Origin of the sequence: Tychonema sp. LEGE 06208, assembly GCF_015207505.1 — a bacterium.
In the GTDB taxonomy this organism is placed as follows: Bacteria; Cyanobacteriota; Cyanobacteriia; order Cyanobacteriales; family Microcoleaceae; genus Microcoleus.
This window is the reverse complement of the sequence record NZ_JADEWT010000001.1, coordinates 1-57671: the sequence shown is the minus strand read 5'-3', so window position 1 is coordinate 57671 and position 57671 is coordinate 1. Positions and strand designations below refer to the sequence as shown.

Annotated in this window: 49 protein-coding genes (1 of these 49 running past the window's edge); 25 read left to right on the top strand and 24 right to left on the bottom strand. The window is 44.9% G+C overall.

The genetic code is table 11. The features are described 5' to 3' along the window. The 3 genes from IQ263_RS00240 to thrS all read right to left on the bottom strand — a co-directional run. On the bottom strand, positions 1–464 hold the 5' portion of the coding sequence (locus IQ263_RS00240) for a DUF4058 family protein (RefSeq protein ID WP_194065614.1). 325 nt of this gene lie to the left of the window's left edge; 464 of the gene's 789 nt are visible here — the first part of the coding sequence; it begins with the start codon at positions 462–464; its stop codon lies off the left edge, out of view. Positions 465–494: 30 nt separating this feature from the next. Next, positions 495–1280: a DUF4058 family protein gene (locus IQ263_RS00235; RefSeq protein WP_194065613.1), complete on the bottom strand. Its 786-nt coding sequence runs from the start codon at positions 1278–1280 to the stop codon at positions 495–497. A gap of 112 nt (positions 1281–1392) precedes the next feature. Further along, positions 1393–3222 (bottom strand): threonine--tRNA ligase, encoded by a 1830-nt coding sequence (thrS, locus tag IQ263_RS00230; RefSeq protein WP_194065612.1) that lies wholly within the window; start codon positions 3220–3222, stop codon positions 1393–1395. A 952-nt stretch (positions 3223–4174) separates the two neighbouring features. Between thrS and IQ263_RS00225 the strand changes: the two genes are divergently transcribed. The 3 genes from IQ263_RS00225 (at position 4175) to IQ263_RS00215 (ending at position 7153) form a co-directional block, all read left to right on the top strand. Then, entirely contained in the window at positions 4175–4504 is a 330-nt protein-coding gene (locus IQ263_RS00225) for a DUF2605 domain-containing protein (RefSeq protein WP_194065611.1), read from the top strand. Positions 4505–4662: 158 nt separating this feature from the next. Further along, the gene (locus IQ263_RS00220; RefSeq protein ID WP_194012206.1) at positions 4663–4974 is read left to right on the top strand and encodes a DUF2973 domain-containing protein; all 312 of its coding nucleotides are present in this window, start codon (positions 4663–4665) and stop codon (positions 4972–4974) included. A gap of 184 nt (positions 4975–5158) precedes the next feature. After that, positions 5159–7153, top strand: a complete 1995-nt coding sequence (locus IQ263_RS00215; RefSeq protein WP_194065610.1) for a DICT sensory domain-containing protein — start codon at positions 5159–5161, stop codon at positions 7151–7153. A gap of 353 nt (positions 7154–7506) precedes the next feature. On the opposite strand, the gene IQ263_RS00210 is transcribed toward IQ263_RS00215, so the two are convergent. Continuing rightward, positions 7507–13389, bottom strand: coding sequence for an AAA family ATPase (locus IQ263_RS00210; RefSeq protein ID WP_194065609.1), 5883 nt, complete (start codon positions 13387–13389; stop codon positions 7507–7509). 43 nt (positions 13390–13432) lie between these two features. Here IQ263_RS00210 and IQ263_RS00205 point away from each other — a divergent pair, with 43 nt between their 5' ends. Beyond that, a complete protein-coding gene (locus tag IQ263_RS00205) occupies positions 13433–13591 on the top strand; it encodes a hypothetical protein (RefSeq protein ID WP_194065608.1) in 159 nt (52 codons plus the stop codon). 787 nt (positions 13592–14378) lie between these two features. Here IQ263_RS00205 and IQ263_RS00200 read toward each other — a convergent pair. Continuing rightward, positions 14379–14522, bottom strand: a complete 144-nt coding sequence (locus IQ263_RS00200; RefSeq protein ID WP_194012032.1) for a hypothetical protein — start codon at positions 14520–14522, stop codon at positions 14379–14381. A gap of 248 nt (positions 14523–14770) precedes the next feature. On the opposite strand from IQ263_RS00200, the gene IQ263_RS00195 reads away from it, so the two are divergent. The 6 genes from IQ263_RS00195 (at position 14771) to IQ263_RS00170 (ending at position 21299) form a co-directional block, all read left to right on the top strand. Then, the gene (locus tag IQ263_RS00195; RefSeq protein WP_194012031.1) at positions 14771–15271 is read left to right on the top strand and encodes a peptidoglycan-binding domain-containing protein; all 501 of its coding nucleotides are present in this window, start codon (positions 14771–14773) and stop codon (positions 15269–15271) included. Between the two features lie 299 nt (positions 15272–15570). Then, the gene (gene psaD / locus IQ263_RS00190) at positions 15571–15996 is read left to right on the top strand and encodes a photosystem I reaction center subunit II PsaD (protein WP_194012030.1); all 426 of its coding nucleotides are present in this window, start codon (positions 15571–15573) and stop codon (positions 15994–15996) included. Between the two features lie 376 nt (positions 15997–16372). After that, positions 16373–17236: a GNAT family N-acetyltransferase gene (locus IQ263_RS00185; protein WP_194065607.1), complete on the top strand. Its 864-nt coding sequence runs from the start codon at positions 16373–16375 to the stop codon at positions 17234–17236. Between the two features lie 326 nt (positions 17237–17562). Next, positions 17563–19110 (top strand): anthranilate synthase component I, encoded by a 1548-nt coding sequence (gene trpE, locus IQ263_RS00180; RefSeq protein WP_194065710.1) that lies wholly within the window; start codon positions 17563–17565, stop codon positions 19108–19110. 324 nt (positions 19111–19434) lie between these two features. Then, positions 19435–20319: a PhzF family phenazine biosynthesis protein gene (locus IQ263_RS00175; protein WP_194065606.1), complete on the top strand. Its 885-nt coding sequence runs from the start codon at positions 19435–19437 to the stop codon at positions 20317–20319. Between the two features lie 503 nt (positions 20320–20822). Continuing rightward, the gene (locus IQ263_RS00170; RefSeq protein ID WP_194065605.1) at positions 20823–21299 is read left to right on the top strand and encodes a hypothetical protein; all 477 of its coding nucleotides are present in this window, start codon (positions 20823–20825) and stop codon (positions 21297–21299) included. 17 nt (positions 21300–21316) lie between these two features. Here IQ263_RS00170 and IQ263_RS00165 read toward each other — a convergent pair whose 3' ends face one another. From IQ263_RS00165 to cpcD/petH, 5 genes are all read right to left on the bottom strand, one after another. Then, the gene (locus IQ263_RS00165) at positions 21317–22153 is read right to left on the bottom strand and encodes a dienelactone hydrolase family protein (RefSeq protein WP_228049684.1); all 837 of its coding nucleotides are present in this window, start codon (positions 22151–22153) and stop codon (positions 21317–21319) included. Between the two features lie 86 nt (positions 22154–22239). Beyond that, entirely contained in the window at positions 22240–23556 is a 1317-nt protein-coding gene (locus IQ263_RS00160) for a homoserine dehydrogenase (protein ID WP_194065604.1), read from the bottom strand. 136 nt (positions 23557–23692) lie between these two features. Beyond that, positions 23693–24121 carry a Uma2 family endonuclease gene (locus IQ263_RS29670; RefSeq protein ID WP_333092355.1) on the bottom strand — a complete coding sequence of 143 codons (429 nt, stop codon included), beginning with the start codon at positions 24119–24121 and terminating at the stop codon, positions 23693–23695. Further along, entirely contained in the window at positions 24091–24423 is a 333-nt protein-coding gene (locus IQ263_RS29665) for a Uma2 family endonuclease (RefSeq protein ID WP_339384805.1), read from the bottom strand. Before IQ263_RS29665 ends, IQ263_RS29670 begins: the two co-directional genes overlap by 31 nt. A 266-nt stretch (positions 24424–24689) precedes the next feature. Continuing rightward, a complete protein-coding gene (gene cpcD/petH, locus IQ263_RS00150; RefSeq protein WP_194065603.1) occupies positions 24690–25895 on the bottom strand; it encodes a bifunctional rod-capping linker CpcD/ferredoxin--NADP reductase PetH in 1206 nt (401 codons plus the stop codon). A 44-nt stretch (positions 25896–25939) separates the two neighbouring features. Here cpcD/petH and IQ263_RS00145 point away from each other — a divergent pair, with 44 nt between their 5' ends. Both IQ263_RS00145 and IQ263_RS00140 read left to right on the top strand, forming a co-directional pair. Continuing rightward, positions 25940–26188 (top strand): hypothetical protein, encoded by a 249-nt coding sequence (locus IQ263_RS00145; protein WP_194065602.1) that lies wholly within the window; start codon positions 25940–25942, stop codon positions 26186–26188. A 622-nt stretch (positions 26189–26810) separates the two neighbouring features. Beyond that, on the top strand, positions 26811–27815 hold the full coding sequence (locus IQ263_RS00140; RefSeq protein WP_194065601.1) for a phosphoribulokinase: 1005 nt from the start codon (positions 26811–26813) through the stop codon (positions 27813–27815). Positions 27816–27907: 92 nt separating this feature from the next. Here IQ263_RS00140 and IQ263_RS00135 read toward each other — a convergent pair whose 3' ends face one another. From IQ263_RS00135 to IQ263_RS00120, 4 genes are all read right to left on the bottom strand, one after another. After that, a complete protein-coding gene (locus IQ263_RS00135) occupies positions 27908–29104 on the bottom strand; it encodes an McrC family protein (RefSeq protein WP_194065600.1) in 1197 nt (398 codons plus the stop codon). 7 nt (positions 29105–29111) lie between these two features. After that, the gene (locus tag IQ263_RS00130; RefSeq protein WP_194065599.1) at positions 29112–30776 is read right to left on the bottom strand and encodes an McrB family protein; all 1665 of its coding nucleotides are present in this window, start codon (positions 30774–30776) and stop codon (positions 29112–29114) included. 198 nt (positions 30777–30974) lie between these two features. Then, on the bottom strand, positions 30975–31262 hold the full coding sequence (locus IQ263_RS28105) for a type II toxin-antitoxin system VapC family toxin (protein ID WP_333092346.1): 288 nt from the start codon (positions 31260–31262) through the stop codon (positions 30975–30977). Positions 31263–31374: 112 nt separating this feature from the next. After that, positions 31375–31602, bottom strand: coding sequence for a hypothetical protein (locus tag IQ263_RS00120; protein WP_194065598.1), 228 nt, complete (start codon positions 31600–31602; stop codon positions 31375–31377). 204 nt (positions 31603–31806) lie between these two features. Between IQ263_RS00120 and IQ263_RS00110 the strand changes: the two genes are divergently transcribed. Beyond that, a complete protein-coding gene (locus IQ263_RS00110; protein ID WP_194065596.1) occupies positions 31807–33459 on the top strand; it encodes an FAD-dependent oxidoreductase in 1653 nt (550 codons plus the stop codon). Positions 33460–33528: 69 nt separating this feature from the next. On the opposite strand, the gene IQ263_RS00105 is transcribed toward IQ263_RS00110, so the two are convergent. Together IQ263_RS00105 and IQ263_RS00100 are read right to left on the bottom strand one after the other, a co-directional pair. Then, positions 33529–33903, bottom strand: coding sequence for a type II toxin-antitoxin system RelE family toxin (locus tag IQ263_RS00105; RefSeq protein WP_194065595.1), 375 nt, complete (start codon positions 33901–33903; stop codon positions 33529–33531). Continuing rightward, positions 33896–34231, bottom strand: coding sequence for a hypothetical protein (locus IQ263_RS00100; RefSeq protein ID WP_228049682.1), 336 nt, complete (start codon positions 34229–34231; stop codon positions 33896–33898). The genes IQ263_RS00105 and IQ263_RS00100 overlap by 8 nt, the downstream gene beginning before the upstream one ends. Positions 34232–34391: 160 nt before the next feature. Between IQ263_RS00100 and IQ263_RS00095 the strand changes: the two genes are divergently transcribed. Both IQ263_RS00095 and IQ263_RS00090 read left to right on the top strand, forming a co-directional pair. Then, the gene (locus tag IQ263_RS00095) at positions 34392–37118 is read left to right on the top strand and encodes a valine--tRNA ligase (RefSeq protein ID WP_194065594.1); all 2727 of its coding nucleotides are present in this window, start codon (positions 34392–34394) and stop codon (positions 37116–37118) included. A 315-nt stretch (positions 37119–37433) separates the two neighbouring features. Beyond that, complete coding sequence (locus IQ263_RS00090; RefSeq protein WP_194065593.1) at positions 37434–37904, top strand: hypothetical protein; 471 nt, start codon at positions 37434–37436, stop codon at positions 37902–37904. 46 nt (positions 37905–37950) lie between these two features. Here IQ263_RS00090 and crtB read toward each other — a convergent pair whose 3' ends face one another. Both crtB and pds read right to left on the bottom strand, forming a co-directional pair. After that, positions 37951–38880 (bottom strand): 15-cis-phytoene synthase CrtB, encoded by a 930-nt coding sequence (gene crtB / locus IQ263_RS00085; protein WP_194065592.1) that lies wholly within the window; start codon positions 38878–38880, stop codon positions 37951–37953. A gap of 208 nt (positions 38881–39088) precedes the next feature. Beyond that, entirely contained in the window at positions 39089–40462 is a 1374-nt protein-coding gene (gene pds / locus IQ263_RS00080) for a 15-cis-phytoene desaturase (protein ID WP_194065591.1), read from the bottom strand. 192 nt (positions 40463–40654) lie between these two features. Here pds and IQ263_RS28100 point away from each other — a divergent pair, with 192 nt between their 5' ends. Both IQ263_RS28100 and IQ263_RS00070 read left to right on the top strand, forming a co-directional pair. Further along, on the top strand, positions 40655–41209 hold the full coding sequence (locus IQ263_RS28100; protein ID WP_228049681.1) for a DUF6009 family protein: 555 nt from the start codon (positions 40655–40657) through the stop codon (positions 41207–41209). 84 nt (positions 41210–41293) lie between these two features. After that, complete coding sequence (locus IQ263_RS00070) at positions 41294–41932, top strand: restriction endonuclease subunit R (protein WP_194065590.1); 639 nt, start codon at positions 41294–41296, stop codon at positions 41930–41932. 194 nt (positions 41933–42126) lie between these two features. On the opposite strand, the gene IQ263_RS00065 is transcribed toward IQ263_RS00070, so the two are convergent. From IQ263_RS00065 to IQ263_RS00050, 5 genes are all read right to left on the bottom strand, one after another. Beyond that, positions 42127–43332 (bottom strand): TFIIB-type zinc ribbon-containing protein, encoded by a 1206-nt coding sequence (locus IQ263_RS00065; RefSeq protein WP_194065589.1) that lies wholly within the window; start codon positions 43330–43332, stop codon positions 42127–42129. 86 nt (positions 43333–43418) lie between these two features. Then, positions 43419–44507 (bottom strand): SPFH domain-containing protein, encoded by a 1089-nt coding sequence (locus IQ263_RS00060; RefSeq protein WP_194065588.1) that lies wholly within the window; start codon positions 44505–44507, stop codon positions 43419–43421. Between the two features lie 20 nt (positions 44508–44527). Further along, positions 44528–44650: a hypothetical protein gene (locus IQ263_RS29100; protein WP_255515772.1), complete on the bottom strand. Its 123-nt coding sequence runs from the start codon at positions 44648–44650 to the stop codon at positions 44528–44530. Continuing rightward, positions 44634–45383: a Uma2 family endonuclease gene (locus IQ263_RS00055; protein WP_194065706.1), complete on the bottom strand. Its 750-nt coding sequence runs from the start codon at positions 45381–45383 to the stop codon at positions 44634–44636. The genes IQ263_RS29100 and IQ263_RS00055 overlap by 17 nt, the downstream gene beginning before the upstream one ends. 181 nt (positions 45384–45564) lie before the next feature. Beyond that, a complete protein-coding gene (locus IQ263_RS00050) occupies positions 45565–45771 on the bottom strand; it encodes a hypothetical protein (RefSeq protein ID WP_194065587.1) in 207 nt (68 codons plus the stop codon). Positions 45772–45855: 84 nt separating this feature from the next. Between IQ263_RS00050 and IQ263_RS00045 the strand changes: the two genes are divergently transcribed. The 8 genes from IQ263_RS00045 to IQ263_RS00010 all read left to right on the top strand — a co-directional run bounded on the left by IQ263_RS00045 (position 45856) and on the right by IQ263_RS00010 (position 53576). After that, a complete protein-coding gene (locus IQ263_RS00045; RefSeq protein ID WP_194065586.1) occupies positions 45856–46023 on the top strand; it encodes a hypothetical protein in 168 nt (55 codons plus the stop codon). Between the two features lie 36 nt (positions 46024–46059). Next, complete coding sequence (gene dnaK, locus IQ263_RS00040; RefSeq protein ID WP_194065585.1) at positions 46060–48162, top strand: molecular chaperone DnaK; 2103 nt, start codon at positions 46060–46062, stop codon at positions 48160–48162. A gap of 124 nt (positions 48163–48286) precedes the next feature. Continuing rightward, positions 48287–49348, top strand: coding sequence for a DnaJ C-terminal domain-containing protein (locus IQ263_RS00035; protein WP_194065584.1), 1062 nt, complete (start codon positions 48287–48289; stop codon positions 49346–49348). A 493-nt stretch (positions 49349–49841) separates the two neighbouring features. Beyond that, positions 49842–52277, top strand: coding sequence for a dynamin-like GTPase family protein (locus IQ263_RS00030; RefSeq protein ID WP_194065583.1), 2436 nt, complete (start codon positions 49842–49844; stop codon positions 52275–52277). 38 nt (positions 52278–52315) lie between these two features. Beyond that, positions 52316–52519, top strand: a complete 204-nt coding sequence (locus IQ263_RS00025) for a hypothetical protein (RefSeq protein WP_194065582.1) — start codon at positions 52316–52318, stop codon at positions 52517–52519. Continuing rightward, positions 52500–52865: a type II toxin-antitoxin system PemK/MazF family toxin gene (locus IQ263_RS00020; RefSeq protein ID WP_193972757.1), complete on the top strand. Its 366-nt coding sequence runs from the start codon at positions 52500–52502 to the stop codon at positions 52863–52865. The genes IQ263_RS00025 and IQ263_RS00020 overlap by 20 nt, the downstream gene beginning before the upstream one ends. A 28-nt stretch (positions 52866–52893) precedes the next feature. After that, on the top strand, positions 52894–53334 hold the full coding sequence (locus tag IQ263_RS00015; protein WP_194065581.1) for a KGK domain-containing protein: 441 nt from the start codon (positions 52894–52896) through the stop codon (positions 53332–53334). Beyond that, the gene (locus tag IQ263_RS00010) at positions 53331–53576 is read left to right on the top strand and encodes an HNH endonuclease (protein ID WP_194011628.1); all 246 of its coding nucleotides are present in this window, start codon (positions 53331–53333) and stop codon (positions 53574–53576) included. Before IQ263_RS00015 ends, IQ263_RS00010 begins: the two co-directional genes overlap by 4 nt. A 125-nt stretch (positions 53577–53701) precedes the next feature. Here IQ263_RS00010 and IQ263_RS00005 read toward each other — a convergent pair whose 3' ends face one another. Further along, on the bottom strand, positions 53702–57580 hold the full coding sequence (locus IQ263_RS00005; RefSeq protein ID WP_228049680.1) for a glycoside hydrolase family 2 TIM barrel-domain containing protein: 3879 nt from the start codon (positions 57578–57580) through the stop codon (positions 53702–53704). Between the last annotated feature and the right edge of the window lie 91 nt (positions 57581–57671).

Sequence of the window (57671 nt, the reverse complement as noted above, 5' to 3'; positions counted from 1 at the left end):
TCAATCTCAACCAGATGAGTGCGACTACCAAACACCCTTTCTCGCTTTTGTTCATACATTTCTCGCCCTTTTCCAGGGCGCTTGTTGGCGGGTGACAGCACTTCAATCACTGTCACAACTTCCCTAGTTTCTGTATCTCGCACCTCTAGATAGGCTTCCCTAAATTCGACAGGTACTGGCACTCTTACTTTCAAAGCTGTTACAGGTGGTGCGGCAACTGCGATATTAGAAGAAGTAGGGTTTGTTTGAATTGGAGAGCGCTGCACGGTGACATCAGGAATCCCCACTAATAGGGAATTTTCCCCGCTAATCTCATAAACTCTTTTTTCAATATCAACGATATATCTTGGCAGCAACTGCGGCACTAATGATTCAAAAATGCTACTAATTAGCAAGTGATGTACTTGGGGCCAAAAGTCAGGACTTTCTAAATAGGGATTCATCCCCGGAAATGGATTAGGCATAGTAATATATTGTTGAAATTTTCCACATAATTAACCCCTTAAGCCTTTCTCCCGCAACAAACCATCAGCCCAAACTGTATCGGCTTCCGACAGCGGGGGAACGGGTTCTGCGGTATAATCTATTCTAAAATCATAGGCGGCGCGATCGTAAACCCCATTTAATAACGCTTGTAAATCTACAATTGGTTCCACATCGCCTCCGCGCAAAGGCAAAGGAAAAGCCGGAATTGCATCCGGTAGATTAAACAAATACAAATCAGCGACGGGGCGACAATCTCCCCGACTCACCAAAATCCGATAACTTCCCTCAATATCATTCCCAAAAACAGGCAAAGGTTGGTAACTTCGCAGCAAGTCAATTTCCACTAAGTGCGATCGACTTCCGAACACCTTATACCGTTTTTCCTCATACATCTCCCGCCCTTTGCCGCGCTTGTTCGTCGGCGAAAGCACTTCTATTACTGTAACTACTTTCTTAGTTTCCTGTTCTATTACCTGCAAATAACTTTCTCTAACTTCCACCGTTGTAGGCACTCTCACTCTCAAAGCAGTCACAGGCGGCGACATGACAGCAACATTTCCAGTGCTAGAAGTTGCTGGAATTGGCGATCGTTGCACGGCCACATCGGGAATACCGACCAATAAAGCATCTTCCCCGCTGATTTGATAAATTCTTTGTTCGATGTCCACTAAATACTTAGGCAGCAGTTGCGGAGTCAAAAAATCTGCGATCGCAACTATTAACCGATTGTGAACCGCCCGCCAAAAGTCAGGACTTTCTAAATAGGGATTCATCCCCGGAAATGGATTAGGCATAATCGTACCTCCCGTTGATTACTATCATTTTAGCAAACAGATTAGAAAAACGCAGACAATATCAAACTATCATCTGCGTTAATCCCCGTGCATCTGCGGTTAAAAAACTCCCCTAAAAATCGCCGTAACTGCTAATCGCCCTCTGCAACCTCCCAATAACTTCATCAACCGAAATCGCCCCCAACTCCCCAGAAGCACGAGTCCGAATATTCAAACTATTCGACTCAACCTCCTTCGCACCCACAACACTCATCACCGGAATTTTATCCTTCTCAGCATTGCGAATCAACTTGCCCAAACGCTCGCTATTCTCATCAGCTTCAGCCCGAATATTTAGCGCCTGCATCTTCGCCGCAACTTCCTTCGCAAACGGCAAAAACTCCGCGCTCACAGGCAACAACCGCACCTGAACCGGCGCTAACCACAGCGGAAAATCCCCCGCGTACTGTTCGATCAAAATCCCGATCAAGCGCTCCAAAGAACCGAAAGGAGCGCGGTGAATCATCACCGGACGCTGGCGAGTGCCGTCTTCAGCAACGTATTGCAAATCAAAACGTTCTGGCAAATTGTAATCTACCTGAACAGTTCCTAATTGCCATTCTCTATCCAACACATCTTGGAAAATGAAATCGAGTTTCGGGCCGTAAAAAGCCGCTTCCCCAATTCCCTCAAAATAATTCATTCCCAAAGTTTCCACCGCGCGGCGGATTGCACCTTGCGCCTTTTCCCAAGCTTCATCGGAACCGATATATTTCTCTGGGTTTTCTGGATCGCGGAAACTCAAACGCGCCTTAAAATTCTTCAGTTGCAAACTCTTGAACACTGACAGAATCAAATCCACCACGCTCAAAAATTCAGCATCCAACTGTTCCGGCGTTACAAATAAGTGGGAATCATCCACAGTAAAGCCGCGTACCCTGGTTAAACCGCCCAATTCTCCCGATTGTTCGTAGCGGTAAACTGTGCCGAATTCGGCTAAGCGCATCGGCAATTCGCGATAGGAACGCAGTTCGCTTTTGTAAATTTGAATGTGAAAAGGGCAGTTCATAGGTTTCATGACAAAACCCTGTTCGTTGGCTGCCGCTTCTGCATCTTCAGCCATCAGCGGAAACATATCTTCTTTGTATTTCTGCCAATGTCCAGAAATTTTGAACAAATCGACTCTGGCGATGTGGGGTGTCACAACTTGCAAGTAGCCGCGCTTGATTTGTTCTTGTTTCAAGTAATCTTCTAGAATACTTCTCAAAATAGTGCCTTTGGGTGTCCACAAAGGCAAACCGGGGCCTACCGCATCGGCAAAAATAAATAAGCCTAATTCTTTGCCTAATTTGCGGTGATCTCGTCTTAGGGCTTCTTCTTTGCGGTGCTTGTAAGCTTCTAGCTGTTCGGGTGTTTCCCAAGCTGTGCCGTAAATGCGCTGCAACTGAGCTTTGGTTTCGTCGCCGCGCCAGTATGCTCCGGCGAGACTTTCTAGCTCGATCGCCCTTCCGTTGATTTCACTGGTATTATCCAAATGGGGCCCAGCGCACAAATCCCACCATTCGTCACCCAAATGGTAAAGAGTAATCGGTTCGATCAAACCATCCAAAATTTCTAATTTGTAAGGTTCATTAATCTCCTTAATTCTGCGTTCTGCTTCCTCGCGGCTGACTTCTTCCCGAGTTACAGGCAATTTGCGGTTGATGATTTTGATCATTTCTTTTTTAATTGCCTTGAGATCCTTTTCGGTAAAAGGTTCCGGGCTGTCAAAATCGTAATAGAAACCGTTTTCAATCCAAGGGCCGATTGTTACTTGAGCCTTGGGAAATAACTTCTGTACCGCCATCGCCATAACGTGAGATGTGGTGTGGCGAATTTTTTTTAGTTGCTCCGACTCGCTGGTGCGGGGCAACTGAATTTTAACGGACTCTTCTGGAGCGTTCATGGATTCTGAGCTAGACATCGGCTGAATTTAGCAATTAATGAGAGTTGTAGTTGCTTCTATCTTACTCAGATTGGGACAGCAAGCGCTGACTTCCGGCTGAGGCTATTGGTGTCAACTTCAGGCTAGAACACTTCAAAAATCTCGCTTTTAGCTGAGTCTAGATCCCCCTAAATCCCCCTTAAGAAGGGGGACTTTGATCGTCGTTTCCGGTTCCCCCCTTAAGAAGGGGGGCTAGGGGGGATCTGCGGCCTAATCGTCAGACAGCATACCTGTACTACGTTTGACGTAAGTTGATACCTGTGGACTTTCTTAATTTTGAAACTGTTGCTTTTGTTGTTTTCTGTATAACAGAGCCTTCAGCTATATACACGCTGTCTGAGCCAATATTTCCCATAATTTTGGGATTTTGACTCAAAAATTGCTCCTGGCACGGTTAAGTTTATTCACCAAAAAACGAGAGGGAAGCCCCGGGCTAACGACATGGGGAGGAACTCGGTAGCGGTTTCAACCGCCTTCAACATTTATTTACGCAACTCATTGAAAGGTTTTGTTATGATGAGGTTGTAAGTAAAAAAACCATCTACGTGTTGAAACATTCTAGTATCGGAGAAATCCCGGCACAGTGAGCCACCACACTCCTTAAGGAGTAGTAAGCCTGTTTAACTGACAAGTAACGGCAGAATGTGAAGCGTACCTATCTGGCGAAAGTGATGGATTATGAAAGCAAACAATTCAAAAGTAAGCGCAATTGCAATACCTTTTATACTGGTAGTTGTTTTGAGCGTCTAGAGGTGCTTTGATAACGCCTTTGAGAGTTTTCGGATTCATTCAAGAATCCCCCTGATTCATCAGTGGGGAGTATCAAGCCCACCTGCTAGTTTTTTTAAATCCTTGAATTATTGTTAATAATATGTTACTGATTGTAAAGCACGTTTAAGGTTAGAATAAGTAGATAACCCAATTTTTATTCATGCTTAATTCCAATTTGCCGGAATCAGAGTTGCTCAAATCCCTACTGGAACCGCTGTTAGAGGATTTTAAATACTGGTTCGAGCGATCGACCACTCTCTTAGAAACTGAGGAAATTCCCTTTCTGAGCGGCGAGGATCAATCCGACTTGCTGGCGCGAGTCAAACAGGCTCAGCAAGAAGTAGGCGCCGCTAGAGCTCTATTTCAAGCAACCGGAGGTCAAGTTGCAATTGAAACCGCAGCACTGATGCCGTGGCACAGACTGCTCGCCGAATGCTGGCAAGTATCGGCTCGCTTTCGTTCGTCGCAGTCAGCTCCCCGTGAAAAATAAGGAAGCGAGTTCAAGTTAAACTTGTTGTTAAATCCCAAACAAGAGGAAATGTCGCGGCCGATTTGAAAAGTTCCAACAGATTTCCAGTTAATAAGTTATTACTTGCTGAAACACGTTTGTAAACTGCTGTGCGGCTGTTTAGCCGGGAGGAAAATATCATGTTACACCTGCTTTATATTTTAGCTTTCACTGTTCTGGCCTTTCTGGCAGTCGGTAACTTAATCCGCAGTCTTGTCACGGTAGGTATGGAGTCCCAGCGCCCCCAACAATTCAGGGCAAATCATGGCTCCGCATCCTATCCTCGCTCTCAAGCTGTACCCCATCCAGAACTGTTAGACGAATACGGAAACGTTGTCAACGAGCCGCTGTTAGTGATGCGTTCGCTGACTGTCCAAGATGCCCGCGAACAATTAGATGCTCTCTACAAATCATCTCCCGGCGGCAGCGACGAAGGGGGCGAACGACGCTAATTTAATCGCAGTCGCAGCATTTATACTCAGAGTCGCTGGTACTGAAAAAAATAATTGGCCGTTAGTTTCTCGCTAACGGCCAATTTGTAGCGACTTTTGAGAGATACTGGAAAAATATCGATCTCAACTTACGGTCGATCCCTTTCCAGTTTTGTCAACGGCAAAAATGCACGTTTAAAGCTAGATGATCGTCCCTATTTCGCTACTGGCAGAACTTCTGCAAGCTTTGCCCCCACTGCGGGCACAAATTTATTTCAAATCTTCCATGACAGCGCTGTCTCACGCGATGGAAGACTTGGTTTTGACTGGCTCCGACGACGAACCGCTAGTGATTGCTAGTTTTCAGCGAGAACGCTTCTACCTGCAGGAAGCTCACCGCTATCGGCGAATTGCCGCTCTATCTTCTCAGGTATACGTGCTAGCAGCACCGGAAACTGAGTTTAAAAATTCCTCGGAACATTACGAAACTGTGGCGTTTGCACCGGAGGACACATTAAGTCAAGAGTGGCACTTAGTAGTGCTGGGACAACACTACTCAACTTGTCTGATTTGTCAAGAAAAAATTGTGCCGATCGAGAATCAGGACGATCGCGGCCCGCTGTTGATGGATCAAGGTCGCAGATTTGAGGGAGTTTGGACGTTCGACAGGGAGGTAAGCTGCAAAGCTGCCGAATTGTTGCTCGATCGCATTGTCAAATATCGCCCGGAATTGGCCGAAAAGATCGATCGAGCGCGTACAACTTACAAGCTGGGAAAAAACACCAAAAAAAACAGGAAATCCGCGACTTCCCAAGCCACCAAACCAGAAAAAAGCGCGCCAAAAAACTCAAGAGTTCCCAATCCCAAATTGAGCGACGCTTTTACCAAACGCTTAGTAACCTATTTGCAATCAGGCCAGCACAAACTGCTGAAAGCATACAGCGCGATCGCCGCCCAGGAACGCAAAGAACGCCTCATAAACTTAATTACAACGGCAATGCGGCAGTCTCTCAACCCGCAAGAAATCGTCGAAGTCGCAGTGCAAGAACTGGGAACAGCTTTGTCAGCCAGCCGCTGTTTGATTTATCGCTGCAAAGCCGCAGATGTGTCGGTCAAAATCGATCGCGAGTTTTTGCGCCTGGGTGCTAGTTCTCTATTAAATCAGACTTGGCCGCTACAGGAAAATCCAATATGGAGCGACGCGGTAGCGCGGCAAGAGCGAGTTTACATCCAAGACACAGCAGAACACCCGCTGATTCTCAATACAAAATATTTGGGCAAAATTGTCAAAAATTGGCAGATAGTCTCTTGGTTGATGGTGCCGGTGCTTTATCATGGGCGGGTTTTGGGCATGGTGGAAATGCACCAGTGCCGATCGACTTCGCCTTGGGAAGAAGACGAAATTGCTTTAGTAGAGGCGATCGCCACCCAGCTCGGAGCAGCCTTAATTCAAGCAGAAACCTACGCTAATTTAGAAGAACTCAACCAACAATTAGAAGCATTAGACCGCACTCGCAGCAATCTCATAGCCATCACCGGACACGAACTCCGCACTCCGCTATCGACGATTCAAGTATGTCTGGAAAGTTTGAACTCCGAGCCAGATATGCCCCAAGAATTGCGAACAATCATGTTAGAAACAGCCCTCGGAGATGCCGATCGAATGCGTAAACTTGTCCAAGATTTTTTAACTCTTTCTAACCTAGAAAGCGGACAAGTTAAATGGAATGTAGAATCGCTGACGCTGCAAGAATGTGTGGACTTGGCCCTCAGCAGCGTGCGATCGCGCGGCGGACTCGATCGACAGTTACCGGAAATTATCACCGAAGTATCCGCAGAATTGCCATTAGTCCAAGCAGACGGCGAGTGGTTAGTGGAGGTGCTGTCCAAACTCCTAGACAACGCCTGTAAATTCACCACAGCGAAGGGAAGCGTCACCATCAGAGCCAAATGCAACGGTTCTGCGATGGTGGAAGTGCTGGTCGCCGATACGGGGCGGGGAATCGAGGCTAATAGTTTGAAAGTAGTGTTCGATCGATTTTATCAAGAAGAAGGAGCATTGCGGCGCAGCGCCGGCGGTACCGGTTTGGGATTGGCAATTTGCAAGCAGATTGTCGCCGGCTGGGGCGGTAAAATTTGGGCAGATTCCCCAGGAAAAGACCGAGGAAGCGAATTTCACTTTACTATTCCAATTGTTTAGAATCAATTGACAAATTTTCGCCGCTCGATAGACCATAATAAAAAAGGTTTGAGCATTTTTGTGATGCGTAATTCAACGATAATAACTGATGATATCAATTCCGATTGCACTCCTGGTGATGTTAACTGTTAACTGTTAACTGTTAACAGTCAACAGTCAACAGTGAATTTACTATTCCGATGAAGAGAGGATTTGATATGACTAATGACCAATGACCAATGACCAATGACTAATGACCAATGACTACTGACCAATGACTACTGACTACTGACTACTGACTACTGACTACTGACTACTGACTACTGACTACTGACTACTGACTACTGACTACTGACTAATGACCAATGACTCCCCTACATCGGAATACCAATCGTAAACTCTGTCCCCGATTCTAGCGAAGACAAACATTCCAAAGTTCCCCCATGTTTTTCAGTCACTATCTGATAGCAAATAGACAGTCCCAATCCCGTACCTTTACCTTCTACTTTCGTTGTAAAAAACGGCGTAAACAATTTTTTTCTTACAGCTTCCGGCATTCCCAGCCCGTTGTCAGCAATCCGAATCACAATCTTGTCAATTATTTCCGGTTCTTTCTCGCAAACTACCGCCGTAGAAATTAGAATTGTATTCGGATTTTCTTCAATTTCAGCGTAAGTTTTTCCCGCGTTAGCTTCTTCAAAAGCATCGATCGCATTAGCAATCAAATTCATAAATACTTGATTGAGTTGTCCGGGATGGCATTCTAATTTTGGTAAATCACCGTAATGTTTAATAACTTTAATAGCCGGCCTGTTGTTTTTCGCCTTGAGCCGGTGAGACAAAATCATTAAAGTAGTTTCCAGGCCTTCGTGGATATCAACTGCTCTTTTGTGCAGAGTGTCGGTGCGGGAATAGTTGCGTAGAGATTGCATAATGTCGCGGATGCGATCGATTCCCATCTTCATTGACTCCGCAGTTTTGGGCAAATCAGCTAATAAATACTCTAGCTCTATCGATTCAATTTCCTGTTCAATTTCTGTTCCCGGTTCGGGAAATTTTTCTTGATAAAGATTCACCAAATTAATTAAATCAGCAATATATTCTTGGACGTAGTGCAAGTTCCCAGAAATAAAGCCAATAGGATTGTTCACTTCGTGAGCAACTCCAGCAACCAGTTGTCCGAGTTGCGAGATTTTTTCAGTTTGAACTAATTGCGCCTGAGTTTTTTGCAGTTCCATCAATATGTTTTCTAAATTTTCAGCTTTCTCTCTCAGTTGAGTTTCTGATGTTTGCAAAGCTTGTTCCGCTTGCTTGCGGTGACTGATATCGCGACCAATTGACAAAGCATGGGGTTTCCCTTTGTATTCAAAAAACTTGGCTCTTATCTCAAGATCGAATTCTGTACCGTCTTTTCGCAGCACCACAGTTTGACAATAAAATTCTTGGCGCGAGATGATGGTTGCGATAAACTCATCGAACAGATGTACGTAATTTGGGTGCTGGACATCGAGGGGACTCAAGCTCAAAAATTCCTCCCCAGAATAACCGTACATTTCGCACGCTATCGGGTTTACTGCCGCAAATTTTCCGGTTTCCAAATCTACTAAGGTAAGTCCGTCTGCTACACTCTCAAAAATACTGCGGTACTCTTCTTCTTTTTGGGCGAGTTCGACTTGGGATTGTTGTAAATTTTCTAGGGATTCAGCTAATTGGCGGGATTGATTTTGTTCGCTAGCGTACAAGCGCGCATTTGCAATGGCAATTGCTGCTTGTGCGGTCAACATTTCCAAAAGTTTTAACCCTTCTTGGGTGAAGGCTCCGGGCACGAAGTTATTTTCTAAATAAACTATACCGATCGACTTTCCTTGATAGACTATTGGCGCGCACAAAACCGACTTTGGTTGATAATTTTGAATGTAGGTATCAAAGTGGTAAAGTGTTTCTTTAGCTGCATCGATTAGCACCAGCGGTTCCTGAGTTCTAGCGACGTAATTAATGAGGGAAATAGGAACTTGGCAGTTGTTTTGGATTTGGTGCAATTCTTCAAATATTGCATAATCGGGCCGATCGCTATCCGACACTTCAACAAACAAGTACCCGTCTCGTTCTAAAAGAATGCAGCCGGTTTGGGCTCCCGCATTTTCTAAAATAATATGCAGCAGTTTTTTTAACAATTTTTCTAAGACAATTTCGCTAGAAATAGCCTGGGAGGCTTTAATTACTGTTTTTAAGTCAAAAATATTGACATCAGCGGCTGTACTTGCAGTTCTAGTTATCGTTGTCGGAGCATCGCTGATTTTGTTAAACCAATCGAGATAAAATTTTTCTAGTCGATCGACTTTGGCAGTTGCACCCCACTCTAGATAGCAAAAGCGAGCGTCATTGAGATATATTTTAGCGAGATTGTAACGATTTTCTGCTAGATAAAATCGGGAAGCTAATTCATTGGCGAGGGCAGCATTTTGGACGAAGCCATGTTTGAGCGCGGAGGCGATCGCGCGATCGTAATGTTGTGCTGCTGTGTAGCTGTCTCCTGACAACCTCGCGATTTCTGCCTGAATTAATGAATATTTGTGCAGGTAATTTGCAGGGGAATGCTCTGCAAAATCTCGAAATTGGTCTCGACTAATCTTGAGCTGTTTTCGGTAGAGCTTGGACTCGATATCGTTGGCTGTTGTGCAAGCAGCAGCTAGGGCGATCGCGTGATGGAAGCAAAAAACGGGATTGACAAAATGTCCTGCGCCACCTTTCAAAAATTCTGCACCTGCGAGGGCATATTCTAATGCCCGATCGACCTCACCAAACCAATTAGCTAGGGTGAGTTTGTAAAGATAAATTACAAAAGCAGTGGTAAGATCGGCAGAGGAATTAGCGAATGCTAAAAGCTGCTGTTCGTCGATGAAGGTTTCCGGTTCTGGGGCGGTTGCTGCTGGGGTGGTGAGTTGGGCGATCGCATTTTTGGTCAGCAAGTGATAAGCTAACATATTGCGATCGACCTTTGAGAGCACGGGAATAAATTTATCAGCAATTTCCGTAGATTTAGTCAAAGATTCGTTGCCAAAAAAGCCGATCCAAAGATAATTAACCGAAGCGTATCCCGACCACTGATAAGCACCTGTTTCTAAACCGCTACTGAAAGCTTTTAGTATAAAAGGCTTGCACTCATCAATATATTTCATGTAATGTAAAGTTAAAGCCCCCCACATATGGAAAATACCAGCACCTAACTCTTTATTATCCCAGCGTTCGTAGAGGTTGAGTGAGAGTTTTCCGGCGCTGCTACCAGCCTTAATTTCGCGATATTTGTTGACCAAAGTAAAGGCGTACAAAGTGTAAGCAAAGGCGGAAAATTGGGAATTTCCGTACAGTATGCTCGTTTGCACAAACTTCATCGCGCAGAGATATTGAGCGTTGGGACTGGTAAAATAGGCGATCGGGAAAAGTTCTTTCAAAATCCGGTGAGCTGCCAGTTTTAGCGGATCGGTAAGTTCTGGTAAATATGCCAATCGATCGATCGAGCCGCCAATCATCCTCTTCGTCTCGGCTAATTCACTGGCTAGAAAATCATCATCCGGGTACGGCTCAATATCAATCCCCAAAGAATTTAAGGCTTCAATCCCTAACTGATAAGCAGCAGATAAATCATTCTTCATCCGCAGACAAATTATTTTTAATTCTGCGATCGAACACCGTTCCAACAAAGTCTGAGATTGGGGTAAAATCCTGTCAAAAATAGCTAAAGCTGCATCATTTTTGCCATTCAAATATTCCGCTTCACCCAGTTCTAAATGTAGCCTCAAACTCAAGGCATAATTATCTTGCCAACTTGACACCGGCAAACAGTCGCACCCAGCTTGAAAAAAAGTAAGTGCATCTTCAAAAGCCGAAGCAGCTTTGGCAGTTTTCCCTGCTTGTAAATTTAATGCTGCTAATTCATAAAGTTCTTCAACATCCACAATCAACCCGCGAGCCAAGTTCAAATGATTGACAATATAAAAAATCTGTTTTTGGCGTTGGGCTTCATTGCTTAAGGTTAACAACAAACGTCCCAGCTTCCAGTGCACCGATTGTTTTTGCGAATCAGAAATCATCACGTAGGCGGCTTGTTGAACCCGATCGTGTAAAAATTTATAGCGCGCTTTGTCGGCTATTTTTTCCAAATTATTTAATTCCTGCTGCTCAAATACTTGCGGTAATCGATAGCCACAACCTAGAGGCAAAATCAACCCTACTTCCAATGCTTCCCATAAATCTTGTGCTGTTTGAGTCAAAGATTGTTCGCTCAATACTGACAATATATCTAAACTAAATTCATTGTCTGTACAAGCTGCCAACTGTAAAATTCTCTGAGTTGGATCTGACAAATTTTGAATTTTTTTAATCATTAAGTTGACTACATTTTCCGAAATATTTTGCTCTTTAATTTTTTGAATATCCCACTCCCATTCGCCGCAGATTGCGTTAAACACTAGCAGTTTTTCATAATACAATGATTTCAATAGTTGCTTGACGAAAAATGGGTTGCCATTAGTTTTTGCTAGCAGTAATTTGGCAAAATCGGCGGCTTGTTTGCCGTCGCATTTTAAGGTTTCCGAAACCAATCGGTTTACATCGTAAATTGCTAAGGGTTGCAGCCGAATCTTGGTCGTCGGAATTCCTGTTTCCCCAATTACTTCAGTAGCCAGCATAAACGGATGCGTCGGGCTTACTTCATTATCTCGATAAGCAAGAATCAGCAGAAAGTAAGGGTTTTTACCAAAGGTATTTTTTTGGTATAAATTGATTGTTCCAGCATCCATCCACTGACAGTCATCGAGAAACATTACTAAGGGATGTTCCGCAGTGGCAATTGCTTGAAATAACTGCTGAATCACTCGGTAGAAGCGGTTTTGAGATTCAACTAAACCAAGTTTTGGTACGTCTGGCTGCTCGCCCAAAATTAGTTGTAATTCCGGGACGGCATCGATCGCAACTCTGGCATTTTTTTGCAAAGCGTTGAGTAAATGTTTTCGCCATTCTGCTAGCTGAGTTGGGGTTTCCATCAAAATTTGCTTGACTAAGTTACGCATAGCTTGAGTGAGACAAGCATAGGGAATATTTCGCTTGAATTGGTCAAATTTACTAGAGGTAAAGTAGGCGCGCTGCCGCGTTAAATTCGGGATAATTTCATGGACTAATGCAGATTTGCCGATGCCGGAGTAGCCGCTTACTATGACAATTTCACTGCGGCCGTTGCTGACGCGACTGTACACTTGTAATAGTTGTGCTATTTGCGTTTCTCGTCCGTAGAGTTTCTGAGGAATTGACAACTGACTGAGGGTATCGACTTGTCCGGGAATAAAGTTAACAATTGTCCCTAACTTCTCGATTTGATTTTGGCAGCGTTCTAAATCTGCTAACAATCCTGTAGCTGTTTGATACCTGTCTTCAGCATTTTTTGCCATGAGTTTTGCCACAATTTGGGTCAAAACCGGGGGAATTTGTGGGTTGAATTGTTGTATGGGAAGGGGTTGTTTGGCAATGTGACAGTGTACAATTTCTAATGTATCGGTACTGGTAAATGGTAATTGTCCTGTCAGCAGTTCGTAAAAGGTGACACCTAGAGAGTAGAAATCGCTGCGGTAGTCTAGAGGGCGGTTCATCCGCCCTGTTTGTTCTGGCGACATATAGGCCAGGGTTCCTTCTAGGCGATCGGGATTTTTTAAGTCTGTTTGTTCTTTTCTTAACCACGAAGCGATGCTAAAATCAGCAACTTTTATTTGCTTGGTGTGGGGATTGATGATAATGTTCTCAGGTTTAATGTCTTTGTGAATGACTTGATTTTCATGCAGAAATATCAAAGCTTTGGTGATGGGCACGACTGTGTTAAAAAAATCGACAAGGGATAATTGGTAATTGGTGGCACTCGCTGGTGGACTATTTGTTTGTCCTGCGGCACATTTTAGCCGATCGCCTAGGGTGTTTATCCATTGTTTGAGGGAGATTCCTCCAATATCTTCTAATACTAATACTAAGTAATTTTGATGCGTTTCGAGTCGAAAAATTTTGATGACATACTGAGAATCGAGATGTTTGGCGATATGATATTCGTGTTTGAACCTGGCAATCTGTTCGAGGGTAGGATAGTCAATTTTTAAAATCTTGAGAATGACTAACTGTTTCTCGGCTGTCGATACTGCTCGGTAAATAACTGTGTTAGTTCCTTGGTGAATGAGTTCTTGTAAGTTGTAACCCGAAATTTCCGAAGCTGGTAGCATAGTCGATCCTTCCCAGTTTATAATTAAGTTCTTATTCTAGAATTTGACATCTCGATCCAAGATGAACGGCGGGCGATCGCCTGGCCGCAAACAAGCAGGTTTGAAAGATATATCGATCGCCAAATTTAAAAATTACTTACGTATTTACAGGTATTTTTTTATATTCCCGGACGTAAAACCAACCGATTTCTACGAAAAATAGTCGATAATTCCGAGAGATACTTGACGCAGAAACCGGGTTTTTGACCCCGCGTGCGTCTGGGATTGTTTAAATAGACTTCTCCAAGAATGGTTGTAAATCAGGCTCTTCGAGGCTGTTCTTTAAATGCTGTTCTGGAGATTTCTAATAAATCGAGCGATCGGGAAATTGCCGCTCTGGATTTTTCATTGTTGTTGTGTAAGTGTTGCAGGCTTTACATTAAATCTTACAACATCGCGCCGATCGCTGTAAATTAAGTTTATTAAAAATTAATAATAAAAGCCCTAGGGTAAATAAATAGATTGTGATTGCGAGGAAAAGGAAAGCAATCGCAGAAAGATTGTGTTTTTATCGAAGTCGAGCGGGACTGCTTTACCTGCATAAAAAATCAGGTTGATAGGTGGTTGTAAGCTGGAGAATTTACTGAGATGTAAACTGTCGTTTTTTAGTGACGGCTGCGGAAATTACTTATATCAAAACTCTTTTTGTAGGATGCGGCGGCAAAGATTGAGCAGATTTGCTTAAAAACTGGGTTTCTCAGTTTTAGGTGCGTAGGTGTCGATCGACTAACTCGATCGATCGCCCGATGCAGCTTAACACAAAAAAGTTTTCAGCGCCGAACCAGCCTCCTCCTCTAGCCTTCTCACCCTCAACCCTCACCCTATGAAATACACCTTTCAGGTGATGCCGCAGGCGCGGTGTCTATGTTTAGGATCGAAAGTATAGAAGCAGATTCAGGACGCGCTGGCTTTGTTAAACCCGGTGTTTAGGCAAAATTTCGGGTGTAGCCCTAGCGATGCTGGCGAGAATGAAGTTGGAAGGCGCACAAATCTTGATATCGCGTTTGTTCGATCAACCACAATAAAATGCGATCGCGCGTGGGGAATTGCGGGCGTACTACAAACCGTTTTTGTTGCGGTAATCTACCAGACATGATGTGATATCAATTCCGGTTCCACTCCTCATGATGTTAACTGTTAACTGTAAACAGTCAACAGTCAACAGTGAATTTACTATTCCGATGAAGAGAGGATTTGATATGAGATGCTAAAAGTCGATCGAATCGGTTGAGACACTGCCATCGCCAGTATTGATTCGCCAAAACTTGAGGATGCAAATGTTTCGCCCGGAAAAACTTTTTTACAAACAGAATAGTCAAACCTAAAGGTTACGAAATTTATTATGTCACTTAAAACTCGGATGAATTCTACCGAAGCTATCGCCAACCACCCGCAACTGCAATTAGGTTCTCAAGGTAAAGCCGTGTTGGAACTAGAACAACTGCTAACCAAGCTGCGCGTTTACCGGCAGCCTGCGAAAGGAATTTTTGACAAAGCAGTGGAATTTGCTGTGAAACTGTATCAGTTTCGGGTTTTCTTGCCGCCGGACGGTATTGTCGGGCCGCTTACTTGGCAGGCCCTTGATACTCAATCTCCGGTTAATATGCCGGTACTCAGATTCGGCAGTTCTGGGGAAGCAGTCGCTACTGTTCAGGAAGTTTTGAGGCTTTCCCAGCACTACAGTGGTGAAATTGACGGCCAATTTTCTACTTTGACAGAGAACGCTGTTCGCGCATTTCAAAAAAGCTTTGGGATTGAGGCCGACGGGGTTGTCAACCGAGAAACTTGGACTGCTTTGAGTCAAATTCCGCGCGGTTATGACCCTCATTGGTTCTTGACTTAGGCTTGGTGCAGTAAATGGTGCGATCGCCCGCACAGAGAAAACTGGGGGAATATGCGATGCTTTGGGTGCGCTACAAACACCCGAAGCATTGCATTTTTATTGAGCTATTATTTGGGGGATTTGTATTTGATAATTATGTTTTCTAAGTTTGGCAAAAATTACTAATTATCAATTATCAAATACTAATTAGCAATTATCAGAAAAGATCGATCGCCCAAAAACTGTTAACTTTCCTTACAATTTTGAGAACAGCGCGCAGTCTGGATGATAGGATGCCGTAAAATCCTTTGGATATATCTATGGCAGAAGAACTGACTGGACAACCCCCAATCTTCGGCGGCAGCACCGGCGGCTTGCTGACCAAGGCGCTAGTTGAAGAGAAGTATGCTATCACTTGGACTAGCCCCAAGGAGCAGGTGTTTGAAATGCCTACAGGTGGCGCTGCGATTATGCGTCAAGGCGACAACTTGCTGTATCTGCCCCGGAAGGAGCAGTGCATCGCTTTGGGCGGCCAGCAACTGCGGGCGAAATTCAAAATCTCGAACTACAAAATCTACCGCGTATTTCCCGACGGTTCTAATGAGTACCTGCATCCCAAGGATGGCGTGTTCCCCGAGAAGGTGAACGAAGGTCGTCCCTACGTCGGTAAGATTGACCGCAATATCGGCAGCAACCCTAATCCGATTAAGGTGAAGTTCACCGGTAAGAAAACCTACGAAGTTTAGGTTTTGAGCCAATCGCTGAGCTTGAAAAGGTAATAAGGCCCCAAAAGCTCAGTTAAGACCGATCGCCCGCAGGCCCCCCAAACAAAAAGGAGAAGAGTATTCTCTTTCCTCCCCATTTTTTTTGGTAATTGAGGGCGATAGAGACTGGAGAGTCTCAGTTTTGCTTTGTAGTGCTGTCCTCGATCGCTTGGTTCTACAAGCAAGCGGGGACAGCATTATAATAAAAAAAGGCTTTTTCCCAATGCAGGAGATGCTCCCATCGAGACTCCGATCGAAGCAATATTTTTTAATAACTTTAGGGTTGATCTGACAGCAACGGGCCGCGCCCAACTGCTGCTAACTTCAAATATAATTAAAACTTAATCATTAATTAAAAATGAATGTCGCAATCAGGCGAGCAACACCAAGTGATATCGATATTTGCGCTCGCATTAATTATGAAGCTTTTAAAGATATTTCCGATCGCCATTTCTTCCCTCACACAGATTTTATGACGGTAGAGTTGGCTGCCGAAATCACTCAGTTTTGGATTGAAAATCCCTCGTATTTCGGCATCGTAGCTGAGAGTGATGGTGCGGTTGTCGGCTGCGGTTTTATGGACGAACGCAACCCGATTCGCGGTATTGGGCCCGTCAGTGTCGCAAGCGCTTTTCAACGCCGCGGCGCGGGACGAGAAATCATGAAAGCCTTGCTGGAACCGGGAAAAGACGCAGAGGGCATCCGTTTGGTGCAAGAATCTTTCAACATGGCTGCGCTGTCGCTGTACGCTTCTCTGGGTTTTGAGGTGAAAGAACCTTTCGTGCTAATAGAGGGGAAGTTTCGCAGCCAACCGCAATATGGGTTTGAGGTGCGGCCGCTGACTGCTGAGGATGTGGGCGAATGTCAGGCTTTGTGCGAAAAAGTATGCGGGTGCGATCGAACTTCCGAGATAGAATACGCCCTGAATCACTTTTCCCCCTTCGTTGCTTGCCAGCAAGGTCGGATTGTCGCTTATACTTGTGCGGTATCAGCTTTGGGCCACAGCGTCGCCCACACCGAGGCAGATATGCAGGCTTTGCTCTTGGGGGCTGCTGCGTACACTTCCGAAGATGTGCTGGCTTTCCACTTGCCGCTGAGATATGCAAGTTTGTTTCGCTGGTGCTTGAAAGAAGGGCTACGCGCCGTCAAACCGATGGCGGTGATGGCCGTTGGCGACTACCAGCCGCCGGAGGGATGTTGGTTTCCGTCTTTTGTTTATTGATTGTAAGTAAATCCACTTAATTAAACATACAATATGTATGGATCAAAAGGTTAGTGTGTATTTCTTCTTTATTCTTCTTCTTCTTCTTTCTATCTTTCCTTCTTCTTCCATCTTCCTGATGACGTTGTACGGAAAGCAGTTGCCAGTTGTCAGTAGTTATTTGTCAGTTGTCAGTTGTCAGTTGTTACCAATAACAAATAACAAATAACAAATAACAAATAACAAATAACAAATAACAAATAACAAATAACTACTGATGACTAATGACTAATGACTACTGACTAATGACTTCTTCCATCTTCCATTTTCCTTCTTCCTTTTACTTTATGATGTTTCCCGACTTCTCACAATTTTCAGAACTGGCTAAACAAGGCAATTTTGTGCCCGTGTATCAAGAATGGGTTGCTGATTTGGATACGCCAGTGTCTGCGTGGTATCGGGTTTGTGCCGGTCAACCCTACAGTTTTCTGCTGGAGTCGGTGGAAGGTGGGGAGAAAATCGGGCGTTATAGTTTCTTAGGGTGCGATCCGCTGTGGATTTTGGAGGCTAGGGGATCTCGCACAACTCAAGTTTACCGCGACGGTTCCCAAAAAGTATTTGCCGGCGATCCGTTTGCAGCATTAAACGAGTGTTTGCAGCCCTACAAACCAGTGAAATTGCCACAATTACCGCCGGGAATTGGCGGGTTATTCGGTTTTTGGGGTTACGAGTTAATTAAGTGGATAGAACCGCGAGTTCCCGTGCATCCGGCTGCAGAAAACGATTTGCCCGATGGGTTGTGGATGCAGGTTGATAATTTGCTGATTTTTGACCAGGTGAAGCGGAAAATTTGGGCCGTAGCCTATGCGGATTTGCGGGAGGTTGGCGTTGATTTGGCTGATGCTTACGGCAAAGCGTGCGATCGCGTTTCTCACTTAGTAAATAAGCTGCAATCCCCGCTTTCCCAGCAATCTACTCTCATAGAATGGACTCCGCCGAGGGACGATCAAGATGTCGGTTCTACAAATGAAAATACAGAATTAGCTTACACCAGCAATATCACCCGCAACAAGTATTGTGAAAATGTCTTAAAAGCCAAGGATTATATCAAAGCCGGAGATATTTTTCAGGTGGTAATTTCGCAGCGGCTGGAAGCAGAATATAGCGGCGATCCTTTTGCACTTTACCGCTCTTTGCGATTGATTAATCCTTCTCCGTACATGGCTTATTTTAATTTCAGAGATTGGCAGATTATCGGTTCTAGTCCCGAAATTATGGTGAAGGCAGAAAATACTGCCGACGGCAAAAAGATTGCAACTTTGCGGCCGATTGCCGGCACGCGCCGCCGGGGCAAAACTCCCGAACAAGATGACGCTTTGGCTGCCCAATTGCTACAAGATCCGAAGGAAATTGCGGAACACGTCATGTTAGTTGATTTGGGTAGAAATGATTTAGGCAGAGTGTGCCGAAATGGTACTGTCAAAGTTGATGAATTAATGGGAATTGAGCGTTATTCTCATGTGATGCACATTGTGAGCAATGTAGTGGGAGAATTGGCCGAGGATAAGACAGCTTGGGATTTGTTGAAAGCTGGTTTTCCTGCGGGTACGGTTAGCGGTGCTCCGAAGATTCGCGCGATGGAAATTGTGCACGAGTTAGAAGGTTGCCGTCGCGGCCCCTATTCTGGGGTTTACGGGTATTATGATTTTGAAGGACAGTTGAATAGTGCGATCGCAATTCGGACTATGGTTGTTCGTTCTTTAGATGGAAATAAGCATTCAGTTTCTGTGCAAGCCGGTGCTGGTTTGGTGGCAGATTCTAACCCGGATCTGGAGTATGAAGAAACTCTGAATAAAGCCAGGGGAATGTTGCAGGCCATTCGCTGTTTGAAGTAATTAGAAGTCAGTAGTCAGTAGTCATTAGTCATTAGTCATTAGTCATTAGTCATTAGTTATTTGTTATTTGTTATTTGTTATTGGTAACAACTGGCAACTGACAACTGACAACTGGCAACTGGCAACTGGTAACTGACAACTGACAACTGACAACTGGCAACTGCTTTCCGTACAACGTCATCAGGAAGAAGGAAGGCTTTGTGAGCGCGTACAACCAAATAAACCGGGTTTTTTAGATAATTTGAGGGTAAAAACTAAGTATTGTCGTAAAAAACCCGGTTTCTGAAAACTCCTGACTAAAAACTACTGTTGCAAGAGGGAAATATGAATTTTTATATAGTTGATGTGTTTGCTGAGTCAAAATATGCTGGCAATCAGCTAGCTGTATTTTGCGGCGCTGGAGTTGCCGAGCTCTCAGAGGCCGAAATGCTGCTGATAGCGAGGGAAATTAATTATTCCGAAACCACGTTTATTCGATCGCCCGATCCGCGAAATAACGGCTACGACGTGCGGATATTCACGCCCAAGAAGGAATTGCCCTTTGCCGGTCATCCGACGTTGGGCACTGCGTTTGTGTTGCAGCAAGAGATAATTGGCGAAAAGGTCGATCGAGTAATTCTCAATCTAGCCGTCGGTCAAATTCCTGTCACCTTTAATTATCACAATCAATCCGCAGATATTTTATGGATGCGACAAAACCCGCCAACATTCGGTCAAGTTTTATCAGCCGAAACTCTCGCCCGCATCCTGAATTTAGAAGTCGATGAAATTGATGCAAAATTCCCCATTCAAGAAGTTTCCACCGGAGTGCCGTTTATCATTGTACCGTTAAAAAATCTCGCAGCGCTCAAAAAAGCTCAAGTTAACTTAGACCAATATTTTCAACTGATTAATACCACAGAAGCCAAAGAAATTTTAATTTTCTGCCCGGAAACCTACAGCCACATTAATGATTTAAGCGTCCGAGTTTTCGCCCCTTCCCTAGGAATTCCCGAAGACCCGGCGACGGGCAGTGCCAATGGCTGTTTGGCTGGATATTTGGTAGAATATGGTTATTGCGGGGAAGCCAAGATTGATGTGAGAGTAGAACAAGGTTATGAGATTGGCAGACCTTCGCTGCTGCTATTGAAAGCTCAAAAAAATCAGGAAGAAATAGAGGTTTTGGTTGGTGGTAAGGTTGTGATGGTGGCGAAAGGAGAATTTATTTAGATTTATGAATGCGAAATTCTTAACTGCAGGTGAACGCAGATATAGCCTAGTCTCAGAAATATGACATACTATCCGGCATAGGGCATTCCTCACCACGCGATCGAACCGCTATCTACCAATTTTAAAAGTTATACAACAGTATTTGTAGGGTGCGTCGCCATAGATCGTCCCCCAAAAAAATCGAAAATCTCCAAGCGACGCACCTCCTCAACAATATTTGAGCAAACAACTCTCTGTTTCACTCTGCCCAAAAGTTATATTTGAGCAAGATTTTTTTAAATTGGTATTATTCAACAGCAGAGACTTTTATTTACCCGGGGTGAACTTGTCAGCACTCAAATAGTTTGGCTTAATTTTAGTATGCCCGTCAATGAATTGCTAGCCCAAAAAAATGAGTTCAATTTAATTATTTTTCATCAAAATTGCTGAATATGAGGTAGCTCACATTCAGTGCGGCGTGTTATTGTTATAGTGAAAAAGTCATCCATACCAAATCCTTTCCCATGCTGCAAACATTTTCGCGGATTTTAAATGTATCCCCCGAGGATTCTGAAGCCATGCTTTCGCTTCCCTTAACTACCTTGCTGGAATCACCGGAGTTAAATCAAGTTTTGGGGAGTCTCGATACTGCTTTGCTAAAAGAAACTTTACCCACTGCTGGAGCTGTTTTAGCCAAAAAGCTGCCGCCTTTTTACGACTGGTTGCAAACAGAACTAGGAATTCAAAATGTCCCGGACAGTCCCGATCATACTACTAAATGGGTAGTGGATTTTTTGAAGAATCAAGAAAGTTTAACTCGTTTAGTTGAATTGCACAAATCGATTCCCAGCAAAGCATTAGAAAGATCGATCCCTCGCTTAGTTAGCGCTTTTGATGAGGTTGAACCCATCGCCGTTAAGGAAGAGTGGGAAAAAGCGATCGCAGCCCTTTGTCTGGTACTCGCCGTCGCAGCGCGGGAAAATCAGCCCTCTGCTACCTGAAGCAATTTGGTCTGAGTTTAAACAAAGCGACTTTTTCGGAAAATTTGCAATTGAGCCCGATCGATCTGAACGACTACCGGCTTTTTCTTGTTGAGGACGATCGCATTATGCCGATTTAACAACAGCCACTGGGCAAATATTGCCATCAGGACTCGTCTTTTGCGAAACTTACGTTCAAAATGAGCCCTTCGGACGATCGCCTCTTCTAGCTTGTAACAACAGTTTTCCCCTTTCTGGGAAATCACAAAAATTGTTCCCGGTATGTAATCGCCTTCATTTGCCCAGAAAGCATACCTTTCGCCTAAAGTAAAGTAGTGAAAAACATTGTTAGCGGTGGAAGTTTGAGCTAACTTTTCCGAAACGCCCACAGAATTAAAACTTACAGTACATCGCAGATAATTCGGGTATTTTGCTGCAATTTGCTGAGCAACTTTGCCGCCCAAACTTTCTCCGATGACATCCGGCGGATTTCCGCTGTGAAATTGCTGTTTTATCCAATCAATAGCACCCGCAGTTTTCGCCGCTTTTAACTGGCGTTCTAGTTTTGCCATAAATACATCGGGCGTATCTTCCAAAACGCGCTCGAAAGGATACCAAGAACCGTAGCCGCGAATCACGAGCACGGGCGGATTGTTCCCAGAAACGGGAAGGCGACTTTCAGCATAAAAACCAGTACCAGAGTCTTCAAAGACTTTTTCTATGATATAATTTCCATCCACAACTTGCCCTAGCTGGTGCCGAACGTAAATTGACGGATTGCTGGGTTTGAAAGTATCGTGTAGTTGGGGTTTGGCAAACTTTTCGTAGATAGCATCTAGCAAGTGCCTTCCTGTAGGGCGATCGACAAAATCCAATTGTATTGATCCGTACTAAACTAAAAACAATCTAAAAAAGGTTAATAGTCAGGACTAAAGTCCTGACTATTAACCTTGTGGAATTCTTACAAAACTCGCAAGGTACTCGCAATACTATCGACAGCTTCCATCGCGCGAATTTCAGCAAGCGCTTGTTGAAAATTACCTTCCTTCACATCGTGAGTCACCACCACAATTTCTGCTAAATTGCCGTGAATTCCAGTTTGCACAATGGACTCCAAACTAACTTTGTGGTTGCCAAAACAAGTCCCTAGTTTACCAATTACCCCCGGAGAGTCGCGCGTCAGAAAACGGGCGTAAAACCGAGTCACAAGTTCCTGCATTTCAGCAATTTTGCAGTAGTGTTGATGAGTGCAACTCAGCAAAGGATGGGGAATCGGAACAGTTTCGGTTTTCAGGATTGCCGCCACATTCAAAATATCCGATACCACCGCGCTAGCTGTGGGTCCCGCGCCCGCACCGCGCCCGTACAGCATCAATTGCCCGATCGCATCTCCCTCGATTAAAATTGCATTATAAACACCGTTGACACTCGCCAGCGGATGAGTCTTCGCCACCAAAGTAGGATGCACTCGAATCGAGAGGAGTTCCGCTTCTTCATCCCCATTTTGCTTGGAACTTTGGGATTTTTCCTCAGCAATAGCCAACAACTTAATCACAAATCCTAGCTTATCGGCATAGTCAATATCCGCCGCACTAACTTGTCTGATACCTTCGCAGTGAACATCGGCTAATTTGATGCGTCCGCCAAAAGCTAGCGAGGCTAAAATAGCAATTTTATCAGCCGCATCTAATCCATCTACATCCGCTGTAGGGTCAGCTTCAGCATAACCTAATTGCTGAGCGTCCGCGAGCACTTCGGCAAAGTCTGCACCTTCACTCTGCATCCGCGTCAGGATGTAATTAGTTGTGCCGTTAACGATGCCTGTGACAGTTTTGATGCGGTTTGCACCTAAAGATTGTTTAAGGGTTTGAATGACTGGAATTCCGCCGCCTACAGCAGCTTCTAACATTACATAAACGCCTTTTTCGTTAGCCGCGTCGAAGATTTCACTACCGTAGCGGGCGATAACTGCTTTGTTGGCGGTGACTACGTGCTTCCCGTTGGCGATCGCTTGCAGAATGAGCGATCGCGCCGGTTCCAATCCCCCAATCAGTTCTACTACAATATCAACTTTCGGGTCAGTTGCGATCGCCTCTAGGTCAGTTGTCAGCACATTTTCTGGCAATTGTAAAGACCGAGTTCGAGAAATATCGCGCACTCCCACCCGATAGATTTCCAATTCCTGCAACAGCGGATGGCGATCGTCTCGGGAGAGCAAAATCTCTGCAGTTCCCGCGCCAACTGTACCCAAACCTAGCAAACCAATTTTGAAAGCCACGACTTTGACCCGTTGAAACTCACTTAATCTACAATCATTGTATGACAACCGGGCATTCACAGAATAGCGAGAGCCCCGACTTATTAAATAAGCTGGGGATCTGCATGACTAATGAATCCAGAATTTACACAGCAATTTAAAGCTCCGCATCCATATCTGCTCCCATTTCTCGCAGCCTCTGCGCCAATCTTTGGGCACGCTGCCTTTCTAAATTAACTTGCTGTTCTAGCTGTTGATTCTGCTGTTCTAGCTGTTGTCGCCGTACAGATTCTTCTAGAATTAAATCTTCGACTAGCGGCGGACACAGCACTTCATCCACTGATAAAATAAATTCAGCGAACTGTACGGACTGAACAAGCTGTCCCGGCAAAAATTCCTGGTGAGAATAACTGCTTTCATTTTCGGGGCGGCTGCATACTCGTATTTTCGGTCGATTGGGGTCTACAATCCAATATTCGGGGATATCAATTAAATCATATTCTGCCCGCTTGCGGATGTAGTCGTCCCGCCAATTTTGACTGGTAACTTCAATAACTAACAGCGGTTTTTCTTCAAAGTCCAGCACTGTGGAACCAGGTTGCGCGCAGACTTCCACAAACTCCGAGTGCAAATTACCACATCAGCAATGCGGGAAGAGTCTTCTTCAGTTCGGACTGCAGTAGTCACAATTGCAACTAGCGGTAGGTTGTGTGCTGCAAAGAAGCGCCGGAACTGGTAAACCAAAAACTCGCAAATTTTGATATGTATTGCTGTGGGTGTTGGCATTTCGATGAGATGTCCCCGATATAATTCATAACAAACACCTGATGCTCCCTGATAGTTCAGATATTCTTCAAAGGTCAGTTTTTGGGTAGAAGTTATAACCATGTCAGTTATCTCCCTTTTTCGGTGAGCTTACTGTCTATTTTACACTTGTATTGGGTGAATCTGCCCCTGAATAGACTTGGATTGCATTCATTTACTTTCCTATCTTGAAATTATCTGCGTTAATCTGTGTTTATCTGCTTTGCATCTGCGGTTGAAGGATCCATCGAAGATTTATGCAATCTTGTTTAATGCTGAAAACTGTTTCACAAAAAAATGTAGGGCGAGCCAAAGCCCGCCCTACTATTCAAATTAAATCAGGTAACACATTAATATGTTTCAACGTGCCAGCGATGCTGTTTTTTCAACTGTTTTTGATAGCTTGTCCAGTCAACGTCGTGCTTGCTAGATGCAGCAGACATTCCCTCATCAATTCCGCCTTCCATTCCCTTCAAACCACAGATGTAAGTGTGAGTTTTCGGCTTTTGAACCAATTCCCACAATTCGTCTGCGTTCTCTTTAATCCGGCTTTGAATGTACATCTTGCCGCCGTCAGCAGTTTTTTGCTCGCGGCTGATGGCATAAGTCAAGCGGAAATTATCGGGGAACTCGCGCTGCAATTCTTCCAACTCTTCCTTATAAAGAATGTTGGGAGTGTAAGCAACTCCAAAGAACAGCCAAGCTAAACCTTTGAATTTGTAATCGGGATTGTTTTCTTTGAACATCCGCCACAAATAAGCGCGGAAAGGAGCAATACCCGTACCGGTAGCCATCATAATTACGGTGGCATCTTCGTCTTCTGGCAAGAGCATTTCCTTGCCTACCGGGCCGGTGATTTTGACATTATCTCCAGGTTGCAAACCGGTGAGAAAAGTCGAACAAACACCGAACACTTGTTCGCCAGTTTCTGGGCTTTTGTACTCTAGGCGGCGGACGCACAGAGAGACTGTTTTGTCGTCTACATCGTCTCCGTGACGGGTGGAGGCGATCGAGTAAAGCCGAATTTTGTGAGGTTTGCCGTTTTTATCCGTCCCATCAGGAATAATCCCGATACTTTGACCTTCGAGATAGTGTAACTTGCCTCCAGAAATGTCAAATTTGACGTGGCGGACTGTGCCTTCGCCGCCTTCTCTGACCAATTCTTCTGTAGAAATGCACTTACCAATATAGGGATTGGCCGGCTTGTAAAGGTTAACAGGAACCTGAACTTTTTCCTTGGCTTGAGTCATGGGCTTAGCTTTTTCTCCAGATTTCTGACTCTGTAGCCCTGCTTCTGGTGCAACTTTGCTATGAGTTTCGGGAGCGCCGTTTAATGGGCGGATGCTGACGATTTTGCCACCCATGCGAGCAATTCTCCGCATTTCCTGATTCATGCGATCGTAGGGAACGGAGATAAACACGCTACCGCTACGGCGAATCGGGTGACTTGTTTGGTCAGTTGCTTTGCTCTGACGCATACCCTCCACTTCGTAAACAAAGATGCGGCTGCCTGATTCTGAGTTGGCCGCTACACCAGATATGCTTGGGCTGTACATTTGTTGCTTGTCCTTCACGATACAGAGTTATAAAGAAAGAGAATGTGACGTTAGACTCAATTTACTTTTTTCTTAAGGCCATCTGGACTAATTGGCCGCGCCAATCTTCGGGCCTCGCCGTTGCGGGCGGGCGTGTCCCTTTTTGGTCGATCGCGCCTCCAGTTCCCCATCAGCCGAACATCACGCCGGCTATAGAGTCCGGCTGCGTTCAGGTGTTGACCTATAGCTATTGTTGTCTGCGTACTGCCAATATTTTACCCGATCGCGGGATCGGCCCCGATCGCTCCTTCTGATTTGGAGATTCGGCAGAGGCAGAGTCCGATATCGGGAGAGGATTTAGCTTATCAAAGGGAATACGGCATGGAAATATACAACTTATAATAATGAAGTACAAATTAAAGCACAATTTGATTAAATGACGTTGAACTTGTAGTGGGCGGACGCATTCTGGTAAGATTAATCACTAAAGTTAGCATTAATAGCCCAAAAATTGGGGTACGATCCCGTCCAATAAGGCAGGCGAGCGGGCAAGCCCGATCGGACGGGAATCGTGATGGAACTATATATTGTTGATTCGCCAGATGTAAAAATCCCGTCTCAACTCCATAGTCCAAAAAATCTCAAATAGGTTGAGGCATCAACCTAGAGGCGAGGCAAGATCGGACAAGCTGTGCTTGCCAGAAGCTGTTTGAATCCACAATCCCCATGCCTTGAGGGATCGGGAGTATGTCAATTGCCTTGAAGATTGCTTGGGTCTTCCCTCGCAGGCAGTCAACTGACTCCTGTATGCTGGTGAGTGCTCGATCCGATCGGGGTAGCAACAAAATCGCACAAAGCCGGCACGCTACCTGCGGCCTTAAATTTTGTGGAATCTAGACTTGAGTTAGTAAACAGTGATTTTTTTAGAGGGAAACTATGACAAGTAAGCCGGATCGCGTGGTTTTAATTGGCGTAGCCGGAGACTCCGGGTGCGGAAAATCTACTTTTTTGCGCCGATTGACAGATTTGTTCGGGGAAGATTTCGTGACTGTAATCTGCCTCGATGACTATCATTGTCTCGATCGCAAGCAGCGCAAGGAAACAGGGATTACCGCCCTTGACCCCAGAGCTAACAATTTTGACCTGATGGCCGAGCAAATGAAAGCGCTCAAAGAAGGTAAGGCGATCGACAAACCGATTTACAACCACGAAACCGGTCTGCTCGATCCTGCTGAGCGGATAGAGCCGAATCACATCATCGTGATTGAGGGGCTGCACCCCCTTTACGACGAGCGAGTGAGAAATCTCATCGACTTCAGCGTCTACCTCGACATCAGCGACGAAGTTAAAATTGCTTGGAAAATCCAGCGCGACATGGCGGAACGGGGCCACCGTTACGAAGACGTGCTGTTTGCGATCAACGCTCGCAAACCAGATTTCACCGCCTACATCGACCCCCAAAAGCAATATGCTGATGTGGTAATTCAAGTATTGCCGACCAACTTGATCAAAGATGACAAAGAACGGAAGGTTCTGCGCGTCCAAATGATCCAACGCGAAGGCATCGCCAATTTTGAACCTGCGTATTTGTTTGACGAAGGTTCAACAATTAACTGGGTTCCTTGCGGTCGCAAACTGACTTGTTCCTATCCCGGAATTAAGATGTACTACGGCCCAGACGCTTTCTACGGCCAGGAAGTCTCGATTTTGGAAGTAGACGGTCAGTTCGAGAATCTCGAAGAAGTTATTTACATCGAAAGCCATTTGAGCAAGACTTCTGCGAAGTATGAAGGCGAGTTAACTCACCTGTTGCTTCAGCACCGCGAATATCCTGGTTCCAACAATGGAACTGGTTTATTCCAAGTGTTAGTGGGATTGAAGATGCGGGCGACTTACGAGAAGTTGACTGCGAAGGAATCGAAAGTGGCTGTTAGTGTTTAGAACCCTGATATGAAAGGTTTGAGAGGTGCAATTGCGCCTCTTTTTTTTGTAAGAAAATGAACTGCTCCAGCGCCAGAGGGCGCAGAGAATAGTTAGAAGAGGATTTTTTGAGGTAGAGAGGTTAAGAAGGTTTTTCCGGCTTCATTGAGGTCGCCATCTAGGGAAAAAGTTAAACTGCGAACTCGGATATCACCAATTTTATTGTTTAGTGGCTGTTTGAGGTCTTGCGGGTAAATGAGAATTGCATTTTTACAGTTTACTGCATTTGCGTAGGCAACTATTTGATGACGGTCACTACTGGCTACTTGATCTGGATTTTTGTATTTGGTATCGAGGACATACAGGATTTCATTTGTTTCAATATCGCGTAGAATTAAGTCAATTTTATCGCAATAATTTTGGTCATGTGTTACCGTGTGTTTTTTCTTGACAAAGAAGCCTGTTGGTGTATTTGCTTTGAGCCATTCAGCAACAAATTGTTCGTATAATTTAGCCATGTCTATGAGAAAAGGGAGCATTTCGCGATCGCCCTTTTCGTGACTGGGCCCTGTGTTATCTAAAAAGAATCGACATAAGGCGTGTAAAAGTTGATAATCTTGATTCAAACGGTGATAATTTCTATCAATACAAGCTTCTGATTTAAAATGTTTTAATGTCACAAATCCTTGGAGTGCGTGAAAGGCTTTTCGCACAGTGGATGAAACAGTTTCACCGCACACACCGCTGCGCCCAATCATGAAAAGTGTCCAAGCGAGTATTTGATTATCTTCGATATCGCCTGTTTGTTCGTGATAGTGGCATTTTAGTTTAACATCCCAAGGTTTTTGCAGGGCTGACCGCAAATCGACGCGGCCGCGAATGTAGGCGAGTCTTTCTGTTTTGGATAAGTAATCGCGATATAATCCTTTGCGACAGCGTTCTAGAATTTTTTGGGCAAGAATGTTAGCTAATCTCTCGTAAATTTGTTTTAAAGATTGGCACTGAATCGATCCTTGGGGAAATTTTATCTTAAGGTTGTAGGCATATTCAAGCATTCCGAATAAGTTATTTATGGGAACCTTTGGGCGGATGGCAATGTGAAAGTCGGGAGTGATGGGAATGTTGCCAACTCTGCCTTTAGATTTTAATTCCCATTTATCTTTTGTTTTACGGTTGGGAAATTCTATGTCGATTTCCTTGCCATAATTCTGGTATATTTTATCTCCTACTGATTCGGGGATGAAATCTCGTTCAAAAGTGGCTAATTGATATTCTGTAAGTTCGATAATTTGGCGTGATTCTCGTTTCATAAGATTATCACTTGCTCAATTTATCTTGAATTTTATCCCAGAGAAATTCATTCATTTTTGCCTGGTCATCAAAGAAGTATTCTTCGAGGTATGGCTCAATTTCCATTTGCCAAATATCTTGGATATCTTCAGCTAAGGTTTTTGTCAGAAAGAAGGAAATACCTAGTTCATAGTGTTTGTTGTTAATTGCCTGATTTACATCTTCTAGAATGCTAGTTAATTTATCAACTGGAAAACCTGTTTCCTCTCTGTGGTGATACAGTCGCAGGACTTCAGAGTTGGGATAGATAGAAATGAATGCGAAGCGGCGGCGGAGTGCATTATCAACTAAGGCAATAGAACGGTCTGCGGTGTTCATTGTGCCGATAATGCGGACATTTGTAGGGATTCTAAATAGTTTGCCGCTGGCTAGTGTAATAAAGCGTTTTGTGTCTTGTCGGTCATCTAGGAGATACATTAACTCGCCAAAGACTTGAGATAAATTTGCGCGATTAATTTCATCAATGATGATAACGCAAGTGTCTTCACAGGCTTCGGCTTTTTCGCAGAATTCTAGGAATCTACCGGGAACTATTGAGTAGGTTAATTGTCCGTTTTGAGTTATTGGGCGGAGGCCTTCGATAAAGTCTTCGTAGCTATAGGCGGGGTGAAATTGGATAATGTCTGAGAATCCGTCACCGCCGCCGATTAAGTGTTGGGCGAGTTTTTGAGCGAGGAAGGTTTTTCCGGTTCCGGGTGGGCCTTGGATGATGGTTTGGCCTTTGCGGTTAATGGCGTGTATCCATTGGGTTAGTTGGGTTGTTTCAAAACCTGTAATTTTTGAAATTTTTTCGAGTTGATACTCGGGATTAAATTCCTTTTCATAGACTGAAAGATATTCACCTAGTATAATTGGAGTAAAATACTTGTTGTCAGCATAAAAATTAAATATAAAAAATAATGGGAATAGTTTTTTAAATGCTTGTGCTATTTTGGTAATTAATTTTTTAGCAGAATATCTTAATAGTTCTTGTGATTTAAGTGATGTTTCAATCTGAATTTTAGTATCTTTTATTTTAAGCCCAGATAATATAATATCAGGATCATCTGAACAAATTATATCTATTAATAGTCCATGAAAATTCTTTTCGGGTGCAATTATGGAATAATCCCACTTGTTAAATTTAAAATCAGTTGTTTCCTGAGTCAAAGAGAAGCTATAATTATTTGGAAGGTGATAACGTGTAAGGGGTTCGATTAGATTTTTATGAAATATATAAGGGTAGATGCGTTTTTTTTTCAACACCTCAAAATTGTCAGTTTGTGAATAAAACCCCAAAGTTAATTTCTGGTTTTCAAGATTCAGCCTTAACTGAGCACGACTTATACAACGCCCAGTAGAAATGATATTTTTTAAATAAACAACTATACTGTAGCCTATCGGTTTCAAATCACCTATTGCAGTACGAGAGCCAAAGCCCTCATATTTGATATTTATATATTCTTTGATAAAATCAGGCAACTGCTCTTCTACCTGGCTTAAAATATAGTTTAATGGCTCTTCTACATATTTTAATCTATCTTTTGTGTGTGCTATGTAAAAATCAGGGCTTTGACCTGCATATTTTTTTGATAATAGGTTAAATGTCTCTACTGAAAAAGGGCATTCAGGATGTACAAAAACTTTTTCCATGTTTTCTGTATTTTTAAGGTGACTCAATTGTTGTTCTTAAATTATTGTAGCCGATCGCCCTTCCCGACACCAGACATCTGAAATGCGATCGCACTTCCCATCCTTACCCACATCAATAGCCATCCCAAACCAGTAACACAGGCAAAACCGCTAACAACAGTTCCCGGAAAATTTAAACTTGCGCCGAGTGACTCAGATTTACCAAATTGTGTCTATACTAGATAATTGAATCCGGCGATCGCGACTAATAACGGGTACATTAAGATACAAAGCAGTAGCAGCAATAATGCGATCGGGCAAATCGGGAATTTGCGATCGGTCAACTTGCCTTAAAGTCAAAGCTATATTGCGATCGAAAGGAATTTCAACCAATAAGGCATCATCGCTCTCAACTTCTCTCAAGAATAGATCGAAAGTAGCTGAATTAATCCGCCCTCTCTCGCTCAGATACACAATTTCTGCTAATGTAATTGATGAAAAAGCCACCTAATTTCCCTCGGCAGCTATGTCTTCTATTGTCGTTCTAGCAGTCACCGAAAGTCGCGAATCGGCAAAAATATACCAAATAACAGCATGAGTATCCCTACAGCACGCAGCATTAGAAATCCTCCCTTGGGAAATTCGCCCATTCTTCCCTGCGAACTTCATCTATATCAGCCGCAGAGGGTGCAATTCCCAAGTCAGCACATAAACCCCACAATGATTTGCGGGGAGTCGGCCCAACAACTAATTCTCGTTCTATTTCAGGAACTATCCACTTAATCAACCGTAACTTTTCGGCTAGAGACAACTGCTTGACAAGATTTAAAACCGCCTCAAAAGTCATGTTTTTTATATTTCAATTTGCGATCGATGTAATTGTAGCATTTTGGCCCGGACAGCATCGCCGGGTTTGGGTTGAGAAGATTCGTTTACCACGGTTCCCGGAAAATTTAAACTTGTGTCGAAACTATCTAAACGTGCTATATTCAACTCCGTAAACCCTGAACAGCACTTTCAGGTAATGCAAATTCATCAACCAGTCAACTAAATGCCTCCTACTTTCAAGAAATTAGCTGCCATTGCCATCTTTTTTGTAGCCGTAAAAGTTTTAGTTGACTCCCCCTATTTCAAAGAAGCAAAAAGCTCGATCGCCCACCGAAACGAAGCAAGTGCCACATTAGACCCCCCAAACCTGCGACAAACAGCCGCAAACAAGCCCCCAGCAGCGCATCCAACATCAGTCGATCGCAACTTTGATATCGTAGTGTACGGCGACGAAGTACCGGGGATATGTGCCGCGATATGGGCTAAGAAAACTTTAGGTGAAAAAGGCAAAGTTGCGATCGTGCGATCGAACTACGCAACCGATCCCTTGGGCGGCGTACTCACCCGCGGCGGTTTAGGTTACGTGGATTTAGATAAAATCCCCGATTGGTACCGCCAACCCTACGCCCAGTGCTTCCGGGAATTCTTAGACAAAGCCAATGTTCCCGAATCTTGCTTAGAACCAAAACAGGCCGACAAAGCACTCAAAGAGATGCTTGCGGAAGCCGGAGTTAAAGTTATTTCCAACTCAACTCTTAATCCTCACGTAGTCAATAATAAAATTGAATATGCCGAAGTCAAAAACACTAAAGTCAAAATTAAAGCTAATTCTTTTATTGATGTAACTCAAGACGCAGAACTTGCTAGAAAAGCAGGCTTATCTTATTACACAGGATATGAATCGCAAAATATTAAATCAAAAAATGAATCCTTAGCAGTATCTGTAGTCCCCACAATTACCGGGCTAACGATCGCCGATTTACGCAAAATAGAAGATAACATTCTCTACAACACTCCTTTAGTAGAAAAGATTAAAACCAGCATTAGTAAATATAAAGATCCTGCAAGTACACAATTCTGGATGAGGAACTTTGAAAGTACAATTTATCAGGCCTATACAGACGGATATAATATCAGAAGTGTAGCCATCGGAGCCGCCTATCACGTAGATAGAAATCTCCCCTTCACTCAAGAAAAAGGATTCTTCTTTGACAAGGCAAATATTTGCGTTTATAAAAATAATTCGATGTCGTGGAACGGGTTTTTGTTTAAATACAAAGTTGACGAGTTGATGAAGATGGAAGCTAACGGCAGAAAACCGACTCCTGAAATGGTTAAAGAAATGTCACGCATCCAAGAATGGCTGCAAAAAAAGTCGGGTAAAGATGTGAGACTATTTATCCCGGATGAGATTTATATCAGACAAACTTTGAATGTGCGCGATGTGGTAGCGCCGCTGACGGGGAAGGAGATTATCAAAGGAGGAACATTACCCGAAAAGTCGATCGGCAGTTTTTCCTACGATTTCGACTTGCGGGGCGGAGTCAAGAATTTGGATTCGAGAATTCCGCCGCTGCCGGTGTATAATTTCGGGATAGAGAGCGCTTTGGCGAGTAAAGTGAATAATTTGGCGATCGTCGGGCGTTCTTCGGGCTATGTCGGTATGGCGGTATCAGTCGGGCGAATTGCGACAGTGAATATTTATCAAGGACAAGGCGTGGGCGTGGCGGCCGGTTTGGCTAGCAAGTTCGGCGTGCCGCTGAATACGATTACTTCGAGTAAAACCAGAGAAACTTTGGAGACTTTAACGGGGAAAACGACCTATTTGTCGGGGAGAGATACGAGTTATGGCGTGGATTACAAGGAAGTAAAGTAATCGAGGTATAGCAGTCACCAGTTGAAGATATCGAAACCTCATCTTCTACGGCGCAAGATTCCCCAACTCTTAAATATCCTCTCGATCTTCGCTCTGCTGCTGCTCGTATTCTGTAATAATGTTCTGAATATCCTCTGCTGCAATATCGACTTGTTCGGATTTGGTGTAAAGGGTCAGCAAAATGATTCCCGTTGCTGTTTGGACGTAGTAAATTAAACGGTATCCACCACTTTTACCTTTTTGAGTGTCGCTATTTCGGACTCTTAACTTGAAGACGGCATAACCCACTCCAGCAATTCGATCTCCTGGCAGCTCTCCCCGTGTGAGTTGTTCGATAACGGGTTGAATATCATTGCGTATGCTGCGGTATTTTTTGGCAAGAGTGCGTAAATTGCGATTGAAGGTTGGTGAAACTATAACTTGAATTAAGGGCAAGTCAGTCATTTTCAATTCCTTCCCACATTTGAGCAACCGAAATGGTTTGCCCAGTCATGGCTTCGTGCCAAGCTTGCCGAAAATCTTGTAGAAGCGCTGCTTTAGATTGACCCTCCCCGTGAATTTCTGAGGGTTCTGAAATACTAAAAGAATTAGCAGCAGGCATCTCTTGGACTTCTACTGAGAAAACCTCTGACCGATTATTTTGCGAAATGATGACTCCCTGACGTTGCTTTTGGCTTAGAAACTCTATAAAACTCGCAACCAATGCCAGATGTTCTGGAGAGAGTCGATCGAGCCATAGATCAATTTGATGTCGAAGTGGTGCTACATTCATAATGCCATCATACCTATTAATTTTACCTTCATTTTAACGTAAACCCGCCCCGCCTTGAATATCGCTCTTCCCTCTGCTTTCTCTGGCACTGATGCGGTTTAAAACTCTTCTCCTCCCTTCTGTGGCACAATCATAAATAAGATAAAACCCTCAAGCCACCATGACCGCAAACCTACCGCCCCAATACGACCCCAAAGCCACCGAAACCAAGTGGCAAAAATACTGGGAAGACAATCAAACCTTCAAAGCTGACCCCGAAGCCGGCGGCGAACCTTACTGCGTCGTCATTCCGCCGCCCAACGTCACCGGCAGCCTCCACATGGGACACGCTTTTGAAGAGACGCTGATTGATGTCCTCGTCCGCTATCACCGCATGACTGGACGCAATACCCTGTGGTTGCCGGGAACGGATCATGCTAGCATCGCTGTTCAAACTATTCTCGAAAAACAACTCAAAGCAGAAGGCAAAACTCGCCACGATTTAGGACGAGAAAAATTCTTAGAACGGGCTTGGGAATGGAAAGCTGAGTCTGGCAATACTATTACTAATCAACTCCGCAGTTTGGGCGTGTCTGTCGATTGGTCGCGGGAACGCTTTACGATGGATGAAGGCTTATCCGCTGCGGTTTTAGAAGCTTTTGTGCGCTTGTACGATGAGGGGCTGATTTATCGCGGTAATTACTTGGTGAATTGGTGTCCGGCGAGTCAGTCTGCTGTGTCGGATTTGGAAGTTGACCAGCAGGAAGTTGAGGGGCATTTGTGGCATTTCCGCTATCCTTTGACGGACGGTTCCGGTTATTTGGAGGTGGCGACGACTCGGCCGGAGACGATGTTGGGCGATACTGGGGTGGCTGTGAATCCACAGGACGATCGCTACAAACATCTTATCGGTAAAACTGTGACTTTGCCCATTCTCGATCGCGAAATTCCAATTTTTGCCGATGAATTAGTTGACCCAACTTTCGGAACTGGCTGTGTCAAAGTGACTCCCGCCCACGATCCGAATGACTTCGAGATGGGCAAGCGCCACAATTTGCCGTTTATTAACATCATGAACAAGGACGGCACTTTAAATGAAAATGCCGGAGAGTTCCAAGGACAAGACCGATTTGTTGCCAGAAAAAATGTGGTGAAGCGGTTAGAAACTGACGGGTTTTTAGTTAAAATAGAAGATTACAAGCACACAGTTCCCTATAGCGAACGCGGCAAAGTTCCAGTCGAACCGTTGCTATCTACTCAATGGTTTGTCAAGATCGATCCTCTTTCTCAACGCGCTTTAGAAGCATTAGATCAAAGTAACTCACCTGTCTTTGTTCCTGACAGATGGACAAAGGTTTATCGTGATTGGTTGGTGAAGCTAAAAGATTGGTGTATCTCCAGACAATTGTGGTGGGGACACCAGATTCCGGCTTGGTATGCTGTTAGCGAAACTCACGGCGAAATTGCCGACACGACTCCTTTTGTGGTGGCGAAAACTGAAGCTGAAGCTAGGGAAAAAGCTGCGGCTAAATTTGGGCAAGATGTTGAGTTGGTCAGAGATCCAGATGTATTGGATACTTGGTTTTCGTCTGGATTGTGGCCTTTTTCTACTTTGGGATGGCCGGAAAAAACTCAGGATTTCGATTTTTACTATCCCACAACTACTCTGGTGACTGGTTTTGATATCATCTTTTTCTGGGTTGCTAGAATGACGATGATGGCCGGACATTTTACTGAAAAGATGCCTTTTGATACTGTTTACATTCACGGTTTGGTGTTGGATGAAAAAGGTCATAAGATGTCTAAGAGTAAAAATAACGGTATTGACCCGCTGCTGTTAATTGGTAAGTACGGGACTGATGCTTTGCGCTACACTTTGGTTAAGGAAGTGGTAGGGGCCGGTCAAAATATTCGCATGGAGTACGATCGCAAAACTGATGAATCGAAATCAGTCGAGGCTTCCCGGAATTTCACAAATAAGCTGTGGAATGCGGCCCGGTTTGTGATGATGAATCTGGAAGGACAGACTCCGCAGCAGTTGGGAAGTCCGGCTGTAGAAGGCGGTAGTTTGGAATTGTGCGATCGCTGGATTCTTTCTCGCTATCATCAAGTTGTGCAACAAAGTCGCAATTCTTTGGAAACTTACGGCTTGGGAGAAGCGGCTAAGAATCTTTACGAGTTTATTTGGGGCGATTTCTGCGACTGGTATATTGAGTTAGTTAAGTCTCGCTTGCAACAGGATGCTGAACCAAATTCTAAGAAAGTCGCGCAGCAAACTTTTGCTTTTGTGTTGGAAGGAATTCTGAAATTGCTGCATCCTTTTATGCCACACATTACTGAGGAAATTTGGCACACTCTGACTCAAACAGGTGATAGTGAATGTTTGGCTTTGCAAGCTTATCCTGAAGCGGATATCTCGCTAATTGATGCTGATTTGGAACAGCAGTTTGAGTTGTTGTTCGGTACAATTCGCACTATTCGTAATTTGCGGGCAGATTCTGATATCAAACCCAGTGTGAAGGTGACGGCGATTTTGCAAAGCGAAAGCGAGAAGGAACGCCAAATTCTCTCGGATGGAAGCGTTTACATCAAAGATTTGGCTAAGGTGGAAAATCTGACTGTTACTGCTAGTTTGGATGGAGATTTGGGACAGACAATTGCTGGGGTTGTCGGTACTGTACAAGTATTGATTCCTCTGGCTGGGGTGGTGGATTTGGTGGCTTTGCGCGGTAAATTAGAGAAGAAGTTGAGCAAGGTGGAAGCTGAAATTAAGCATACTGCGGCGCGTTTGACTAATCAGAAGTTTGTGGATAAGGCTACTCCTGATGTGGTTCAGGGGGCGCGGGATGCTTTGGCTGAAGCGGAGAAACAAGCGGAGATTTTGCGCGATCGGCTAAAGTTGTTTTAATAGTTAACGGTTGATTGTTGACAGTTGACAGTTGACAGCTAAGTTGAGGCGCATCTAAATTCTACAGTCAAGGTAGTATCAGTCTTCTATCTGAGTCCCCATCCTCTCGATCCCCCCTAATTCCCCTTAAAAAGGGGGATGCGAGGGGGATCGAGTCTCGGCTACAAGCGAGATATACAAACAACCAATAACAAATAACAAACAACCAATAACAAACAACCAATAACCAATAACAAATAACCAATAACAAATAACCAATAACAAATAACCAATAACAAATAACAAATAACAAATAACCAATAACCAATAACCCCTATGCTATATTTAGCCCAAGTACACAAGAAGGATATTTTAGGTGAAATAAGTCTGCAATTACTGGCCTGTCAAAATGCTGATGAGACTTGGGCTATTCTTCCCGAACAAACTGTCTTGATAGTGCCGCCCAATTGTAATCAAAATGTGTTAAATGAAGGAATGCTAGTATTAGCAGATATTGGCGAAAATCGCCACATTTTGCAGGTTCAAACAGCTACAAACTGGGTGCTAGAATTAGTTGAAAAGTATTTAACCACAGGCTTTACTCCCGATTTTTGGCAGCAAGAAGCCCAGAAAGCAGAAGAGTGCCGCCAATCTCTCACTTTGCAAAGTCAAGAATTGTCTCGGAGATCGATCGAACTTGAAGCCCGCCGCGAACAAATTCAAAATTTAGAAGCCAAACTCCAGCAGGAAAAAGAATTGCTGGAAAGCAAAAATCAGCCCTCCGAAGAGAATTTTGATGCGCCATAACAAAGTCCGCCGGCGCGGACTGATATAGAAGCAATATTGCCGGAGGCTAAAGCACTTTTGACTTTATCCAAGCGGCGGGGAGACACAGCAATTTCTGAGAATTGCTGACATAAGCCCGCTTCTGGAAAACATCGTACTGATTCCGTTCGATCGCATTTAAGATTCTGCTGTACAACATCGTAGCAGCCCACACTGTCCAGCGGATATCGGGACTCAAAACTTTGATTCCGGGCTCGGCGCTGGCGTATAATTTGCGAGCTCGCTGGATTTGAAACTTCATCAACTCCCGCCAGCGGTTGTCAATCACACCGTTGAATAAATCTTCTTCGGTGTAGTTAAACAGCGCTAAGTCTTCTAAGGGCAGGTAAATGCGGCCGCGACGGGCGTCTTCTCCGACATCGCGCAGAATGTTAGTTAACTGCTTGGCTATACCGAGGGCGATTGCTTCTTCCTTGGGAATTTTATTTCCCCAGTGCCAATTCCAGTTGGCAGCCCGGTTCGATTCGTCTACACCCATTACAGACATCGACATCAGCCCGACAGTACCCGCTACTCGATAACAGTAAAGATTGAGCTCTTCAAAAGTTTCGTAGCGGCTGCGGTACAAGTCCATTTGCTGGCCCGCAATCATCTCTCTAAACGGCTGAATGTCGATCGGGAAACGAGACAAGGTATCCACCAAAGCCACGTCGTAATCGTCGTGGGGATGGCCGGCAAACAATGATTCTAGGCGTTTTTCCCACAGATTTAGAGTTTCAGGGGTTGTGGCCTCAGAACCTGGCCCGTCTACGAGTTCGTCGGTGCGGCGGCACCAAACGTAAATCGCCCAGATAGCCCGACGCTTGGCTTCGGGCATGAGTTGAGTGCCTAAATAAAAATTTTTGGCATAACTCGCTGTGACTTGGCGGCACAATTCGTAGGATTCTTCCAAAGAAGCCAGAGTTCTCATGCACTGGAGTTTTGACAGTTGCAGCATCCGAGAATAAGAAATTTAAAGATTAGAACTGACATTCCCCCGTTGAGACAACGGGAGATTCTTTTACGTCTTTAGGAATGACGCATCCGAACCGAGAAACCTGGTTTTTGAACCGAGATTGAGGGTTTTCAGCAAATATTTTGGCTAAAAACCCGGTTTCACGTCGCCCGCGCGCAAATCCCAGTATTTATGAAAAATTCTTAATTTTTCATTTGTTATTGGCCGTTGAAATAGCCTGCGCTGTCAGCTTACCAGAAAGCACAGCACCTTCCATACTCGCAAGATAACGCTGCATTGTATAATCCCCCGTTAGATAGAAATTGCTAATGGGAGTGGTTTGGGTGGGACGGCACTCTTGACGGCCGGGAGTGGCTTTGTAGACGGAACGTGGGGTTTTGACTACGTGATATTTGAGCAGTTTGGCGGGTTCTGGGATTTGGTCGGGAAAGAGTTTTTCTAACTCGACCATTGTGGCTGCGACGATATCTTCGTCAGATTTGCCTATCCAGTCTTTGGCCGGTGCGAGTACCAGTTCCAGCATGGATTTGTCTGGGTTGGCATATTCGCGGCAGGTGTTGCTCATGTCGGCGTAGACGCTCAGCAAGGGCGATCGCGAGAACAGCAAGTGGTCGATATCTGTTAACTTGCGATCGAACCACAAGTGTACATTAATCACCGGTACACCCTCCAAACCTTCGAGCTTTTTGAAATAACCCATTTCGGCCCAAGGTTTCGGCATCATCAACTTCAGCGGGTCAACCGGCATCGCCGAAACGTAAATATCAGCCGTCAGAACTTCTGACTCTGCCCCCTTGACACCCCGAATCTGGAAACCGCGCACCGTGTTGTCATCATTGAGCAAAAACTCCCCGATGGGTGCATTCAGCCGGACTTCGCCACCGCGCTCAGTTATGTAGTCTACCATCGGCTGACACAACCTCTCCGTAGGGGAACCGTCTAAAAAAGCCATTTTCGAGCCTTTTGTCTCTTGCAAGAAGCGGTTGAGGGCTGTCAGCAGAATGGTTGCAGATATTTCGTGGGGGTCGATAAAATTCAGCGCCTTGGACATGGCGATGAATACTTCTTTTTCGACTCTGGGGGGGACGTTTTGCTTTTTGAGCCACTCGGAAAAGGAGTATTTGTCCATTTCTTCGACGTATTTCTGGCCCTGAAGTATCGCCGGAACCAAACCGAGGCCGAAACTTATTTTTTCGCCCCAGGTGAGCATATCGTTGTTTCTGAGGATAGCCACAAGGCCGTTGAAGGGAGCCGGAATATTCGGAAAGTCAAAGCGCGAATAGGTTCCGGGTGTTTCCGGCTGATTGAAAATCATCGAGTGCTCTTTCCATTGCAGCCGGTCTTCGATGTCTAGTTCTTTGAATAGTTGGAGCATATTTGGGTATGCACCGAAAAATATGTGGAGGCCGGTTTCGTACCAGTCGCCGTCTGCATCTTTCCAAGCGGCTACTTTGCCGCCGAGTACGTCCCGACTTTCTAGGAGGATGGGGGTGTGACCCGCATCGGTGAGATATTTTGCACAGGATAACCCTGCTAGGCCGGCTCCGGCGATCGCAACTCGCATTTAATACTACTGCCCTCTGTTCGCTTCGATTTAATTATACTTTACAACTCGTTACATTTTTTGGAAATGGGGCTGGTGGAGGTGAGGAGTGCGGGGATGCTCTGAGTTATTTTTGGCGTAGTTGAGTTATGGCGTTGCCATATTCGCCATGCGTGCTATAATGTGGTTATCATCCACATAGAGGTAAAAATTATGGGCGGTTTTGTCAGAGACGAGACGTTAGTACACGAAGCTAAAATTGTCTGGCTTGTAGATATCAGTAAAATGCCTTCTTGGGTGCGAGAGAGCGAAGTAGATTTTTGTAGCAGAAAAGGGGTCTCTAAAGAACGTCTTTCAGAGCTTCAGCAAGAAGGTCAAATCCTGTTGGGATATGCAGAATTAAAAGATGGTGCTCCCCCTACTTTTACTGAAGGAAATCACGAGTATTTTAACAGACGGATTTTCACAATTGGAGAAAAAGACCCTGAACTTTACAAAGTAGATTACCCAGTAGAAGCAGTGGAACCATTAAGTGTAGAACCCAAACTCAAGGGTCTACCTCCGAGTAAAAAATCTCAAATAGCTGTTAGAGTTCCTCCTAGTCTTTTTAGCAAGCTCAAAAGATATGTTCAGCAAACGGGCATATCTCAAACTGATGTCATAGTTAGCGCCCTAGCTAAACACCTAGATTCTGTCGAAGGTGTACCCATGATTCAGAGGATACTAGAACTAGAAAAGAGAGTTGATGCGTTGGAAATCCAGAGTTAATAGAGGCAGTAATTAGCCCAAAAATCCATTTGTAAGGTGGCCTTTGCCACCTTACTACACAATCTGTATAGACTTCAAACAACGATGGCACAAACAATTCAAGCTAGAAATGTTGCAATAAATGATTTGGAAGCCCAATTCAAAATTGAGTGGATTGAGGATGACCACTTCTTTCGGGAGTGGCAAGATGATTTGCCAGAAATAACTGATGCTGAAAAACAGCGACTAGACAGAGTGAAAGCAAGTTACAGAAATTTGCTCAAACATCCGCCACTTCTAGAAAATACAGTCAAAATGGTCGTACTGTCTCCGCTTTTAGATTTAGCTGATTTTTATCTGGCTCCTTTTCATGTTACTTCTGAAAAATCTGTAGAAATTATTGACGAAGATCAAGGACTAATTGTCAGGGGACAAATGGATGTTTTGGCTTTGTTTCAGGAGTTTTGGGTAGTAGTTGTAGAGTCGAAAAAAGCGGCGTTTTCTTTGGAAGTCGGTATTCCGCAGTTATTAGCTTATATGTTAGGTAGTGTGACGGGCGATCGACCTACTTACGGTTTGTTAATGAATGGCTCTAACTTCTTATTTGTCAAGTTGGTTAAGGGGGAAACACCGCAGTACGCTTTTTCTCGCTGGTTTTCTATGTTCAATCCGGGGAATGATTTGTACACTGTGCTGAGTATTTTGAAGCGTCTCGGTGAGTTGAATGTTGATAATATAGTTTAGCAAGCGATGCCGCGCAACGATGAATCAGAAACCGGGTTTTTCCGACAATCTTGCGCTTTCATCGAAAAACTTGGCAAAAAACCCGGTTTCTCGGCCGCGCAACGATGAATCAGAAACCGGGTTTTTCCGAGAATCTTGCGCTTTCATCGAAAAACTTGGCAAAAAACCCGGTTTCTCGGCCGCGCCACCACAACTCAAAAACCAGGTTTTTCCGACAATCTTGCGCGATCGCCCACAAAGGAAGTTGGTTGGGATTCGGGATCGGGTAGGCCGGGAATAGGGAGATATCTCCAATTACCACTAAACAATAGGTACATCGCACCTGCAAACACGATACCGCTAACAACAGCAGCAGTAATCTTCCAAACACTGTAGGGACGTTCGCCTTGAACTTCGGCGGTGCGAGCATTAACTATTACTTGATATTGCTTGTTTTGATAGCGATAGGCACACATCCACACTGGTAGCAAAATATGCTTAAAAGTGATAGCATTGTAATCTGTAGAAATGCTGTGAACCCGCTGCTCGTCGCCGCCGATATGTCTACAAACATCCCAGTGAATAGCACCCGCCATGATATTTTTAGCAGAGTCAAATCCTAGAGGGAGAGAAACTTGCGATCGCTGTGCTTCAAACCCAGCTAAATAAGATGAATTGTAAGGGCGCAATGACTCCTTGAGATGCCAAGGTTCTAGTGCATCCAGACGCGGGCGATCGACTGAAGTTGTCGCCGGAATCAGAATATCGTCAAAAGTGCGATCGACTCTGCCAGAAGCAGGCCACCACCTGGTATGTTGGACTTGGCGAGTTTTAGTTTCAGTTTCACCGTTAGCATTTGTTTCTGTATAACTCTCAGTTATGTAGTAGTGTTCTCCACGATCGCCCTTATAGTAACTCACCGTATAACAGTCGTAAGTCCAAAACGGCAAATAAACCCCTTGAATTTTCTCCGGTTGCGCCAGAGATTTCAAAGCAGAAGGAGCAAACCAGCGCTTGCTGAGCCACTTCTGAATGCTTTCTCTGGCTTGTTTATCAGTAACTTCAAAGGGTATAATTCCCTCTGGTTGCACCCTAGGGCTGGCTTTTACAGGTTGCGTCACAATTGGAGAAGCACAAAACGGGCATCTACCCGCTACTTTCGGCGGTTCAAAAGTAATACTTGCTCCGCAATCATTACATTTTACTTCCAGGGCTGTTGTGGATAAAGTTGTCAGCGCCGTGCGATCGATTTTTAGATATTGTTCGTAGGAATTTTCCTTTACTTCTTCCGCAGTTTGGGGAATTGCATCTTCCCAGCCGCAGTAACCGCACTTGAGTTTTCCTGCTTGGGGGTTGAACTCTAAATAAGCGCCGCAGCTAGGACAGGGAAAACGTTTAACAGCAGGTTCAGAAGTATTCATAATAGTTTATTGGTGATGTAATTGGTAATTGGTAATCGGGAAAGTATTCTAATTACCAATTACCAATTAACTAAAAATGCAAAATTTTAGGCTGCTGCGGTTGGGGGAGGCGGCGGTACTGTCGCCAACAAAGATGCTAATTCCGGTACTTGCGATGCTAATTTCCAGCCATCAAAACCCGCCCGCCAAACCATTACCTGATGTGTCAAACCATTTTGCAAAAGTTGCTCCAATCCAAAAGGGCCTAATTGTTGACCGTTTTGGGCAATATACCACTGAGTTTGTGTTGGTGGGGGGGGCGGCGGCGGTGTTTGCGATGCTGGCGGCTGCATCATATTTGTCATTTGCTGACCCATTGCCATTCCCATGCCTAATTCTAATGCTTGATTGCCGCCGCTGGGGTTATTTGCTGATGCTTCTATAGCATTAGCAGCTTGATATTGGGTATATTGCTGCATATTTCCCAGAAGTCCGATCGAGGCTCGTTTGTCGAGTGCTGCTTCCACTTCCGGCGGCATCGAGATATTTTCAATTAATATCTGAGTTAATTCTAACCCGAACTGCTGGATATTTGGCTGTAGGGCAATGCGTATTTGTTCGCCCATTTGCGTGTAGTTGGCTGCAAAGTCCAGCAAGGGAACGCGGGAATTGCCAACCCAATTGGCAAAGGCGCTGACTATTGTATTGCGGAGTTGTTCGCTAATTTCATCTACTTGAAATAGTCCGTCTGTGCTGATTAATTGTTTTAAAAGTTGTTCGGGATGGGAAACTTTAATGTTGTAGGTTCCAAAAGCCCGCATTCGCACTGGGCCGAGTTCTGGATCGCGGATAATTACAGGGTTAGCGGTTCCCCATTTCAGGTTGGTAAATATCTTGGTGTTAAAAAAGTAAACTTCTGCTTTGAAGGGAGAGTTGAAACCGTAGGGCCAACCTTTTAAGGTGCTCAGAACGGGTAAGTTGCGGGTGTACAGTTCGTGCATTCCAGGATCGAAGACATCGGCAACTTGGCCTTCGCTGACAAAGACTGCTATTTGTCCTGGTCGTACAGTTAGTTTAGCACCTTGTTTAATTTCGTTTTGGTGGCGCTCGAATCGATAGGCAATGGTATCGTTGGTGTTGTCTAACCATTGGATGATATCGATAAATTCGCCGCGAATTTTGTCAAAGAGTCCCATATATTTGTTTTGAGCTTTTGTTAAATTTTAACTTCAATAGGAGCGATCGCTGTTCCCGATCGCCATTGTAAAGTTTTTAGGTGCGATCGCCGCGCTCTGATGGGGGCGATCGCCCTTGCAGACAATTCACAATTCCGGTTCAATTCCAGCCGATCGCAGTTGAGCGCGTAATTGCTCTAATTCTTGTTCGGCGCGATCGGCTCTTTCAGAACCCGATAACAACAGATTACCTTGACTGTCCCACCAGCGAAGCCAAGGTAACTCAGCATTTTGATACATTCCTTGCCAAATTCCCAATTCCACCCCTAACGGTGCGATCGGATAATGGCCGCGATCGTTTGCCTGGACTAAATGATAGCTATTATCTACTAAATGGTAAACTTCAACACTCGCCTTAGTCACTTCATAAATTCCGTAAAATGCCGGACGGATCACATTTTCATAAATCCAGAATTTACCCGGCTTAGTTTCCTGTTTTCCCGATCGCAATAAAGGCGTTCTGTCCCGTTCTTCGGCACCATTGCCAGATACAAATTCTAACACAATTAACGGCGCTACAAATTCTTGCCACATCACGTAAGAACGGCGCAATTGACCGTCAATAGTTGGCGGCACATTGGGGACATAAAACCAGTCTGGCGCTTCTGCACCTTTTTCTAATGGGTCAGTCAATCGCCAATAAATGCCGCTGTCTTGACCGATGCAATAGTTCCCGTCAGCGTGAATTCTTTCTAAAACGGGAGTAATTGAATCGGTTAGTAAGATGCTTTGGGGATGTTCTTGAAAGTTTTTCACAAAAGTACCGTCAGATTCCGGTAGTTGAGTATGGTCTGGCCAGCCTGTGGGATTGTTTTCTACATCTAGGGAGAATTTCATGGTGTTATTTTGATTGCAGTCATTGTTGAAAGCGAGCTTTTGATTTTGATTGTAGGCGATCGATTTCATAGTTTCATTTCATAGTTTCATAGTTGTTGTAAGGTGCGCCACAAGCACCCTACCGAAATATAAATCATAGCAATTCCTCCCGTTCCTCAAATTCCCCTTGTTCTCCCCGCACTCAAGGTTCATCCTGAAAGCAACCGAAAGTTCTCTCAAAAAAAACGGGGGGCCAGCCTAAATCTTCCGGGGTTTTAGCCTCAGTTGCTGGTGTTATGGGCTGGAAAACTACAATAACTTCCAACTCTGTATCTTTGATACCAACGGGGATTTGCAAATGCAGCATTCCGTCGGAACCAACGCGCGATCGCACTTTAATACTTTGCATAATTAATAATTAACCCGTTAAATTTACTTTTTATTCTAGTTTAAAGAGCCTGGGTTGGGCCCTTGAAACCCAACCCAACACATAATGCTGATTCGACAAAGCTGCCGGAGAGCGCCAACCCAACCTACACCCACCTGCAACCCGCCGCGCCCCCGTCTCATCGCAGCCTCAGCCACGAGTGAGAGAACCGCCCGCAGCCCCGTGGCTCGACAAGGTACAATAAATGCGATCGTACTTAACGCTTATATTTAAAAAGCTACACACAACGCCACAGGAGACAACGGACGTATGGGAAAAGTAGTTGGCATTGACCTCGGAACGACAAACTCAGTAGTAGCCGTCATGGAAGGCGGCAAACCGGTTGTGATTGCCAACGCAGAAGGGATGCGGACAACTCCTTCGGTGGTTGCTTTCACAAAAGAAGGAGAACGCCTTGTCGGACAGATGGCCAGACGCCAAACTGTTCTCAACCCGCAAAACACCTTTTACGCTGTCAAACGGTACATCGGACGCAAATATACCGAACTGACTCCAGAAGCAAAGCGCGTCCCTTACACAACTCGCCGCGACGACAACGGAAACATCAAAATCAAATGCCCTCGCCTGAAAAAAGATTTTGCCCCAGAGGAAATTGCGGCGATGGTGTTGCGGAAGTTAGCCGACGAAGCCAGCCGCTATCTCGGACAAGAAGTCACGGGGGCTGTAATCACTGTTCCCGCTTATTTCAACGACTCCCAGCGACAGGCGACGCGGGATGCTGGCAGAATTGCCGGACTTGATGTCAAGCGGATTTTAAATGAACCGACGGCGGCTTCTTTGGCCTACGGTTTGGAAAGAAGAGAAAGTCAAACAATCTTAGTTTTTGATTTGGGCGGCGGTACTTTTGATGTATCTATCTTAGACGTGGGAGACGGAGTATTTGAAGTCAAAGCAACTAGCGGCGATACTCAATTGGGCGGCAATGATTTTGACTCCAAAATTGTTGATTGGTTGGCACAACAATTTTTAGAAAAAGAAGGCGTGGATTTGCGAAAAAACCGCCAAGCTTTGCAGCGGTTGATCGAAGCGGCAGAAAAAGCTAAGATTGAGCTTTCGGGAGTCGGGATTACCGAGATTAATTTGCCGTTTATCGATGCGAATGAAGATGGGCCTTTGCATTTGGAAACGCGACTGACTCGCGGTCAATTTGAAGGGCTGTGCAGCGATTTGGTGCAGCGGCTGCGCCGTCCGGTGAAACAAGCTTTGGCTGATGCAAATTTGAATCCTTCTCGGATTGATGAAATTGTGTTGGTCGGCGGTTCGACTCGGATTCCTTTGGTGCAGGAAATTGTTCGCAGTTTGATCGATCGCGAACCGAATCAAAATGTGAATCCCGATGAGGTTGTGGCGGTGGGTGCGGCAATTCAGGCGGGAATTTTGGCGGGGGATGTCCGCGATGTGCTGCTGTTGGATGTGACTCCGCTTTCCCTGGGCTTGGAAACTATCGGCGGGGTGATGAAAAAACTGATTCCTCGGAATACTACTATTCCTGTTAGGCGATCGGACGTTTTTTCCACTGCCGAAAATAACCAAACTGTGGTAGAAGTTCACATCATCCAAGGGGAACGGGAATTAGGTAGAGATAATAAGTCTTTGGGACGGTTCAAACTCAGTGGAATTCCGCCGGCACCGCGAGGGATTCCGCAGGTACAAGTAGCTTTTGATATTGATGCTAACGGGATGCTGTTGGTGACTGCTTTGGACAAAACTACCGGCAGGGAACAAAGCATTACTGTCCAAGGTGCTTCGACGCTGAGTCAGCAGGAAGTGAATCAAATGATTCGCGATGCGGAACAGTTTGCTCAAGCTGATAAATTGCAGCGGGAAAAAGTCGAAAAACGCAATCGTGCTGAAGCTTTGGCTTATCAAGCTGAGCGGCAGTTGCGAGAGGTGGCGCTCGATCGCGGAATGCAGTTTGCTCAAAGAAGCCGCCAGCGAATTGAAACCTTAATTCGGGAGTTGCGAGACAGTTTGGAACGCAACGACGAGCGGGGAGTTGACCAAGTTGGTTCGGATTTGCAAGATGCTCTTTACGATTTGAACCGCGAAGTTTCAGCTTTTGCTGATGATGACGATGATGATGATTTCTTTGAGTCTGTGAAGCGCACTTTTACGGGCGACGGTACTAAGCGCCGCAGCGATGACAGCAGCTATTATACCAATGCTAAGCCGTACAGGCGATCGACTGTCGATCCAATTCCCGATCGCTCCTACGATCGCTCCTACGATCGCACACCCGATCGCGATCGTTCATACGATCGTCAGGGCGATCGTAGAACCAGCACCAATCGCCCCACTCGCCCCTATCAAAATCAAAGCGACGACTGGGATGATGATGACGATTGGCTGTAATTAGTGGTTAGTCATTAGTCCCCAGTCATTAGTCCCTAGTTTGAAGCGGGGAAGCAGGATGACTAATGACTAATGACTAATAATTAATAACTAATGACTAATAACTAATGACTGATGACTAACTATGCAAAACTTTCGTAATTACTATCAAATACTCGGAGTTCCCAGAGACGCTACGGCTGATGAGATCAAAAAAGCCTATCGCCGACTGGCGAGACAGTTACACCCAGACGTGAATCCGGGTGACAAATTTGCTGAAGATAACTTTAAGGATATTAATGAAGCTTACGATATTCTTTCCGACATCGAAAAACGAGCTCAATACGACCAGTTTAGTAAATTCTGGAAACAAAAAGGATTTCAAGGGAAACAAGGCGTAAAACTTCCCAACTTCAAAACTTGGGGAAATAACAAAGCTAGCCGCCCAAAACCAGCCGAAGATATCGATTTTAGCGATTACTCGGATTTTAATAAATTTCTCGATCAAGTGCTAGGAAGGCGACGGGAAGTGAGGATGGCGACGGCGAATGATGCACCGCGAGTTCCCGCCTCGGAACCTTGGAGTACGGCTTCTAAGAAAACAAGTTATGTTGCTAATTATCGGGAAGATAGAAGGGATTTTGACGATCGCGAAATGCGACGCGAAACTAGAGAAATAGACGATCGCGAAATCAGAAGAGACATCGAGGCCAGGCTGACTCTGCCTTTGGAAAGAGCTTATTCCGGCGGTACCGAGCGCATTCGTTTGGATGACGGGCGGTGGATCGAGGTAAATATGCCTGCAGCGATGGTATCGGGCCAGCAAATTCGCCTGCGAAATCAAGGTATTGGCGGCGGCGATTTGTACTTGAAAATCACAGTTTCTCCCCATCCATTTTTTAGCTTAGAAATGTCGGATATTTGCTGCCAATTGCTGCTGACACCCTGCGAAGCGGTGCTTGGTGGAGATGTGGAAGTGCCGACGCTGGATGGCCCGGTGAAGATGAAACTACCGCCGGGAGTCACCTCTGGAAAGCGGTTGCGGATGGCAAATAAAGGCTATCCGACTGGAAATGGCGATCGGGGCGATCAGCTAGTAGAAATTCAGGTGTTAATTCCCAAGGAAATTAGTGAAGAAGAACGGGAATTATACGAAAAATTGCGGCAGATTGAAACTTTTAAACCGCGTCAAGATTTGTCGGTTTAACTCTGTAGTGCGCGCAATGCGTACCTTAAAAATGACAATGGCTCGTTACCAGGAAGAGCCTGGTAATGCTTCTGGGGCGAGGAAGAGCCTCTGTTGACCTCGCTGCTTAGGCAAACAGAGGAGTGTGCGAGATGTTTAATTTATTTAATTTTCGTTCCTTATACCATTTTTCTAAAAATGTGCTATGGATGAAGTCTTAGCCCCCCCGAACTCGCGGGGGGGGTAATATCTAGCGCTACTTTATCAAATTGGTATTACTACTAATTCTATTGAGCAATCCTCGATAACCTAAGTAAAATTACTGTTGCAATTATTTCTGAATTAGCCGAAAATTAACAATAAGCAATCCTAGATCCACTCCGACCAAGAAACCGGAATTTTTACTCAATCTGTCGGCTCAAACTGAATATTTGACAAAAAAATCCGGCTTCTGAACCCGTGCGTCTAGGATTAACTAAAGTAATTTTTCGACAATCAGGAGAAGTCTGCCGCCATGACTCAAATGCCGCCCCAATGCAACAATCTGCAAGAGCAAGTTGAAACTTTACTGCAACTGCTGCGTCAAGAACCGTCTTTGCGACAACAAGATATTACGGCGGTACAAGCGTCTCTAAAAAAGGCAATTTCTCCTGAATTTGAAATTGTGTTTGCGGGCGCTTTTAGTGCAGGAAAATCGATGTTGATTAATGCTTTGTTGGAGCGAGAATTGCTCTACAGCGCTGAAGGACACGCAACGGGTACTGAGTGTTACATCGCCTATGCTGAATCTGCCGAGAAAGAGCGCGTTGTTCTCACTTTTTCGAGCGAAGTTGAGATTCGCCAGCAAGCCTATGCTCTTTGCGAACAGTTAAATTTAACTACTGAGATAGATATTAATATAACAGATGTAGTAAATATATTATCCCAGGGATGCAGGATAATTATCCAAAAGGAAGGCGGAGAAAATAAATCGGAACTAGCAAAAAAAGCGAAGGCTTTGACTCTGCTGTTAGAAGGTTTTGAAGCGAATCGCGAGCGCATCCAAGCTGTCGATAACGCTACTTATTCGATGGAACAGTTTAATTTTTCCAATCTCAAGGAAGCTGCTAGTTATGCGCGGCGCGGTAGCAACAGTGCTGTGCTGAAGCGAGTTGAATATTATTGTTACCATCCACTGCTGAAAGATGGGAATATTATTATTGATACGCCGGGAATTGATGCGCCTGTCAAACAGGATGCGGAATTGACCTACGATAAGATTGAAAGCCCTGATACTTCGGCGGTTGTTTGCGTGTTGAAGGCTGCGTCGTCTGGGGAAATGACCACGGAAGAGACGGAGTTGATGGAGAAAACGCGATCGAATCCGGGAATTCGCGATCGGCTGTTTTACATTTTCAACCGCATTGACGAAACTTGGTACAACACGCAACTGATCCAGCGCTTAGAAAATCTGATTAATTCCGACTTTCGCGACACTACCAGAGTCTATAAAACCAGCGGCTTGTTGGGATTTTACGGGAGTTTGATTAGAGGGACAACCGGGCGCGATCGCTTTGGTTTGGATACAATATTTGCCGAAAGTCGCGATCGGGTTGATGCAGACACGAATGCGGTTAATTACAGCGAAAACAGTGAAGAAACACCGCAATTTGTCAGCGAATTTAACCGCTACTGCGCCAATTCCGGCAAACTGTCTGCTAGCAAATTTCGGATTTCAGTTAACAGCTACGAAACGCCCAGTCAAAACTACGTGCGGATTCTTGCGGAACAAGGTCAACCGTTAATTCAGCAATTAATTCAAGATAGCGGCATCGAAGATTTTCGCACAGCCATCACTGATTATCTCACCAAAGAAAAGCGCCCGCAACTGTTCAGAAATCTCGCTGACGATTTAGAAGATTTGTGCATTCAACTGCGGAAACAATACCAAACAATCCAGCGGAGTTTGGACAGCCAGCCCCGCGAAATTGAAGCGATGAAAGCCCAAGAACTTTTGCGGTTAAATCAAGAATTGCAGCAAGTCGGACAAGACTTTCGGGAACATATCGCCAAAGAAATCAATGAAATGATTATGAACAAATGCGATATTTTTGACATTGATTTTCGACAACTGCAATCTCGGATGATCCGCCGCTTGGATGAATTGTTAGACGGATTTTCGGTTGAGGCGGCTTACGGACGCACTTTGATGACTCATCCCCGCAATGCTACAGCACCTTTAATTGCTGTTTTAGTGGAAGCGCTTTATTATTTAGCGAATCAGTTGGAAGATATTTTAGTAGAGGCTACTAAGTCACTGATTGATAATTATTTCCAGTATCTGAAAGACAGTGTTCGCAAGTCGGAATACTATCGATTGCTTTATCGGTTGTTGGGGAATGACGGGGGAATTGAACAGCAGTTAGAGGAGTTGTCGCAGCGGGTTTCTCATGCTTTGGTGAATGCAGCGGGCGTGGAGTGCGATCGCTACGTGCGAGAAAGTCCCCGTTTTTACGACGAAGGAACGTTTTCGATTTACCAATTCCGGGAAACATTGCAGCAAACATCCCAAGGTTTTGACTGCGAAAACATGGTAGACGCGCAACCAGCAATTCGGCAATTGTTGAGGCTAGATTTTGAGCCGAAAGTATCTAGAACTATTCGACAAACTTTCCGCCAAACTGTGAATCAAACGCTGAAAGAGCATTTGTTACCGATGGCGGAGAAGCAAGCTGATGATATTTTGCAGAAATACAGTCAAGCCCGCGATTATTTGGAACAAACTTTAGCACAGGAAGCTGAGGAGAAAATTGCCAAGAATCTGCGGCTGCAAGATGAGAATGAAGAGAAGATTCAAGAGTACGATCGGGCGGTTTCTGGGATTAATGATTGTTTGCGGGCGATGAAGTTGCACGAGCATTTGTTGCCTGTAATTGTAGAAAACAATAGCGTTGCAGTGGATCTTGAGTAATTGTGCTATAATAGCCACCAAAGAGCGACTTTAATTCTATGAACCTTCGCCAAAAACTTCTAACAATAATCGAGCAACTTCCAGATGATAAGTTGGCAATACTTCTCAACCTCGCGCTGTTTTTGACAAGAGGGAAAGAATCTGTTCAACCGATGCTTGAATCTCAAGCTTATCAAGATTGGCTGAGTGCGGAAAATGACATTTTTGACGAAATATTTGCCGATGAACTTACGGCGCGGTGATGTAGTGTTGGCTCAAGTGCCAATGCCTTCTAGTCAGCTAACACAGTTTAAACTGCGTCCGGCTGTGATAATTTCGGCAGATAATCTCAACCAAATTCTTGACGATGTGATGGTTGTACCTTGTACTTCTAAGACAACTCGCCCTTTGAGGGTGGCTCAATATTTGATAACAGGAGATGAAATTGCATTAGCTGGTATTAGAGTGGAGTCTGTAGTTAGATGCGAGTCCATTTTTACCCTAAATAAATCAATGATTACTCGCAAACTGGGTTCTCTTTCAACTGAGGCTATAAACCACGTTAATCGCTGTTTAATGGTAGCTTTGGAATTAGAAATAGTAGATTAAATAGGACTTACACGAGGGTGGCAAGAATATGGAAGATAAATTTGATTTTCACAACTGCGGTAATGAGGATGCTTTATCTTTCGGTAACGCAATGCTTAAAGTGGAAAAACTCAAGGAAACAGTAAATAAAGTTTTGCCTGAATATGGGTTGGGAAAGAAACTAAATAGTTCGTTAAGCCAACAGAATCTAGATATTGATGTAGGTTTAACTACTGACCCAACACGTCATTTATATGAAAAATGGTTTGGTGAAGGTATAGATTGTGAAATTCTCAGCGTGGGTTCTCAGGGCTGGCAGAAAGGAAAGATTAAGCTCAAACTCAATGTTACTATAGAATTTTGCCCAGACGAACCTGAAGTCGAAGAAACACCAGAAAACAACGAATCAGAAACTAGCAAACCAGAATCACCCCTCGATGATTTGCGCCGCCAACTACTAAACTCGGAAAATCAACCGCACAATTCATGACTAAAACCCCAAGAATCCCCATTCCACCCGAAGTCAGAAAATACGTATTTACTCGCAACAAATATCAGTGCCAAAGCTGCGGCCAAACCAAACTAGAAGCAGAACTGACGATCGATCATATCATCCCCCTAGGGCGCGGCGGCAGCAACGACATCAGCAACCTGCAAACCCTCTGCCGCCCCTGCAACCAAAGGAAAACCGACAAACTAGACCCGCGCTTCCGGCGACACTTTGATCTGTGATACAGCATTTTTCAGGTAAGTAGGTACTAGCAGAGATAGAGGACACGGCAGTGCCGTTTCCCTACTGCGATCAATTCTCTCTTCTCTTTCTCTGTCTCCTCTGCGCCCTCTGCGGTTAAAAAATCCTACCATCTATAATACCGATAAGGATCGTCCCCATTCTCAAAATCCGCCTTATAATCCCAGTGATAAAACTCCCGACTAGAACCGTTAAACACAGATCCATCCGCCTTAAAAGTCGCCCCTAAATTAGCCAAAATCTGAGCATTTGCCCGAGTTTGCCGCCAGCGAGTAAAACGCAAATAAGTCTTATCATCCGCATTCAAACTGTCCGGGTCAATTTGAGAGAAAATCGCCACACCCTTACCAACTTGTACCCGACTTAACAAACCGTCACCACCGATTTCTCCCCCAGACTTAATCAACCAAGTATCATAAAAAGAGCGCGATCGCAAATCTGAACTGCTAAGCCCCTTCACCTCATCCCAACCCGGAACCGCCAGCGAACCACCGAAATCCTTCGCCTGCTGCAAACCCACGCCCAACGCCGCCACAGGCACTTGACGCGGCAAGAAAAACGCCTTCCCGCCAGCATTCAAATAACCGCGCAAGTCGGCATCTTTCATATTCGCTTCGGCCCCCACAATTGCCAAACCCACATCCTCAGAAAGCGCATTAGCCCGCTGATAAAATACCCCCAAACTGTCCAAGTTTTGGGCATCCTTGTCTCCCCCAATTAAAACAACTTTATCCGGCTTTCCAAGCACCGGAGAAGTCATCCCGTAACTCATAATTTGTTGCACTAACTGCGCCGCCCCACCATCTACAGAATAATGATCTTCCAAATCCAACTCGTTTAAAATCAACCGCCCTTTACCGTAATCCAATTCCATCAGCGGCGAATAAGCTAAATCAAACTCAGATTCCAAAATAGGCCGCCAACCGCTGCGGTGCGGCTTCTCAACAGCAGCGCTGCTGACACCGCCGCGATTTCCCCAATGCCAGCCGTACCAAGGCATACGTGCCGGACTAATTTTTACGCTTGTTTCCATCATATCTGGATAGGCTTCAAGCAGCGTGCTTTCCCCAGTCCAATCGCGCAAATCTTCACTGTCTAAACCGATAACAGCAGGATGGTTGCTATCAACTGGATAAGCGCGGCGGCTGACGTGGGGGGCAACCCGAAAACCCATGTTTTCCAGCCATTCTGGCCCTTGGGGAAATACAATTGCTTTGCCGCCATTGCGTACAAAATTTTCTAAACTTCCAGGCAATTTTTCCCCGCTAGAAAACGCTTCCCTACCGATAATTAGTAGGGGCAATCCCCCCGTGGTTGCCTCTGCATTACCGTTCCAGGGCACAAGCTGATGACCTAGCTGTTTTAACATTGCCGATGTTTTGCCGACTGGATCGAAAATTGCAACCTCATCTTTGATTTTGCTTCCATTGGTAAACACCCGGAAAGGGAATGTATCGGAATGCGGGCGATCGCCCACTCGCGCAGTCAAGCGAATTTCGCCGTCAGTCTTGCTGTAAACGGTATTTGGCAATTTTACATCAATTGGGAAGAATAGCGTGGCTGCTGGCTGAATAACTCCTTTCTTTTCGCCTTCTTTTACTTCGTTCCCTCCCACCAAAACCCGCCAATCAAATGCAAATTCTTGCGGTGTCCTGGTATCGTTAATTAACACTACTTGCTTGGCAAGTTTTCCGCCTACAAAAAAGTTGTGGTCTTTGGCAGTAAATACCGGATTAGCTCCAGCAATCCAAGCCAAAGTCGAGCTATTATTATTCATAATTGCCTCGCCGCCCGGATGAATAGTGTAAGCTTCTGGCTGCAAGTAATTCAAATAATTATTCGAGACTTGCTTCAAATAAACTCCTCGCTGCCCCGCTTGAAATGCCCCCATATCCACCTTATTTCTGCCAGCATCAGAAAGTTCCCAACCGTGTCCGTCATTCCAAGGAATCATCCCTCCAGACATTCCAAAAGTCCGCCAACTCCGCCAAGTATTTGTGCTGAATAACTCCTGCAACTTTTGAAAAGCTGGTGCAAAATCTAAATCCTTGTTAAAGTGCCAGCTTTTATACTTTTGACCTTTGACAAATTGCTCGGGAATTTTAGCTTTATAAGCCGTACTTTCCAACTCATAAGCCTGGTTGCCCAAATAAATTGCCGCAAACTCAGTCATCCAAGGTTCGCTGAGAATTGCCTGACTAAAGCCTTGGCGATTTCGCATCATGGTGACGTGCAACGGTGTCCCAAATTCCACTACCATGTAGGGCATTTCTCCGGTTTTGCTCCATTCGGAAATCCACTCTTCTCTCTCTTGCAGCGGAATCATATTTAAATAAGAATTCAGTGCATAAACATCGCCAAAGTTTGCTCCTTGGTGTACCATCACGGGTCTGGTAGGGTCGGCTGATTTAATAGCAGCTAAAGCATCATTGCCGAAGAGAGTCTTGATGGGCATGGGATCTCTGTCCCATTTCCTGAGAGTTCCTTCTATTTTGCTTTTTCCGATTTGGCGGGGATTTTGGTCTTCACTGTTGCCAAAATAATTAGGACTTGTTGCCCACATTAATACTGATGGATGATTGCGGTAACGGCGCATTTCTGTCACCATTCGCGCTTTCCAGCGGTCTCTAGACAAGGGGTTTTTCCACTTGCCGTTCCAAGCGATCGGACTAATATCTAAGGCCGGCACCATAATTGGAAAACCTTTGAGGTCTGCTCTTTCTGATAACAGTTCTCGAAAGTGCCACCGACCCCGTTCGTCGTGATTCCAAGGCCAGGTTTCTGCTATGTTAAAACCTGCTTTCATGTAGCTTTCAATTAATTTGTCAGCAACTTCTACTATGCCGCTTTCCCAAGAACCATCTGAGTGCAAGATTGGGCGGAGGCGAAACTCTGTGCCGTTGAAGAAAAATTTGCGCCCTTCTATCCAAAATTCGCGGAAGCCGAAAGGTTGGTTGTATTGGGTGTCGATGCCGCTGCCTTTTACTTCTAATTGCAGGGTGTAAAGGTTGGGTTTTTCTAGATCCCAAAGGCGGGGATTTTGCCAGTCCCACTGCACTTTTACTGTTTGAATTGGTTTGGCTTTGACGGTGGCGGTGCCTATAAATTTTTGTTCTACTTTGCCTTGTTCATCGAGCATTTGCGCGATTAGTTGAACTTGCCCATTTTGGGAAACATCTTTGAGTTCTATATCTAATTTAACTTGCTTTTTTCGGGTGGATGTTTGGACGAATACGTCGCTGACTAGCGGGCCTGGGGGAACGCTGAGGAGTCGCACTTCGCCGATGATTCCCCGCGATTGTAGCTTAGATTTTGTTGTATAAATTTCTGTGGGACTCATAATCACGGCTTTGTCTTTTTCTTCGGAGACTGCCGCGACTAAAATAGATAGGGTGTTGTCACCTGGTTTGACTGCTTTGGTAATTTCAACAGTACCGTAAGGCCATTCGATTTGACCGCAATTAATGCCGTTGACAAAGATTACTGCATCGGTGCTGACTCTGGCTAAGTCAATAAAAATTCGGCGGTTTTTCCAGTTGTCGGGAATGTTGGCTGTTTGTTGGTACCAAGCTTTTGATAGTTGTTCGCTGTTGAAGTTTTCCCAATCTTTGCCACTGCCGCGAGTGATGATTCCGGGTACGGATTGCTTGTTTTCTTTTTGCCAGTCTCCGGGCACCCAGATGGAGCCCCAGCTTGGGGATGTGGGGGGGGTTTGGGTGTTGCCAACTGCGGGGACAAATTGCCACTTTCCGTTGAGATAGATTTGGGATCGTTTGTTGTCGATCGCCCGAATGGCCGCGATGGTAAGATTGGGAAAGCCGATCGACGATATCGCACTGTTACTGACCGAATTGGCATTTTGAAGCGCGTAACCCATGAATCCGAAGACGGTGGCGGCTGCGAAGAATAATCCGATAATTTTTGCCAGCTTGTGATTCACCTTAAGTTTCTCCCAGACATGGGTGGAGCAAATTTGTCCCTTCATTTATCATAAGCTGCAGCCTCCATAAATTGCTCGGTTCCGGCGACTGGGGAGAGGGAGAGGGGAGAGGGGAGAGTGGGAGATGGGGAGAGGG

Excerpts from the sequence above, each read along its gene's own strand:
- IQ263_RS00045 (WP_194065586.1), top strand. The coding sequence starts at position 45,856 with ATGCTGATTCGACAAAGCTGCCGGAGAGCGCCAACCCAACCTACACCC.
- crtB (WP_194065592.1), bottom strand. The coding sequence starts at position 38,880 with ATGCTGCAACTGTCAAAACTCCAGTGCATGAGAACTCTGGCTTCTTTG.
- IQ263_RS00215 (WP_194065610.1), top strand. The coding sequence starts at position 5,159 with ATGATCGTCCCTATTTCGCTACTGGCAGAACTTCTGCAAGCTTTGCCC.
- IQ263_RS00015 (WP_194065581.1), top strand. The coding sequence starts at position 52,894 with ATGGAAGATAAATTTGATTTTCACAACTGCGGTAATGAGGATGCTTTA.
- IQ263_RS29665 (WP_339384805.1), bottom strand. The coding sequence starts at position 24,423 with ATGGTTATAACTTCTACCCAAAAACTGACCTTTGAAGAATATCTGAAC.
- IQ263_RS00035 (WP_194065584.1), top strand. The coding sequence starts at position 48,287 with ATGCAAAACTTTCGTAATTACTATCAAATACTCGGAGTTCCCAGAGAC.
- IQ263_RS00055 (WP_194065706.1), bottom strand. The coding sequence starts at position 45,383 with ATGAAATTCTCCCTAGATGTAGAAAACAATCCCACAGGCTGGCCAGAC.
- thrS (WP_194065612.1), bottom strand. The coding sequence starts at position 3,222 with ATGTCTAGCTCAGAATCCATGAACGCTCCAGAAGAGTCCGTTAAAATT.
- psaD (WP_194012030.1), top strand. The coding sequence starts at position 15,571 with ATGGCAGAAGAACTGACTGGACAACCCCCAATCTTCGGCGGCAGCACC.
- IQ263_RS28100 (WP_228049681.1), top strand. The coding sequence starts at position 40,655 with ATGGGCGGTTTTGTCAGAGACGAGACGTTAGTACACGAAGCTAAAATT.
- IQ263_RS00200 (WP_194012032.1), bottom strand. The coding sequence starts at position 14,522 with ATGTCTGGTAGATTACCGCAACAAAAACGGTTTGTAGTACGCCCGCAA.
- IQ263_RS00120 (WP_194065598.1), bottom strand. The coding sequence starts at position 31,602 with ATGACTTTTGAGGCGGTTTTAAATCTTGTCAAGCAGTTGTCTCTAGCC.
- IQ263_RS00210 (WP_194065609.1), bottom strand. The coding sequence starts at position 13,389 with ATGCTACCAGCTTCGGAAATTTCGGGTTACAACTTACAAGAACTCATT.
- cpcD/petH (WP_194065603.1), bottom strand. The coding sequence starts at position 25,895 with ATGTACAGCCCAAGCATATCTGGTGTAGCGGCCAACTCAGAATCAGGC.
- IQ263_RS00140 (WP_194065601.1), top strand. The coding sequence starts at position 26,811 with ATGACAAGTAAGCCGGATCGCGTGGTTTTAATTGGCGTAGCCGGAGAC.
- IQ263_RS00130 (WP_194065599.1), bottom strand. The coding sequence starts at position 30,776 with ATGGAAAAAGTTTTTGTACATCCTGAATGCCCTTTTTCAGTAGAGACA.
- IQ263_RS00030 (WP_194065583.1), top strand. The coding sequence starts at position 49,842 with ATGACTCAAATGCCGCCCCAATGCAACAATCTGCAAGAGCAAGTTGAA.
- IQ263_RS00070 (WP_194065590.1), top strand. The coding sequence starts at position 41,294 with ATGGCACAAACAATTCAAGCTAGAAATGTTGCAATAAATGATTTGGAA.
- IQ263_RS00175 (WP_194065606.1), top strand. The coding sequence starts at position 19,435 with ATGAATTTTTATATAGTTGATGTGTTTGCTGAGTCAAAATATGCTGGC.
- IQ263_RS00025 (WP_194065582.1), top strand. The coding sequence starts at position 52,316 with ATGAACCTTCGCCAAAAACTTCTAACAATAATCGAGCAACTTCCAGAT.
- IQ263_RS00220 (WP_194012206.1), top strand. The coding sequence starts at position 4,663 with ATGTTACACCTGCTTTATATTTTAGCTTTCACTGTTCTGGCCTTTCTG.
- IQ263_RS00170 (WP_194065605.1), top strand. The coding sequence starts at position 20,823 with ATGCTGCAAACATTTTCGCGGATTTTAAATGTATCCCCCGAGGATTCT.
- IQ263_RS00105 (WP_194065595.1), bottom strand. The coding sequence starts at position 33,903 with ATGACTGACTTGCCCTTAATTCAAGTTATAGTTTCACCAACCTTCAAT.
- IQ263_RS00185 (WP_194065607.1), top strand. The coding sequence starts at position 16,373 with ATGAATGTCGCAATCAGGCGAGCAACACCAAGTGATATCGATATTTGC.
- IQ263_RS00060 (WP_194065588.1), bottom strand. The coding sequence starts at position 44,507 with ATGGGACTCTTTGACAAAATTCGCGGCGAATTTATCGATATCATCCAA.
- IQ263_RS00110 (WP_194065596.1), top strand. The coding sequence starts at position 31,807 with ATGCCTCCTACTTTCAAGAAATTAGCTGCCATTGCCATCTTTTTTGTA.
- trpE (WP_194065710.1), top strand. The coding sequence starts at position 17,563 with ATGATGTTTCCCGACTTCTCACAATTTTCAGAACTGGCTAAACAAGGC.
- IQ263_RS00100 (WP_228049682.1), bottom strand. The coding sequence starts at position 34,231 with ATGAATGTAGCACCACTTCGACATCAAATTGATCTATGGCTCGATCGA.
- IQ263_RS00010 (WP_194011628.1), top strand. The coding sequence starts at position 53,331 with ATGACTAAAACCCCAAGAATCCCCATTCCACCCGAAGTCAGAAAATAC.
- IQ263_RS00065 (WP_194065589.1), bottom strand. The coding sequence starts at position 43,332 with ATGAATACTTCTGAACCTGCTGTTAAACGTTTTCCCTGTCCTAGCTGC.
- IQ263_RS00090 (WP_194065593.1), top strand. The coding sequence starts at position 37,434 with ATGCTATATTTAGCCCAAGTACACAAGAAGGATATTTTAGGTGAAATA.
- dnaK (WP_194065585.1), top strand. The coding sequence starts at position 46,060 with ATGGGAAAAGTAGTTGGCATTGACCTCGGAACGACAAACTCAGTAGTA.
- IQ263_RS00235 (WP_194065613.1), bottom strand. The coding sequence starts at position 1,280 with ATGCCTAATCCATTTCCGGGGATGAATCCCTATTTAGAAAGTCCTGAC.
- IQ263_RS00095 (WP_194065594.1), top strand. The coding sequence starts at position 34,392 with ATGACCGCAAACCTACCGCCCCAATACGACCCCAAAGCCACCGAAACC.
- IQ263_RS00005 (WP_228049680.1), bottom strand. The coding sequence starts at position 57,580 with ATGAAGGGACAAATTTGCTCCACCCATGTCTGGGAGAAACTTAAGGTG.
- pds (WP_194065591.1), bottom strand. The coding sequence starts at position 40,462 with ATGCGAGTTGCGATCGCCGGAGCCGGCCTAGCAGGGTTATCCTGTGCA.
- IQ263_RS00020 (WP_193972757.1), top strand. The coding sequence starts at position 52,500 with ATGAACTTACGGCGCGGTGATGTAGTGTTGGCTCAAGTGCCAATGCCT.
- IQ263_RS00225 (WP_194065611.1), top strand. The coding sequence starts at position 4,175 with ATGCTTAATTCCAATTTGCCGGAATCAGAGTTGCTCAAATCCCTACTG.
- IQ263_RS00135 (WP_194065600.1), bottom strand. The coding sequence starts at position 29,104 with ATGAAACGAGAATCACGCCAAATTATCGAACTTACAGAATATCAATTA.
- IQ263_RS00050 (WP_194065587.1), bottom strand. The coding sequence starts at position 45,771 with ATGCAAAGTATTAAAGTGCGATCGCGCGTTGGTTCCGACGGAATGCTG.
- IQ263_RS00195 (WP_194012031.1), top strand. The coding sequence starts at position 14,771 with ATGTCACTTAAAACTCGGATGAATTCTACCGAAGCTATCGCCAACCAC.